Here is a 57,671-nt window from a genome sequence, read left to right as displayed (position 1 = left end):
ATTTGTGCCATTAGGGCGTTTTTAATCGCATCAACAAGTTGTTTCAATTGAACGATGCTCATGTCATATGGCGGCATGATGTAAACCAATCGTCCGAAGGGACGAATCCAAACCCCAGCTTCAACAAAGTGTTTTTGAATGGTTTCGACGATTACATTTTGGTGCGTTTCAACGACACCGATAGCGCCTAACCAACGTACATCTTTGACACAATCTAAATCATTGAGTTCAGGTAGCATGTCTGACAGATGCTTCTCGATCCCTAACACTTTATCCTGCCATGGCGTGTCGATTAGCAGTTGCAGGCTGGCGTTAGCAACTGCGCTGGCAAGTGGGTTGCCCATAAATGTTGGACCATGCATAAAACAGCCTGCTTCGCCGCTGCACACGGTATCGGCAACATGCTTAGTGGCAATGGTAGCCGCCATGGTCATGTAACCGCCGGTTAGTGCTTTTCCTAAACACATGATGTCAGGCGAAATACCAGCGTGCTCGCAGGCAAACAATTTTCCAGTGCGCCCAAACCCCGTCGCAATTTCATCACAGATCAACAAAACGCTATGTTCATCGCACAGTTCACGTACGCGTTTGAGGTAAATGGGGTGGTAAATTCGCATTCCGCCTGCGCCTTGCACGATAGGCTCTAAGATAACCGCGGCGATTTTGTCGAGATTGGTCTCCAGCTTGTGTTTGAAATCGCTGATGTCTGCTTCGTTCCACTCATCGTAAAATCCGCACTCAGGGGAGTCGGCGAAAATGTGCTCGGGAAGAAAGCCTTTATAGAGCTTATGCATGGAATTATCGGGGTCGGTCACCGACATGGCCGCAAAGCTGTCCCCGTGATATCCATGGCGCAAAGTAAGGAAGGTAGATTTTGGTTGGCCTTTAGCGTGCCAATATTGCAACGCCATCTTGAGTGCGACTTCTACCGAAATAGAGCCTGAATCACAAAGGAAGACTTTTTCAAGCGGTGCAGGGGTCATTGCCACCAACTTCTTGCACAAATTGATGGCGGGATCATGTGTGATCCCGCCAAACATCACGTGCGACATTTTGCCAAGCTGATCCGTCACCGCTTGATTGAGCGCTGGATGGTTGTAGCCGTGAATCGCTGCCCACCATGAAGACATGCCATCTAATAGAGCAGTACCGTCTTCCAAATATAAATGCATGCCCTCTGCACGAGATACGGGGTAACAGGTCAAGGGATTCAGGGTTGACGTGTACGGGTGCCAAATATGGTCACGGTCAAAAGCTATATCCATGTTTCAACGATATCCATCTGTATAAAAAACGCCCATATGTAAACCATGAGCTTCAACTACTGTTGACATTGTAAAGGTCGACTTTAGACTGAACAAGTTTTCGATTAATCATTTTGAGGTATTACAGGTGGAAGTACGCCATAACTGGACTGTCAAGGAAGTGCAGGCCCTTTTTGAAAAACCTTTTATGGATCTGATGTTTGAAGCACAGCAGGTTCATCGACAGTACCAAGCGGCAAACCATGTACAAGTGAGTACATTGCTCTCAATCAAAACGGGTGCGTGTCCAGAAGATTGTAAATATTGCCCGCAAAGTGCGCATTATCGTACGGACGTCGAAAAAGAACGCTTATTGGAAGTTGAACGTGTTCTTGAAGCCGCCGAGAAAGCGAAGCATTCAGGCGCAACACGTTTTTGCATGGGCGCGGCGTGGAAAAATCCTAAAGCGCGAGATATGCCTTACTTGAAAGAAATGATCCAAGGCGTGAAGGGCTTGGGACTTGAAACCTGTATGACGCTGGGCATGTTGACGCCAGATCAAGCGGGTGAGCTGGCGGGTGCTGGTTTGGATTATTACAACCACAACCTTGATACCTCTCCTGAGTATTACGGTAATGTCATTACGACTCGTACTTACCAAGATCGCTTAGATACACTTTCTCATGTGCGTGGCGCCGGTATGAAAGTCTGTTCTGGTGGCATCATTGGTTTAGGTGAAAATGCACGTGACCGTGCGGGGCTGCTGGTGGAGTTAGCCAACTTACCGCATCACCCAGAAAGTGTGCCGATTAACATGTTGGTTAAAGTGAAAGGCACGCCACTCGAAGAAGTTGAAGATGTGGATCCGTTCGATTTTGTCCGTATTATCGCAGTCGCTCGGATCATCATGCCGCAGTCGGCAGTTCGTCTCTCTGCGGGTCGTGAGAACATGAACGAGCAGATGCAAACGCTGTGCTTTATGGCAGGTGCAAATTCTATCTTTTATGGCTGCAAGTTGCTCACAACCCCAAATCCTGACGAAGATGCTGATATGCAGCTTTTCAAGAAGCTGGGTGTAAACCGAGAGCAAGCTGTTCAAAAACCCGATGAAATTCAAGAAGAAACCTTGTTGTCACAAGTGGCAGAGCGCGTTGCTTCGCGTCCGGGTAAGGACGATCTGTTCTACGAAGCTAACGTTTAAAGGCGCGTCTAAACCATGCCCGTAGAATCAGAACCTGAAAAAAGTCAGCGTCCATCTAGTCAGCTTCAACGTCGTATTGAGAAAAAACTCGATGCGCGTCGAGAGCAACATCTTTTACGAAAGGTGAGTGCTTTCCATCATCAAGGTGCAAAGCTCGTTGATGGCGATAACCTGTCGTATCTCAACTTTTCCGGCAACGACTATTTGGGGCTGGCGCAAGACCCTAGCGTAATTGCGGCGTGGCAAGAAGGGTTGACGAAATATGGCGCAGGAAGTACAGCTTCGCCTTTGGTGACGGGGTTTACCCATGCTCACCAAGACCTGGAACAAGCGCTTTGTGACTGGTTAGGATTTGATCAGGCAATTCTTTTCAACAGCGGTTTTTCAGCTAATCAAGCAGTGATTTTTTCGCTGCTTGAGAAAAGCGATGTATTGCTGCAAGACAAACTGAACCACGCATCCTTAATGGAGGCGGGTATGTTGTCAGAAGCTAAAATGCAGCGTTTTACCCACAACAGCATTGAAAAGCTGGATGCGTTATTGCGTTCGAATGCCAATGCACCAGCGCGTTTTGTGGTCACGGAAGGCGTATTCAGTATGGATGGCGATCTCTCGCCATTGGCTGACATCAAATTTCGTTGTGAAGCGCACGACGCATGGCTGATGGTTGACGATGCACATGGCATTGGTGTGCTGGGTGATGAAGGGCAGGGAAGCGCGCACATTGCTAATGTGAAGCCAGATATCCTGATTGTCACCTTTGGTAAAGCGTTTGGCATGATGGGGGCTGCGGTTATGTGTAGCGAGTCTGTGCATCAGTACCTTACGCAGTTTGCTCGTCACTATGTTTACTCCACAGCTATGCCGCCTGCACAGGCCTATGCCTTGTCTCACGCCCTTTCTATGGTGAAATCACAGTCATGGCGCAGGGAGAAGCTCGCGGTGTTGTCGGCGTGTTTTCATTCCGCGCTTTCTGATTGCTCTGAAGTTATCAATACCATCACACCGATTAAACCTGTCGTATTAGGTTCGGTTGAACGGATGCAAACCGTCGCGCAGAGTCTGAAACAAACCGGTTTTTTGACGGGAGCGATCCGTCCACCCACCGTGCCAGCCAATACTGCGCGTCTTCGCATTACGCTATCCGTTAACCAATCAGAAGCGCAGGTCAGCGATCTCGCCGCTTCACTCCGTCGTTGTATAGAGGAGGGCGCATGAGCCAAGCCGTATCGTTACATCTCGACGCCTCACTCGCTCTGTGCGAGGAAAAAAACGCCATAAAAGACGCATTCAGCCGCGCCGCTGCGACATACGACCAAAGTGCTGCGCTTCAGCGTCGTGTTGGTCATGAATTGATGTCACTGCTGCCGGATTGGCAAGAAAAAACCGTGCTCGATCTAGGCTGTGGGACCGGATATTTTAGTGAGCAAATCGCGAAGCACGGCGCGCAGGTTATCGCGCTGGATCTGTCCGAACAAATGCTAGAGCACGCGAGAGCACGTTGTGGAGACGCGTTGCAGTATGTGTCTGGAGATGCAGAGTCGCTGCCATTTGCCGATAACAGTGTTGATGTTGTATTTACATCCTTGGCGCTGCAATGGTGCAACGATCTGTCGGTGCCTTTGCAAGAAATGAAGCGAGTTGTGAGGCCTGGGGGGACGATTTTGTTCTCCACGTTACTCGATGGTTCGCTGTATGAATTAAAACAGGCATGGAGCCAAGTTGATTCACGTCAACACGTGAACACATTTCTGACGCTAAAGCAGGTAAACCTTGCGCTTGCGCAAGCTGGAAGTGCGAATCACCATTTAGAATGCCAGACGTTAATAGAAAGATACCCCTCAGCACTCGCACTGATGAAAGACCTAAAAGGTATTGGCGCGACACATCTATCTGAGGGAAGAGAAGCGGGACTCGTTGGCAAGCGAACATTTATTCAATTGGAAAACACCTATCGGGAATTTCAGTTAGAAGATGGTTTCGTCCCCGCAACATATCAAGTTTGCTTCGGAGCGATAAATAATGACTAAAAGCTATTTCGTGACAGGCACAGACACAGAAGTAGGCAAAACGGTAGCCTCGATGGCGATCATGCAAGCCGTGTCTAAAGCGGGTTACAGTGTCGTTGGCTATAAACCTGTTGCCGCAGGCAGCGAAGAGACAGAGCAAGATCCCAATGAATTCGGACGCTATACGTCTTCGTGAATGCTCGACTGTTGACGTTCGCTATCAAGATGTAAACCCATGTCTACTAGAAGCCGCGTGCTCTCCTCATATTGCCGCAGAGATTGAAAATAGCAGTGTTGATTTTGCGTTACTGAGTGACGGTTTAAGGAATATTCAAACCAAAGCAGATGTTACGTTAGTCGAAGGCGCGGGCGGTTGGCGCGTACCTGTAAGTTATGACAGCACATTGGCAGATTGGGTTGGAGAGGAAAAGCTCCCTGTTATCTTGGTCGTTGGAATTAAATTAGGGTGTTTAAATCACGCTTACTTAACCGCTGAAGCGATTCGTCGTGATGGGCTGGAAGTTGTGGGGTGGGTGGCTAACCGCATTAATCCTGGCACAGAGCATTACAGTGATATCGTCAAAACGCTAGAACATCACCTGAAAGTGCCAAAGCTGGGAGAGATCCCTTACATGCCATCCATCAAATCCAGAGATTTGAGCGGTTACATCGACATTGCACCCTTGGGGCTGTAAACGTCAAAATCGGCGAGTGCCAGAATAATGAAAAAAGCCAGCGTAATGCTGGCTTTTAATATTCGTTTTGCCACAAATGGCTAGCTTGCTACTGCAACAATAGCTTATTTGTTGTCTTCAAGCAGGCCCATCAGCGATTGCTGAACATCAGATACCTGTTTCAGTTTTTGGTTCTCGTCGTCAGCAAGCCCCAATTCTGTACACGCCTCATCAAAGCTCATGCCTAAGTGACAGCAAAGGATATCGATTGCAACACGATAATTTTCTTTGTCAGCCATGGTTTCCTCTCCTTAGAACCGCATTCCACTGTGGAGCACTTAAACGTGTTCAATAACACGCTCACCTTTTACGACACACTATTCCTGATACGACTTCTTTTCAACTCGACCAAAGTCTAATCTAGACAAATGAAGAAGCCGTTCAGCGTGCTGTTAAAAAGTAGCATCAATTATAGTGTTGCAATAATTTACGTTACAAATTGCTACATAGGGTTGTTTTTCCGCGGTTTGACCCTACTATCTCACCCATAGCGCTTCAATTTTTCGGAGACAAAACTAGTAATGAAACGCATAGCTTTATTTTTAATGACCAACCTAGCGGTGCTGTTTGTATTCAGCATCGTGTTAAACATCGTTTATGCCGTAACAGGCATGCAACCGGGCAGTTTGTCTGGCTTGCTGTTGATGGCCGCATTGTTCGGTTTTGGTGGGTCACTGGTGTCATTGTTGATGTCAAAATCAATGGCGCTGCGTTCGGTGGGTGGCGAAGTGATTGAACACCCACGCAATGAAACTGAACATTGGTTGATGAACACAGTGAGTCGTCAGGCTCAGCAAGTCGGTATCGGCATGCCAACCGTGGCTATTTACCACTCTGACGACATTAACGCATTTGCCACTGGCGCAAAACGTGATGCGTCATTGGTTGCGGTATCAAGTGGTCTGCTACAAAACATGACTCGTGACGAAGCCGAAGCCGTATTGGCTCATGAAATCAGTCATGTTGCCAATGGTGATATGATCACGATGACGCTGATGCAAGGTGTGGTTAACACCTTTGTTATCTTCATCTCTCGCCTAATTGCTGGTGCCATCAGTGGCATGAACAACAATAGCGAAGAAGGTGAAGGTGGTGGCAGCTTCATGGTGTATTTCATCGTGTCCTCTGTGCTTGAAATTGTATTTGGCATGTTGGCGAGCATCTTGACCATGTGGTTTAGCCGTCATCGCGAATTCAAAGCCGACGCCGGTTCTGCCAAATTGGTTGGCAAAGAGAAGATGATCGCGGCACTGGAAAGGCTAAAAGTGAGCCACGAAAGCCGCTTGGAAGGGTCAATGATGGCGTTTGGCATCAATGGTAAAAAATCGTTGAGCGAATTCTTCATGACTCACCCACCACTTGATAAGCGTATCGACGCGCTACGTCGTGGTGATCATTTGTAATCACCCTTGTCTTAACCTTGCTAAAACGCCTCCATTTATTGGAGGCGTTTTTGTTTTTAGTTCGGGATCGTGTTTCTTCAGCTAGTTTGATAGGACGTTGGGAAGAAAACATAGAGGAAGATATGAATCCGGTTGGATGGTTTGAAATTGCAGTGACAGATATGGAGCGAGCGATTGGCTTCTATGAGAAGACGTTGGGTATGACATTGAAGCGGCAGGAAGTCAGTGGTGTCCATATGGCGTGGTTTCCTGTTGAAGAAGGAGGCTACGGTGCGACAGGAACGCTTATAGCCTGTGAAGAAAATACGCCTGGAGCATCATCAACCATGATTTATTTCAGCGTCGAAAACATAGATGAAGTCTTGGCACGTGTATCCGACAGTGCCATTTTAATAGCAAAAACCCCAATTGGTGATTTTGGTGTCTATGCCCATATCGAAGATAGTGAAGGGAATAGGGTTGGCCTTCACAGTCATTAAAGGGCAGGTATGAATATTGATGAATATTATTGGCGGTTGTATTTGCAACCGCTTTCTTTTGTCGATCTCTGTTGCAAAGGTGTTTATTTTTTAAACAAGCTATAGGCAACACGCGATAGCATTATTAAATATCATTAAGAGCGTTTTATTTACCATATTGATTTCCGTGTATTGGCGAACACTTCCGAGACGTTGCATAGATGAAAACGTAAAACAGCCAGGGAAGGGGCATGTTTAAAGTAATTAGATTTCTGTTTATTGCTGCGATTCTAATAGCGCTGCTTGCCACTGCTATCGTTTATGGCGGTCTCGCATTGAGCCTGCCTGCGCTGTCAGGGGTCTCCACTGCCACAACAATATCCGACACGGCTTATCTGCAGCGTGATGAACTTGGTACAGCGATCATCATTGCCGATAATCGTACCGATGCTTCTTACGCATTAGGCTATGCGCACGGACAAGATCGTTTCTTTCAAATGGACTTACTGCGACGGAATGCTGCCGGGGAGTTATCTGAGCTATTTGGCGATGCGGCATTGTCTCTTGATGAAAGTACGCGATTTCACCAATTCAGAAAACGCAGTCGCGAGATAGTGGCTATGTTGCCTGCGGCGCAAAAGCAGCAGCTTAATGCCTATGCCGAAGGCGTGAATGATGCCCTTGCACAAGCAACTTTCCCATCGTTTGAGTATGTGGTGACGCAAGCGGAGCGAAAGCCTTGGCTTCCTGAGGACTCGTTACTTGCGATATTTAGTATGTATCTTGACCTGCAAGGCCGAAGCCTGAATAGAGACCTCACTATGGGTGCGCTCGAAGATAGCTTTGGTGAAGACATGGTTGGCTTTGTGACTCAGCCTAGCCAGTATCAAGCGGCACTGGATGGCAGCCGTTTTCCTCTCAAAAAAGTACGGATACCTTCCCTTTCTGCTGAAATTGTTACCGCAGCCATGTCGCGAGACATCGATGATTCAGCGGTTGTTGGCAGTAACAACTGGGCGGTAGGGGGCGCATTAACCCGTGATGGTCGCGCAATGCTATCGGATGATATGCATCTTGGTATTCAAGTTCCTATCATTTGGTATCGTGCTCAACTTAACTATAAAGAAGACGGTGATGACCGCCAGATCACGGGTGTCACCTTGCCGGGTGCGCCGGCGGTGGTGGTAGGCTCAAACGGCCATATTGCCTGGGGTTTTACGAATGGCTATATAGATACCGCGGATTGGTACAGGTTAGCTGACGATGACAAAACGGCCTTGGTGTCAGAAAGTATTCCCACGCAAAAAGGGGAGCATAAATACCTGCTCGAAATAAGCGAATTTGGGCCTGTGAAAATTGTTAATGGGGAAAAATTCGCACTCTCTTGGGTAGCACATCAAGACTATGCTGTGAATTTGAACCTATTGAATTTAGAAACTGCTCAAACAGTTGAATCTGCTTTTGAAGTTAGCAAGGAAACAGGCATTCCGGTTCAGAACATGGTTGTTGCCGACAAAGATGGCAACATCGGATGGCAAGCAACAGGCGCAATTCCTGACAGACGAAAACCCGCTCAAATACCTCTTCCTTCGACTCGATATGACAAAGCGTGGGGTCAACAAGCGCACGATGTGCCCTTTACCATCAACCCAAAACGTTCGATGGTATGGACAGGGAACAGTAGGGTCGTGAGCACCAAGCAAGATGCCCGTTTTGGTAATGGTGGCTATGCATTGGGCGCGAGAAGCGTACAAATAAAACAGCGATTGTTCGAAAAAGACGTATTTGATCCGGAGGACTTCTATCGAATCCAGCTAGACAATGAAGCCTTCTTCTTGGATCGATGGCACCGTGTATTGCTCACTAATTTACAGCGAGAACCAGAGCGCTTTAAAGACGATATTACCGCGTTGGAAAACTGGCAGCGCTGCGCATGTGCTGATTCTGTCGGTTATACGTTAGTGAGAAAGTACCGCGATACTTTAATGGATATCTTGTTCGCTCCAATAGAAACACAACTTGCCGAAGATGGACTCAGCGTGGGCTTGCTGGAAAGGCAATTAGAGCCAGCGCTATGGCAATTGGTCGATGAAAAACCAGCAAGTTGGTTACCCGCTGGACACGCAGATTGGAATCGTTTCCTCACTGCAGCGTATGTGACGATGCGTGATGATTTGATGGTAGATACAACAGGGCATGTTGATGGCTCACTGCAGGCTCTGCGCTGGGGGAGTATCAACACACTCAATGTTCAGCACCCGTTTAGTCGCCAAATTCCCATATTGAGCAAGCTGCTAGATATGCCTAAAGCTGAAGCGTTTGGCGATCGATATATGCCAGCAGTTCAAGGGAAGGCATCTGGTGCCTCACAGCGTTTAATTGTCCAACCCGGAGACGAGGTGAATGGTATTCTGACCCTACCTGGTGGGCAAAGTGGTCATCCGCTTTCTCCTTTTTACCGTTCAGGGTTCGATGCGTATATCGAGCAAGCCTCAACGCCATTGCTGCCTGCTCAGCCGCACTATCAAATCGTTTTCAGTCCCAGTTCGTAAGTTTTCACTTCCATAAGCCGTATATCCGATAGACCTCAAGACGAGAATTTGAAACAGTCGCTACATTTTTCTTTTAACGCTTCCCTGAAGATAAAAGTCCGTTAGCGCGTAAAATATTCTTCTTGAAGACTAAGTGTTTAATGGTTTTACAGTACTGGTGATTATTTATTGTCTATTTATTCATAAAGATACACGAAAATTTTACATATTTTGTCTTCTTTGTGGGGTGGAAATTATTTCGATCATAAGTTGCTGTAAACAATCAATAAACGCACTGATCCATTAGTAAGACTGTCATTATTCCTTAGAGTAATGACCAATAATTTAGTCATAACAGTATTTAAGAGTCTAAAGTATGAATATTCTTGTTTGCGATTCGGGTGATTCAAAAATGATACTTAGTAAAAATACTAAGCATCATGAATGCCCAACCAAATTTAGGGTATTTGATATGCAATTTGATTCTTTTCAGCATGCCTCACGTTGGCTGGACCTGGCGACATTTGGTCCGAAGCGCAGCGAAGCACATGCGATGATAGATAAGCGCGCTAAAGCATGGTTTGACGAACAAGTCAGCCTTCCTGTCACTTCCCATTTGTCACAATGTGAAAAACAGTTCAACGCACAAGGCTATGGAAAGATGCCATCGCGCTCTACCCGTATTCGCGCTTGGTTAGATATCGCGTTTTACGCCGATGATCAGCTAAGGCAGCGGGTTGCTTATGCCTTGACTCAAATCTTTGTCGCATCAGATCAAGATGCGACATTGATTAACCACACTCCCGCAGTCGCTAACTACAACGATTTACTTTGCGAGCATGCGTTTGGCAATTATCGCGATTTGCTCAAGGCTGTCTCTTTGTCTCCCGTTATGGGTCACTACCTAACCATGGTAGGCAACCAAATGGGCGATCCAGAAACAGGTCGTCGTCCTGATGAAAACTATGCCAGAGAAATCCTACAACTTTTCTCCGTAGGCCTTTATCAGCGCGCTTCCGATGGAAGCCTGATTTTGGATGCCAATGGTTCGCCAAAGCCTTGCTATCACGAAAAAGATATTCAAGAGTTAGCCCGTGTGTTCACAGGCTGGAGCCATACTGATTCGCATCTGATGACACCGATGGCAGCGAATGAAAGCGATCATGACCGTGGTGAAAAACACATTTTAGGTCATCACTTTGCCAAAAATGTTCCCGCTGATCAGGAAATGGATCAAGTGATGGAGCTGTTGCTTCACCACCCTTCGACCGCCCCAAATATCTGCAAAAATTTGATTCAAAAGCTGGTTAGCTCTAACCCATCATCAGATTATGTCCGTCGTGTTTCTGAGGTATTTGACGATAATGGCGAGGGTGAAACAGGCGATTTGAAAGCCGTCGTATGGGCAATTTTGACTGATGATGAGGTTTACACAGCACCGCCACAGTCAATGAGTAAGGTCAGAGAGCCTTGGCTGTCGCTGGTGTACGTTTATCGTGCACTGGATGTGCTACCTGGCGGCGGAAGTGCATTAGTAGAATCGGATCTGATTTATCTGAAAACCTGTAATCAGTATCCGCTAGGCTCGCCATCGGTATTTAATTTTTATTTACCGGACTATGCCCCTAAAGGTGTGGTAGCTGATAACAATTTGGTCGCGCCAGAGTTACAAATCGTTGATTGGTCACATGTTATCTACGTGCATAATTTCATTTATGGCATTTTAAGACTGAATCTTCAGGACATTAATAAGCCATTAAAAAAACAGCTTTATATTGATGTTGAAAGCTTGAAAGTACTTATTCAAAACAAAGACATTGAAGGGTTTACACAAGAGGTTTCAGAGCGGTTCTTCAATGGAAGCATGCCCGAACCACTTAAGCACGTGTTAAGAGAGCACTATAACGGGATCGATATTCATCCGGGCAAATGGGTGCAACGCCTGTTATTTATTGCTTTGGCTTCCCCGTATTTTCACGTTCAGGAGAATCGCGCATGAAATTAACACGACGCCACTTTATTCAATCAATCGGGGCAGTGAGCGCGACAGTATCTGCGCCCATGAGTTTTAGTGCTATTGCTGAAGACGCAGAAGATTATAAAGCGTTGGTATGTGTGTTTTTAAATGGGGGGAATGACTTTTTCCATCAGGTGCTTCCGATGGATAGTACTAACTACAACAAATACGCCTCATCTCGAAAGGGTATCGCAGTTTCTCGGCAAAGTTTGTTACCTATCAATATCCGAGATAAAAACGATGTCGAGTTTGGTCTACACAAATCTTTAAAGCCGCTGATGCCGATATTCCAAAAGGGAAAGGTGAGCCTGGCGATGAATGTAGGGCCATTGCTAGAGCCCACCCAAAAAGAAGACATTGTTAGCGGGAAAGCAGAATTGCCACCGTATTTGTTTGCGCACAATAAACAGCAAGAAGTGTGGCAGCACAGTTGGCAGGGTGATCGTTACAGTGGGCAAGGTTGGCTAGGAATGTCAATGGATGTCCTGATGCGAGATATGTCTGGTATTCCAAACAGCTTTTATACTGGGCCAAATACGCTGCTCGATAGCTTTCATTCTGACAAAATGTTTGTGAATAAAAATGGCTTTGAAGAGCTTCAAGCGTTGACCAGTGATGTTATCCGCACGAGTTATGAAACCATGGCAACTCAACACTATGATTCACCGTTAGTGGCTGGGTATGCAGATATGGTTAAACAGGCCGTTGACGCCCAGCAGCAAATGGAACCGATAATCGCGTCAATTCCGCAAGATAAACGCATTCCAGCGTCAAATCTGGGAAGCCAACTTCGCGCCATTAAACAGATGATCGATGCAGCGCAAATGCTGGGACATAACCGTCAGGTGTTTTACGTCTCTATTGGTGGATTCGATACCCATGATAATCAAGTACGTCGTCAAGACGAACTGATGAAGGAGTTTTCTGAGGCCATTGCAGGCTTCTATACGGCGCTAGATGCAGAAGGGCTGACCGACAACGTTATGACCTTCACAATGTCAGAGTTTGGCCGCAGCATGCACGACAATGCGCGTAAAGGTTCTGATCATGGGTGGGGTGGCGGTCAGTTTATCTTTGGCGGAAACACTGCAGGTAAGCAGTGTTTCGGTACATATCCTGACTTCACCCGAAACGGTCAAGACGACAATGGCGATGGACGACTTATTCCATCCATTAGCCATGAGCAATACGCCGCACATATGGTTAAGTGGCTGGGGCTAAATAACAGTGCACTGAACACTGTTTTCCCCACATTGACAAAGTTCGGCGGGCCAATGCGAGCTGACTCCGTGGCGTCGTAACGTCTATCGTAAACAAAAAGCCAGAGCCAAGTGCTCTGGCTTTTTTGTCGATGTATTTGTACTTATAGGGACATAAAGGGGGGTGAGATTGGACAAAACGCTCAGTAAAGCACTAAGTAAATACACGTTTATAGCGATAAGACTCGAATTGCCTTAGTATTTTCAGCTTATTCACAAAGCATTAGGGAAAATGAAATGAGCGAAAGCTGGGATGATATGGCTGAAGGATGGGATGACAACCAAGCGGTCATCGCCTATTCGGAAAATGCTGTCCGCTCATTAACTGACGTTGTGAAGATTAAAGGACTCACCATTCTGGATTTTGGTTGCGGGACGGGGTTATTGACCGAAAAATTATCTCCAGATGCAGCATTCATTACTGCTATAGATCCCGCTTCAAAGATGATCGGTGTATTAGATGCGAAAGCGCTACCAAACGTGAACACGGTGGCAGGTGTAGTTGATGAAGCGCTCGTTCGTGAGTGTCGACAGGCGGGTAAGCGTTTTGATTTGATCGTAGCGTCGTCGTCATTGGCCTTTGTGCCTGATTATCCCGAAACCATCGCGCTGCTGGCGATGCTGTTGGCAGACAAAGGTTTGTTGGTGCAATGGGATTGGGAAAAGAGTGAAAGTTCGGGCGCAGGCTTTATGCCTACTGAGATTGAAGAAGCCTACACTCATGCAGGTTTAAACCTTGTTTCTACTTCTCACCCATTCAGCATGGGCGACATGCGCGTATTGATGGCAGTGGGACAACGCATCGATTAAACGAAGAAACCGCCTCAAAGGCGGTTTCTGATTTGAATAGGCAAGGTTGCTAGACAACAATTACGCCGCTTGTGCGTTGTCCTCGAATGGCACACGGTTGCCATTCCAGCTTAATACCAGGCCAAGACCTACACTTGCAGCAGCACCCATCATTACGGCGGATACGGTAAGCAAACCGCTCACTGCCAACGCAGACACAATGCCACTTGCCACGAAGCAGATCATGGTTTGCAGGAAGTTCAACAAACCTGCTGCCGTTGCGCTGCAATGTTTGAACTCTTCTAGCGCTTTGTTCACCACGATAGGGTAGATAGCGCCGTTTGCCGCTGCCAAGAAGCAGAACGGGATCAGGACAGGCCAAATGTTAGTCACGTCTGTCTGCCAAGAAATCGCGAAGATAACGGCAACACTGGCGATAAATAGACCCACAAACCAAGGCAGAAGTACTGATCCGTCGAATTTATTCAGTAGCGCACGACAGCTGTAACCACCGACAATAAACGCGATAGTTTGTGGCACATAGCTCATGCCGATGTCAGCACCGCTGTAACCCATCTCAGTCATTACAAACGGAGAGCCTGTCAGCCATGCAAAGAATGCGGCTGAACAGCCTGCAAATACCAGCATGTTACCGATAAACTTGCGTGAGCTAATAATGTGTTTGTAATCGCTAACCAGCTTCGCAACAATTTTCTCATCGCTGTTGATCACGGGCGCACTTTCTTGTTGGCGTAGTGTAGCCATAACCAACAAAGCACCTAAGCCGACCAGAACAATAAAGATACTGCGCCAGCCGAACTGAGCTTCAAGGCCTGCACCTAGTAGAGGCGCAAGTGCCGGAGACAAAGCAACCAACGGCATGATGGTAGCAAATACACGTTGTGATGTTTTGCTATCGTAGCGGTCAATCACCACGGCTTGCCAAATCACAGACGCACTGCACGCCCCCAGAGCTTGCACAAAACGGGCAGCAAGGAAAACTTCAATGCTGTTAGCCATAAAGCAGGCAATGGTTGCCACACTAAACAGCGCCATACCGCCAACGAGCACTTTAATTCGACCAATACGGTCAGACATTGGGCCATAAACAATCTGTCCAAGCGCCATACCCAGTAGGAATACGGTCAGCGACAGGCCAATCATAGATTGTGATGTACCCATCTCAAGGCGGATGTTTTCAAAAGCGGGCAGGTACATGTCGGTCGCGAGGAAGCCGAGCATGCTCAGCGCTGCGAACCAAATCATAGTTGTCATTGGAACAGAATTTTTCATTTCACTTGTCCGTTCATTATTCTCGGATTTACTTGGTTGTGGAGTGTAGCGGTAGCGAAAAGCGCTGTGAAACGCTAAAATTTCGCCATTGCTTTCAAAATATTTGATGTGAAGCGTCGAGTGGCACATTTGATAATTAACAGTGGCGGGCTCAAAGGCAGAATTTATGTTTTCTTATCAAGATCTTCAGGTAGTGGACGCGGTTGCAAGGCGAGGGAGTTTCTCTGCGGCAGCTGAAGAAATGCACAAGGTGCCAAGCGCAGTGAGCTATACCATTCGACAAATGGAAGACAAACTTGCTGTGAATTTATTTGAGCGATTGCACCGTGCAGTGCGTTTAACGCCAGCAGGCGAGTTTTTCGTTGTTGAAGCGCGTGACTTGATGAAGCGTATGGACGAGATCCGAGATCAAACTCAACGTGTCGCTAATGGCTGGACGCGAAGCGTTTCCTTGGCGTTGGATAACGTGGTGCGTGAAGATCGCGTGGATTCATTGGTGCGTGATTTTTATGATGCGTTCCCTGACGTGGAATTGTTGCTTACCATGGAAGTGTTTAACGGCGTGTGGGATGCATTGGCCTACGACAGAGCAGATATCGCCATCGGCGCAACGGCTGCGGTGCCGGTTAGCGGAAACCTCAGTTATCGCGATATGGGGATCCTGACTTGGCGATTTGTGGTATCCAAAGACCACCCTTTAGCCAAAGAAAGCGAACCGTTACGAAATGAACAGCTTCTTGGCTATCCGGCCATTTGTCTTGAAGACACTTCTCGAATTTTACCCAAACGCGCCACTTGGCTGCTGGATAACCAACGTCGTTTAACCGTACCCAATTGGCATAGTGCGATTCAATGTTTCCGGTCAGGTTTAGGTATCGGCGCCATGCCGTCACATATGGCTGAGTTATATTTGAAAACAGGGGAGTTAGTTGAAAAAACACTGGTTGAGCCGCCAGCAAGAAGCCCGTGCTGCATTGCATGGAGAACAGATAAAGAAAACCCTGCTGTGAATTGGATCTTGGACTATTTGGGTGACGCTGAAAAAGCGCATAGAGAGTGGTTGGAGTGAGTTGGAATAACTTGAAATAGCGGCCAAGCATTAGTCTTCGAACTTTGTTGTACTTATAACGTAAATTAAGATTGCTCGTTAGTAGACTAATGCTTGGTGTCGCTTGCTTATTATCTAGCCATAGATAATCGAATTGACGTTGCTTTTGGTTGCTCGTTTTTCGCTTTTAACGTTGATATGGTTACATAATTGCTCGAGTAATAAGATGTTAATTCAACACATAAGCGAGCTCACTATATGTTTCTCGAAGCGCTGATACATCGTTTGCAATGTCTTCATTAGGGCGTCTTTCAAACAAGCAATCGGCAATCAGTTTAGCGACTGCTGGCATGTCATTGACGGTGAATCCAGCTCTCACGATTTCGGGAGTACCAAAACGCAGACCATTCATATCACCATCAACAGCGTCGATTGGAAGGCCAATGCCACAGGTTAGGATGTTTGCCTTTCTCAGTTTTTTCGCCATGGTTTGTCCGCCACCAAAGGGGGCTGAAATGATGGCAAACTGATGTGAAAGGGAAGGTGTCAGCCCATTTGGTGTGTCAACTTGAAACACAGGTAAACCTTCCGCTTGGCAGGCTTTTGCTAGTGCTTGGTTGGTGTCGATCATGGCTTCAGAATAAGTTTCGCCGTAGCTTTTCCAATCCAACAATGACACTGCCAGAGCCGCAGATTTCGCGGCATCAAAATTGGCCGTTAGCCCCGGAAACGCAATCGCATCAATTTTCTCCATCAGTTCTGTATCATTGGAAACGATTAAACCACCGGGTGGCCCACCAAGGCTTTTGTAGGTGCTCATTGTCATCACATGCGCGCCTTCATTGAGTGGATTAGGCCAGCTTTTTCCCGCAATGATCCCGCACTGGTGCGCTGCATCAAACAACACATAAGCGCCCACTTCATCCGCAATCGCACGAATTTCCGTGATGGGGTGTGGTAGCAAGTTTAAGCTTCCACCAATGGTGATGAGCTTGGGTTTAAGCACATGAGTTTGTTCTCGCAGCGCATCCAGATCTACCGTGTAATGCGAAGCATCTGCCGTCATTTCCACAATATTTAAGCCGTACAATCCCGCCGCTCCAGCATTGTGATGCGTAACATGGCCGCCAATTGATGCGGGTGGCACTAACACGGTATCGCCCGCTTTGCAGGTGGCCATAAAAGCGTATAAGTTCGACATTGCACCCGAAGCGACACGGATTTCAGCATATTTGGCGTCAAAAACGTCGCAGGCAAGCTGCGCGGCAATCAGCTCAATTTGCTCAATGGCTTCTAGCCCCATCTCGTACTTGTCACCGGGATAGCCAAGAGAAGGGCGAGAGCCAATGCCAGAGGCCAATAGCGCTTCCGCTTTCGGGTTCATAATATTGGTGGCAGGATTGAGGTTAATGCACTGTTTTTCATGAATGGTGCGGCTTTCTTCTACCAGTCCATAGATAGAAGAGACCAGCGACTGGGCGTTGTTGAGATCAAACCGGTGAAGTGATTGATCAGCAAATTGATTCAAGGTGTCGTTTACCCAAGGTTTTGCGTGAAATGGCATACTGCTGCTCCCCTGTCATGTTTTTTTGATACTTCTATCAAAACGCGACAGCAGAGTTATCTCAAATGGATTATTTTTTGTGTAAGGCAAAAATAAATTTGGGCATAAGTACAATGCGATCTCAACGTTATCCGCAATTACCGCCGCTTGATGCGCTCGTGGCGTTTGAATCTGCCGCCGAGCATGAAAGCTTTGCCAGAGCGGGTGAAGAGCTCTTTCTCACAGCGTCAGCCGTTGCGTATCAAGTCAAAAAATTGGAATGCACCATCGGAGTGCAACTCTTCGCGAGGCACGGAAAAGGTGTGACCTTGACCGCCAAAGGCCAAGAATTTTTACTTCTTGTTAAAACATCACTTTCGTCGTTAGAAAGCGATGTGGATTGGATTAAGCACGCTCGATTAGCCCCAGTAAAGTTGATCACGCAACATGCTATTGCACAGCTTTGGCTGCAAAAAAGGCTGGGTGTTTATCAGCATAATTTTCCAGATAACGAGCTCGAAATTACGGCTGTTTCTACGGTTTCGGGCAACCCCCAAGACACGGATATTGCCATTGGCTATTTTCAGCATGATCCAGGTAAAAACTGGCAATGCTTGTGGAAAGAGACGCTGATCCCTGTGGCATCAAAAGCCTATAAAGCGAAGACGCCAGTTCTTTATCAAGATATGAATTGGCATGATGATTGGCGATTCTGGCAAGACGAGAAAGTCATTGCCAAAGGGGGAGCGAAAATGCGCCGTTCAAGTCTGTATGGTTTGATCTTACAGTCGGTACTAGACGGACATGGCGCAATGGTTGGACGTGTTTCATTGATTAAAAAACAGCTGAATAATGGCGAGTTAAGACCTTGGCCAAGTGAGAATATTCAAGCCGTTGAGAGTGGCGGTTACTACCTCTATCAATCCCCTTCGTGTAAAGACCATGTGGTTGCGATGCATTTTTGCCATTGGTTGACAAAGTTGTGCTCCGAAGAAATGCGTTACCCACCAATATGTCTTATCGCCAAGAAACAGTAGACGGAACTCATCATGTCACGATCCAAAACGCGATGGTCACAGTAGTGATTGATGATGTGTTTAAATTTTCTTATTGAGCTTACGCTTTGGACAGGTACGCATGGCAAATTTAATAAGACGACGGGTATTGAAAGCATGGGTCGCCAGTGCTTTGTTGTCTTGCGTTCCGCTGAATTTAATGGCGCGAGAAAAACGAGCGGCAGGAGAAAAGCCTGAAATGAACATGGAACCACTGATCTCGGCACTGCAAGCCACGAACAAACCCGTCTGTATGAAAGCTGCCGATGCTCTTTCGACTCAGAATCAGGAAGGAACAAGCTATGACCTGCATCTGCGCAGCGCAGATCTGAACCTTGAAGATGTCACGGCGATCGTCAAAGCTATCCACGCCATTGACGAAAGCGGCAATGCCAAGCTTCGATCATTGAGCATGAGTTATAACGGTAACATTGGCGATGAAGGGATGACCATCCTAGCTAAGTACTTACCGCGCAGCGTACAAGAAATTGGTTTGGTGAGATGCAATATTGGAGACAAAGGCGCACAAGCGTTGATTTCATGGATGGCAGATGCCAACGCACTTGGCATGCTGTGTGTGGAAGAGAATGCGTTTTCTTCAGAGATGAAAACTCAGATAAAACAAGAAGGGAAAGGGCGTCGAATGATGCTTGTGGTTTAGAGCACGCCCATCGTTTTCCCTTTGAAATTGAAAAATCAGCCACTCACTCGCTAACGTGCGGTTACGAATAAATGGCCGATATTATTCAGTAGAGAAGCGTGTCTTTAATTAGTCGCAGTCAAACCTTTGTAAGCTGCCGGCACATTCAGGCTTGGGTGAACCCAGCCGTAAAGAGCGTAGCCGCTAAACTCAGGCATCTGAACTTTGGCAACGGTTTCTTCCAGTGTTAAACCTTCATCAATCGCTGCTTGAACCTGATCTTTAATGGTTTGAAGATAATCGACATGCCATTGAATATCGGCACGCTTCATTGGCGAACCATGACCCGGTACAACCGTTGCGTCTTCCTGCAGGAATGTCATGACTTTTTTCAGAGAATCTAGCGTTTCCAGCAAGTGACCATCAAGCAACCATGGTAGGGAAGGCTGCACGGTAATAATCGGGTTACCTGACCATAGCGTTTTTGATTGAGGTTCCCAAACAAACAGATCGCCGCCTGTTTGTGCAAAGCCGAAATCGATAATTTCGACTTTCTTACCGCCTAAATCGATCTCGATGTTGCCGCCATTACCCACAAGAATGTCAGCTTTGGTCGGAACCACTTCTTCAATGCCACGACCTTTGCCGAAGTTATGCATCATGAACTGAGTGTCGTGCTCAAAATGCGTTTGGATGTAATTCTGCGCAACTTCATGTTGAATGATGCGCGTCTCTTTCGGCAAATACATATTCCCGTACGAGTGGTCGCCATGGAAACTGGTATTCACCGCATAAATAATGGGCTTACCCGCTTCTTTCTTTACCATTCCCTGAACTTGTTTGTTCAAGCGCTCATTGAGCATGGTGTCGATAATCAGCACGCCTTTTTCACCCACGATAAACCCACCGCTGGTGGCAACAGGCAAACCTTGTACTTCGAGTTCTTTGGCGTCAGAAGGGTAATAAGCGTAAACGCCGTTATCCAGTTTCTCTGCGATAAGTTGGATTTTGTTTGCGTCCCAAACAGGTTCGTTTGCGGTGACGGCAAAGCTTGAGAGCGAGGTTGTCACGGCAATGGATACCGCAATCATTGTTTTTTTCATCATGTGATCCTATCTCGTTAACTGCTTCCTTGAAATTCACATTCAGTCTATGAATGCTAGGATAGACAATAAACTCTACTTTGAGTGAATTAGTGTTCTCTAATGGAGAACAATCAAAACAACGATTATTAAAACGGCGGGGCAGGATGGATAAGTTCACGAACATGGAAACTTTCGTGCGGGTCGTTGATGCTGGCAGCATCAGTGGCGCTGCTGAGCGTATGAATCTTGCAAAGTCTGCGGTCAGTCGTCGCCTAAAAGAGTTGGAAAATCATCTCAATGCGCAGCTTTTCCATCGCACCACGCGAAGCATGAGACCGACCGAAACAGGTTTAGCTTTTTATGAACATTGCCTGCGAATTCTTGAAGATATTCGCGAAGCGGAAGAAGCCACATCAGAAGCACATTGCGTGTTGAAAGGGCCATTGAAAGTCGCCATGCCATCCACCTTTGGAGTGTTGCACATGGGCGCGGCACATCAATGACTTTTTGAAACTACACCCGAGTGTTGAGTTTGAACTCGACTTCAATGACCGCCAAGTTTCCTTGATTGAAGACGGCTATGACCTTGCTATTCGCATTGCGGAGCTGCCAGATTCAACACTACTCGCACGACGCATCGCCAAAATCAAACATGTGCTGTGCGCCAGCCCAGACTATTTAAAGCAGCACGGCACACCGACGAACGTTTCAGATCTGTCCGATCACCACTGCCTAGTTTACAGCTTGAGTAAAGATGTCAGCCATTGGCATATTGAAATGCCAGAGGGAAAGTCGCAGAAAGTGAAGATCAATCCGGTATTGAAATCCAGTAGCGGCGAGTACTTAATAACGGCGGCAGAAAATGGGCTTGGCATTGCGCATCTGCCTACCTTTATTGCCCAAGAGAAAATCAACAATGGCTCGGTGGTCACAGTGTTGCCAGGTTGCGCGTTCAGAAATATCAACGCCTATGCGGTGTACCCACAGACTCGCCACTTATCGCGCCGTGTAAGAACGTTTATTGATTTTCTTGCTGAACGATTTGATGGTATTCCGTATTGGGATAAAGGCGAGTATTAGAATAGATTGGGAGGGAATTTTATCAATGAAGATTAGGCTCTTTACACTCATTTAACAGTGGGTTGAATATCATCTTCCCCTAAAATCTGACGACAATGCCTAATTGTTAAAATTCGAATTTCGTGGCTTAAGCTGTAAATGATACGGTAGTGCCCAAAAATGATTTCTCGGTAATTTGTATACGGGATTTCCGGAACGAAACGCCCCATTTCTGGCGTATTTCCCAGTAATTCTGTCTTGTTGAAAACGTCATTTACCCACTTTTCAGCCGCTGCTGGGTTATCCAGTGAAATGAACTCTGCGGCATCACCAAGTTTTTGGAGGGCTAATGGTGACCAAACGACGTTCATTTTTTGATACGTCCTAGCACTTGGGCTCGTGCATCCTCATTTGAAACGCCCAGACCTGAAGCAAGTTCAGCCTCTGCTGCGCGCATTTCTTCCAGTAACTCGATCTTCTCTTGCATCGCTTCATACTCCCCAACATCGAGAATAACCGCGACACCTTTACCTCGTTGAGTAATGACCAATGGACGGCGAGTCTCATTGATTTGTTTGATGTAAGAAGCAACACCAGCGCGAAACTCAGATAACGGCTGAATGTCCTTATCGAAATGAATACGACTCATACTGAACTCCAATTTGTACAAAACAACGTACAAACAATAGTTCAACTGACTGCAATGAACAAGGGGTGGATACTAAGTGATGACACTTTGTTTAAATAAATTTCTTCAAAACAAACAAAGTAACCCCCACTCTTACTGATAGAAGTTTGCCCCGCTTGGCTTTTGCTACCCCCACCTCAGACAAAGTTTGATCAATATCACTAACTGAGTAGGGGACAAATGCCGTAAAATGGCGGGCTATTTCTTAGCTTGAGCCGTTTCTATTCATGACTACAGTCACAACGCCTACCAACTTTGCAGAACTTGGCCTTATTTCACCTTTGTTAGCGCGACTAACGGAGCTGGAGTATCAGCAGCCGACGCCGATTCAAGCGCAAGCTATTCCAAGTGTGTTAGCGGGGCGTGACCTGATTGCAGGTGCGAATACCGGTTCGGGTAAAACCGCCACGTTTGCTTTGCCAATGTTACAGCAGCTTTTCGAACAACAAAGTGCTAGTCAGTCATCGAATAGCAAAGGAAACTTTGTGAGTGGGCTGATCTTGGTACCGACTCGCGAGCTGGCGAAGCAAGTTGCTGACAGCATCAAATCTTATGCAGTGCATTTTAATGGCGCGATTAAAACCGTGGCTGTTTTTGGTGGTGTGTCTGCGAATACCCAAATGCTCGCGTTGCGCGGTGGCACAGATATTTTGGTTGCGACGCCAGGTCGCCTGCTGGATTTGATTTCTAGCAATGCCATCAAGCTTGATAAGGTTCAAACCCTTGTGCTTGATGAAGCAGACCGCATGTTAAGCCTTGGCTTTACCGAGGAACTATCAGCATTGTTGGCGATGTTGCCGAAGAAAAAGCAGATCATGCTGTTTTCTGCGACGTTCCCAGAGCAAGTACAGACGTTAACGCAAGAGTTACTGAACGACCCTGTTGAAATTCAAGTGCAAAGTGCCGATACAAGTACCCTTGTTCAGCGCGCTTTCACCGTCAACAAAGGCGAAAAGACAGCAGTATTGGCGCATTTAATTCACGAGCATCAATGGCGACAAGCGCTGATTTTCGTCAATGCCAAGAAGGCTTGTGAACACTTGGCGGACAAACTTGCTAAGCGTGGTATTACCGCAGAAGTCTTCCATGGTGATAAAGGCCAAGGCGCACGTACTAACGTGCTTGAAGGGTTTAAATCTGGCGATATTGACGTGCTTATCGCGACGGATATTGCAGCTCGTGGCCTAGACATCGAAAAGCTGCCGGTTGTGATTAACTTTGATTTGCCACGAAGCCCATCAGATTACATGCACCGTATTGGTCGAAGTGGCCGTGCAGGAGAGGTGGGTCTGGCTCTATCGCTGATTGATCACGAAGATTATCATCACTTCAAAATCATCGAGAAGAAGAACAAAATTCGACTAGAACGTGAACAAGTTGAAGGTTTTGAAGTTGATGAGTCGCTGATTGAATCATTGGTAGAAGCAGAAAAACCGATGGCGAAACCAGAAGGCACAGGCAAGAAGAAGCGCAAGAATAAATCTTCTATTCCTGACGATGTTTGGTTGAGAAAATAGTCGAATAAAGCCAGGTAGCTACAAGTAGCGACCTGAGAAAAACAAAGCCATCCGAGCCACTCGGATGGCTTTTTTGTTTGGAGTGCTCTGCTTATTGATTTAGTCGGTTGTTGGCTCGAGGAAAGAAGGAATCGCCAGTATTTCATCGTTGATCCAGCGAAGAAGCATGTGTCCAAACTGCGTTGAGACATCCTCATCTGGGAAGTTTTCCATCAATTTCGCACCAATGTCATTTAACGTCTCACCAGCGCGCACATAACCAATGGCCTCAGACTCGATGGGTGAGAGGCTTCTAAAGTGCGGTGAATGGCCTTTTCGCCAAATCAAAACATCAACAGGCTGTTGCAACGGTTCAACCGTCGGCGGTGTCCCGTCTTGATCGATGGCATGCCAGATATCGAGTGTATTGAATTGGTGTGTAATGATGCTAAGTGTCGGCACAGCGTGCAGACTTCCCGTTACTGGATCGCCACTAGCAACTTGCTGCAAGTGTTCAAGTGTCATGACCGTGCTGTCTGCACCGTCAAAGGCTCTCCGCAATATCCAATCCAAGGTGGCCAGTTCAGCCACGTCCAAATCATCGGCGAGTTGCTCTGCTAAATATGGCGGAAACCCTTCGCCGTACAACCCAATGTTGTTGTAGACAGAGGTATGGCTTTGCACATAACTGGCAGCGAGTTGATTGAACCAATCATCACCCAGATAAGTGACGGTATGCCCGAATGTGTCTCTCAGTACGTCTATCAACCTTACTCGGTAGGCGTTGTGATAAATCGCCAAGCGATCTTTAGAGGGTAAACGCTGTGCCGCTTGGTTTACCCAACTTGCATCTGCGCAGTCATCATCCAATACGATGCGCTGAAAACTGTTTTGAATGGTTAACAGACTCATGCCACACCTTTTTCATTCAGTACGTTGTTAGCAATGGAACGGGCGGTATCTAACTCTTCAAGCAGCTCTGTCAGCGGCGGAATATTATCATCACGTTCGACCATGGTTGGCGTATCACCAAAGCGTTTTAGGGCTTGTTCGTAAAGTGTCCATACGCCATGACAAACAGGATGGTCGTGGGTATCAATCAAGTGATCGCCATTATCCAGATGACCCGCCAAATGGAACTGCTGAACACTGCCTACAGGAATACCATTAAGGAAATCGGTTGAAGAGAAGCCGTGATTGAACGCACTGACATAGATGTTATTAATGTCGAGTAACAGCTTGCAGCCGGTGGTTTGGCTTATCGCCGAAAGGAATTCCCATTCTGTCATTTCAGACGCGGTAAATTCGACGTAGCTGGACACATTTTCCAAAACGAGCGGGCGTTGTAAAACGTCCTGAGCTTGATGAATGTTACGAACGACGACATCTAATGCTTCTTGCGTGAAGGGCAGTGGCATCAAATCATGAAGCTTTCGACCATGAACGCCACTCCAACATAGGTGATCAGACACCCACATAGGTTCAATGCGTTGTTCAAGGGCTTTAAGTTTGTTGAGGTATTCTTTATCCAGACCATTCACTGAACCAATGGACATGGACACGCCGTGCATTACCATGGGGTAATTGGCACGAATGCGGTCGAGCATGGCCAACGGCTTACCGCCGTTGACCATGTAGTTGTCAGAAATGACTTCAAGCCAATCGACCGGTTGAGGTGCAGTCAGAAAATCGTTGTAATGCTGAGTGCGTAGTCCCAGACCGAAGCTTGATGTCATATTACTTCTCCAACCGATTACTTAATATCAGAGATTGTGCCACCAGCATCTAGGCATTCTTTTGCTTTCATGCCTTTGAAGCCGTGTCCGCCACACTGGTTTTGTCCCTTACACGCGTGCTCTGCCGTCTTACAATCAGAGTTACCTTTGCAAGAATGAATGCCATAGCAGTGAACTTTGTCGCCCGCGCCAATTGCAGCGCCCATGCTACCCACTGGTGCTTCCGCGGCAAATGCTGCGCTGGTGCTCATTGCTAGTGCCAAAGCTACAGAAGCAAATGTGGCGCTTTTTTCAATCTTATCCATGTATATTTCTCCAATATATTTGTATGAATCGGTAGGCAATAGTGTGTTTTAAAATGAATTAAATAGGAGTACTGCCACCTATGTTTTACCGTATGCTGAATCTCTATAAATAGAATGATTAAGGCTATTTCGAGTTCCTGAAAAAAGACCCATGGTGCTTGGTTTTTATTTCAATTAATTGAAGGTAAAATGGCATTTAATTCTCAATGTATTGTTTTAAAATAAGAATTTTATCGTATTAATTTCAAATATTGCATTCTCAATGATGCTTAATTAAATCAAGACCTTTGGGTTTTTAAAGTGAGAATAGAGTATTGAATACAAGGATAGGATACCAGGGCAAGATCGCGAACGTTTTTTGGCCATTAAATGATCGATTTGACGATCAGAACTGGTTGTGATCTTATACTCCCTTTTACGGGATAGCCTCATGCACGTTGATCACTTCAAAGACCATTTTCAAATAATTACCGACCAACGCCAAAGTGCCAAGGTCACCTATTGCCTCTTTGAAGTGCTGTTTGGCTCCCTGTGTGCGGTGATTGGCGGCGCTAAAGGTTGGTTTGATATTCGTGAATATATCCTCGGACACCATGACTGGTTTAAACGCAATAAACTTTTCGTGAATCGTGTCCCTGCGGATGACACGATTGCGCGTATCATATCAACGATCGAACCCGAACAATTTCATGAGTGCTTCGTCAGCCCCCGGTGTCAGGATAGTTGTCCAGATCTTAGAACGCCCAAAAATCCAGCAATGGAGGGCTAACGAAGGACACTATGCCGAGATATTCCGAAGAAAGAAAAGCTGCCATCTTGAAGAAGCTACTGCCACCGCATAACAAAACCATTCCAGAAGTTGCTGCGGAGGATCACATCAGCGAAGCAACGTTATACAATTGGCGTAATAAACTCCGCTCCGAAGGTAAACCTGTGCCAGGTAATCAAAAAAATTCTGAACATTGGTCAGCTGAAGCCAAGTTCGCCACCGTCATCGAAACCGCCAGTTTGTCAGAAACTGAGCTTAGCCAGTATTGTCGCCAGAAAGGTTTGTACCCTGAACAAGTTAAAGCGTGGAAACTCGCTTGTATCAGCGGTGCGGGTCAAGCAGAGCAATCTAAGAAAGCAGAGCAGACAGAGCGTAGAGCGGATAAACAGCGTATCCGAAAATTGGAAACAGAGCTGCATCGTAAAGACAAAGCCCTGGCAGAAACGGCGGCGCTATTGGTGCTGTCAAAAAAGCTCAAGGCGCCTTGTACGGGAGCGACAGCGAGGAGGACTGACTCCTCTCGATATGCGCGAGACATTGCTGGCGCTTTTTGATGAAGCGGTTGCTAATGGCGCGCCTCAGTACAAGGCTGCAGACCTCATGCAAGTTCCACAGCGAACGTTGCGCCGCTGGCGTACGTCACAGGGGCATGTGTTGCCCGATCTTCGTCCTCTGGCTATCAGACCAGAGCCGAAAAACAAGCTGTCAGAGCAAGAGCGCCAACATATTCTGAATGTCTGCAATGAGGCTGACTATGCCAATTTACCGCCCAGTCAAATCGTGCCGAAACTGGCCGATCAGGGAGAATATATGGCCAGTGAGTCAAGCATATATCGTGTGCTGAAAGCTAACGATCAACTGCACCATCGAGGACGGGCGAAACCGCCACAGCCTACGACGGAGCCCGCTTCTCATGTGGCGACAAAGCCCAATGAGATCTGGACTTGGGATATCAGTTATCTGCCCGCGAAGGTTCGTGGTCTGTACTGGTATCTTTATATGGTCATTGATATCTACAGTCGCAAAATTGTGGGTTGGGAAGTCCATGACTGCGAATGCGGGACCCTTGCTTCTCAGTTGATTGAGCGAGCCACCTTCAGTGAACGCTGCTTCGTGAAGCCTCATTATTTACATTCTGACAACGGGGCCCCCATGAGGTCACTCACCTTGCGTGCAAAGCTTGATGAAATGGGCATCCGAACATCCTTCAATCGTCCGGGCGTTAGTAATGACAATGCCTATTCAGAGTCATTGTTCCGTACAGCCAAGTACCGGCCTAACTATCCGGAGCATGGCTTCGAAACGCTGGCAGACGCACGTGAATGGATGCTGAATTTTGTAAACTGGTACAACAACGAGCATCACCACAGTGCGATTAAGTTCGTCACTCCAGCAGAAAGACACAGAAACTTAGATACGACAGTGCTGGCGAAGCGGCATGCCGTGTATCAGCAGGCGAAAGCCAAGCATCCTGAACGTTGGGCAAGGGAGACTCGCGACTGGTCACCCGTTGGTTCGGTAACACTCAACCCCAAAAGCACAGACAATAACGAACATGGCGGTCAAAAAAGAGCCGCTTAATTAGAAAATCTGGTCAACTACCTTGAAATCTACCGTCAGCTGGATGTCATCAATACATACGCTTACAGAAGGCCAAGTAGTTGCTATCGATGGTAAAACACTTCGAGGTTCATACAACCGTGAAGACAGAGCCAGTACCATTCATATGGTCAGTGCCTACGCATCATCGAATAAGCTAGTGCTGGGTCAGCTTAAAACCGAGCAGAAAAGCAATGAAATCACGGCGATCCCTGAGCTAATAAAGATGCTCGATATCAAGGGTGCGCTAGTAACCATTGATGCAATGGCCTGCCAAACTAAGATAGCCAAAGCCATTGTAGAACAAGGCGGAGATTACTTGCTTGCGGTTAAAAATAACCAAGGGAAACTGCGTCAAGCTATAGAAAAAGCTTTCAGCTCCGAGCGTGCAAGTGCAGCGGATAGCATCTCATTCGAAAAGGGTCATGGCCGTATCGAATCTCGCCAGTGCTATGTTTTTGACAGCAAGAAGCTTGAAGGTGATTTTTCACGATGGAAAGCATTAAAAAGCATCGTGATGGTTGAAAATATCCGTTTTATTAAAGAGAAAGGCATCGACTTAGAGTATCGTTATTACATCAGTTCTAAGACGCTTAGCACAGAGCAAGCTGCCATGGCTGTGAGAGAGCACTGGGGCATAGAATCGATGCATTGGGTGCTTGATGTCAGTATGAATGAAGATGCCTGCCAGATATACAAAGCCCACGGTGCAGAGAATTTATCTTGCTTGCGTCATATGAGCTTAAATATGCTTCGAACAGAGCAAACTAAGCTGAGTATTATTGGAAAACAAAAGCGCTGCATGATGAATACATCAATGCTAGAGGGTGTATTAAGGGCTGGCTTGAGCTCGTTGGCGAAAAACTAAACACTCGTGCGGTTGCCCTGGATAGGATACTTATTGAATATATTATAAATATCCTAACTGCCGATTGGCGTTATTTAGTGAAAGACGAATGCGTGAATGAATTTTCTTAGTGATAAGTGTGATATCAACAACTCATTGATTTACGCGCTATTTTTTGAAGCGCATTAAACGTTTCAAACCGTTGATAGTGAAGTGTTTGAATCGCGCCTTTTTGAGGGGTGAAGTGCGCGGTGAAGTGCGACATGTTTGCCATGGCAGCAGGTATATCTGCGTGAATGCCTGCGGCGACGCTGCCGAGAATGGCAGAACCGAGCAAAACAGGTTCTTCCGTCGCTGGCGCGGTCACTTCACGGCCTGTGGTATCGGCCAACAGTTGACGGACAAAATCGCTTCTTCCTGCTCCTCCGCTTATCACAATACGTTCAATCTTCGCACCTGCTTGATCTTGTGCTTCGATGATTTGGCGAAGCCCATAACCAATGCCACAAAGACCGGCAACGTAAAGTGCAATCAGGCTATTAACGCCATTTTCTAACCCTAAGCCAGAGATCACTGCGCGCGTGTGCGGGTCGGCATGGGGGGCGCGATTGCCGAGAAATTCAGGAACGACATGCAGCCCCTTTGCGAGTGCGGCTGAATTTGATTCACCACCTAATCGCTGCTCGGCTTGTTCAATGAGCCATTCGACAAGAGATAGCCCAGATTGCGCGGCGTGTATCTCTGCCGTGGTTCTGTAGGGGTGGAACGCCAACAATGCCTCTATGGCGGCGCCTGCGGCAGATTGACCGCCCTCGTTGAGCCAAAGCTGAGGTACCATGGCGGAATAGTAGGGACCCAAACGCCCGGAACAAATACAGGTTGTTGTGTCGAGGTCATGGTGCAAGATGATGTGCCAAACACATAAGCGAGGTTTGTGGTCGCGCCGCCGCCATTTTCAACGCCAATTGAGCCGATACCGCCTGCATGAGCGTCGATCAAACCCGCGGCGACGGGCGTTCCTTCACACAACCCAAGCGCTTGAGCCGCTTCTTTGCTGAGTCCGTTTCCTAAAGGCGTTCCTGCTGACACCACCTGAGTGCCAATACGTGTAAACCCTTCATCAGATAAGGCACTAAGCCCGATGGCGTCGAAATAGCTTTTGTCCCATGAATCCTCATGAGCCATGTAAGTCCATTTGCAGGTTAAAGTGCAGACGGAGCGTGCCAAATCGCCCGTTGCACGCCACGTTAAGAAATCGGTTAAATCCATAAATTGCCATGCTTTTTCAAACACGTCAGGGCGATGTTCTTTCAGCCAAAGCAGCTTAGGGGTTTCCATTTCCGGTGAAATTCGACCGCCGACATAATCAAGCACGCGATGACCAATGCCATTGATGCGATCTGCTTGTTCCAGGGCGCGGTGATCCATCCACACCATGATATTGCGTTCAGGCAGGGAAGGGTCGCCAACAGGCAAAGGTTCACCGTCTTTGCCGAGCACCACTAACGAACACGTCGCGTCAAAGCCAATGCCGACAAGGTGTTCAGCAGCAATGCCCGAGGTGGATATTGCGCCGCGCACGGCGGTGACAACGGCTTGCCAAATGTCGTTGCTGGATTGCTCGACGATGTTGCCTTCATCTTTGAAAATCTGAATATCGCACTTATCTGTGCCGATCAAGTCGCCATCGGTAGAAAAAATGCCGGCCCGCGCGCTGCCTGTGCCCACATCAATACCTAAAACGTATTGTGGGGTATGAATGGATTCGGTCATGGTATTAGCCTCCGCTCGCGCTACAAATCAACGCTGTTAGGCAAGATGACCATGTCTCGAACCACCACGCCGGGTGGTCGCGTCAACATGAATAAAACCGCCTCAGCGACTTCTCGTGGTTGCATGAGTGAGCCGTTGGCTAAGGCTTCTTCCATCTTCTCTTTTGGCCAATCATCCAGTAATGCGGTGACCACTGGCCCCGGAAGCACGGCGCCTATGCGAATGCCGTGTTCAGACACCTGACGGCGCGTGGAATGCACGAACGCCTGAACCGCAAATTTCGAGGCGGTATAAATCGGTTCCCACACAACAGGTACAACGCCAGCCACAGAACTGGTGAAAAGTATGTCTCCAGATTTACGCGCAATCATCGCAGGCAAAACAGCACGAACGCTGCGAAATGCTGCATTGATATTGAGGTTAAGCACGCGATCCCATTCATCTGGGTCGCCTTCGGCAGCAGCACCGCCGACATAAGCGCCGGCGTTAGCATGGAAAATATCGAGATCGCCAACCAATGCGTGAATGCTATCGCCCAGTGCAGAGACTTGGGCGTTATCAAATAAATCCACCACAAGCGGTATTGCGTTCTCGCCCAACTCTTCACAAAGGGCGTTGAGCCTGTCTTCTGCGCGATCAATCAGAACAACGCGCGCGCCTTGCTCAATTAAAATGGTTGCACAAGCCAGACCAATCCCGGAGGCTGCGCCTGTAATAGCAGCGGTTTTGTTGACTAAAAGATTATTCATTTTCAATCCTTTTCTGACTCTGTTTCGGCGTTTAAGCGCGACCGTGGCTTGCACGGGATTTACGGGCGAGTGAGTCGACGATAACGGCAATGGCGAGTACCGCACCTGTGATCATGTAACGTAGGGATGAACTCAGATTGAGCAGGGTTAACCCGTTTGAAATCGCCATGATGACAAGCACGCCCAGCAAGGCTGACCATGCAGAACCACGACCACCAAACAACGATGTACCGCCGATGACCGCCGCCGCAATGGCATTAAGGTTGACATCGCCAGTGCCGGCTTGTTGGCTGGCAGATGCCAAGCGAGAAGCCGCGAACACGCCACCCAGTGCCGCAAAGGTTGAGCAGACGATGAACGCCGACATGCGAATTTGTTGCACCTTGATGCCTGAGCGCCTTGCCGCTTCTGCGTTTCCGCCCACTGCAAACATAGAGCGTCCCCACTTGGTGCGTGTGAGCGCGTAATCGAGGATCACCACAAACAACACGAACACACCAAACATCCATGGCACGCCTCGGCCAAGTTCGAGGTAAAACACGGCAAAGACCAAGCATACCGTCAGCACTGCCGCTTTGAGCAGCGGAACACTCATACCCGCCGATGACAGATTGGCGGCGACGCGGCTTTTGTTGTTGCGCAGCGCGCTAACAATGATCACCACCCCCGGTGTTAATGCGACCAAATAGGAAAACCAACCCGGCATGATCATGATTTGACCAAAACGCACCAATGGCGAGGTAAAGGGCAAGTTGATCGAGCCTGTTGGCCCAAGAATATAAAGCTGGAAACCGAGCAGCGCGAGCAGGCCTGACAAAGTGGCAACAAAGCTCGGCATATCGAAACGATTTCGCAGAAAACTATAGATTGCGCCAACGGCTGCGCCCGTTAACAGCGAGGCGAAGATGGCAATCGGCAACGTAAAACCCGCGTTTACCCAAAGTACGCCAATGAGCGCGGAGGATAATCCGCTCATCGAACCAATCGAGAGGTCGATTTCGCCCAGCAACAGCACGCAGACAACACCCAACGAAATCAATCCCACTGCGGCGGCATCAAACAGCAAGTTGACCAAGTTGTTCGGGGCAATAAAGACCGGATTCAGCGTGGTGAACACAGCCGAAATCAACACAAGGCCGATAACAACAGGCAGCATGCCTAAGTCACCAGAGCGTACACGATCGATGAACCCGCGAAACGCACCCGCGATGCCACTGTCATAGCGGACACGAGAATCTGCACGGTCAAACTTGGGTAGCGGTGCATTGGACTGTTCATTGTTACTCATGAGATGTCCTCCCCAGCAGCGGCTATTTTGGCCTCACGACGGGAGACAGAGTTTTCACTTGCCCCTGTGATTGCCGCCACAAGTTCTTGATGAGATGTTTCTGCGGTGAAAACGCCATTGTTCTGACCAAGCCTTAACACGACGATGCGATCGGCGACGGCGCGAACATCATCCATGTTATGGGAAATCAAGATAACGCCGTGTCCACGCTCGCGAACACGTTCTATCAAGTTCAGTACTTCTGCCGTCTGTGCAACGCCCAATGCGGCGGTAGGTTCATCCAGCATGATGATTTGAGGGTCTAGCAACAATGAACGGGCAATGGCGACGGTTTGTCGTTGGCCGCCAGACAACGAGGCGACAGGTTCGCGAACAGATGGAATACGTGCCGCTAACTCTTGCAACAGCGTCCACGCACGCACTTCCATTTGCACTTCGTCCATGCACCACGGAGACACTTCGTGTCCGAGGAAAAGGTTGGAAACCACATCGAGATTTTCACACAGCGCCAAGTCCTGAAAAACCGTGGCAATGCCAAGCTCCAAGGCTTCACCAGGGGTGTCTAATGACACTTCTTTACCCAGATATTTGATGGTGCCTGAAGTGGGCTGGTGCACGCCCGCCAAGACTTTCACCAGGGTAGATTTGCCGGCGCCATTATCGCCAACCAAGGCGACGACTTCGCCAGCATGGACATCAAGGTCGATGTTTTCCAGCGCAGTAACCGCACCAAATTGCTTGCATACGCCACTAAGGTTAAGGATTAACTCTCCGCGACTCGCGATTGAATGTGACTGCTCCATGCTCTTCTCCACCTAAGTAATGAGAGCGCGCCGCCAACGTTCTGGCGGCGGCATGTGTGATGATGAAAACGATGGTGTGATAAACGCTAAGGCGTGATGCCAAGCTTCGCGCATGCGGCTGCATACTCTGCTGTGCAGACGGCACTTGGCGATTGAATGCCCGCGTCAAAGATCTCTTGTTTGATGTTCGCTTGTGTCACAACAGCAGGGACAAACAATTGAGATGGTGTGTTGTAAAGCGACATTTCAGCCTTTGGCGCGTCGCCATTCAACAAGGTAACGGCGACTTCAGCAGCAGCGGCGGCAACAATTTCAGAGGGTTTTGAAATGGTGTTGTATTGGTCGCCCGCGATAATCAATTGCAGTGCTGCGATGGTGGCATCGTTACCCGTTACAGGAGGAAGGGGGTTCACACCTGCGGCTTTCAGTGCGGCAATCGCGCCACCACCTGTGCCGTCGTTAGCCGCGACAATACCCGTGATTTTGTCACCAAATCGCGTGATTTGACCCGCAGTCCATTCTTGCGCTTTTGGTGGTGCCCAATCTGGCGTATCAAATTCTGACAGGGTAACGTATGGCGATGCGTCTAGCGCACGGTCGATGCCATCACGGATTAAACCCGCAGCAGCATCAGTTGGTGAACCGTTGATTTGTAAAACACCAGCACCTTCAGGAACGCCGGATTGCTTAAGTTGCTCGACCAAAGATTGTGCAATAGCATAACCGATGCCTTCGTTGTCAAATGACACGTAGAAATCAGCCGGGTAATCGGGGATAGGGCGGTCGTATGCGATAACTTTGACACCCTGAGATTTGGCGATTTGCACCAACGCCGCAGCGGCAGAAGAATCGACAGGATCGAGCACGATCACTTCAGCACCTTGCGCAATCACTGAGTTGAACTGTTGTTGTTGCAGCGCCACATCGGCGTTGCCGTTTTGATAAATGAGTTTGCAGTCGGGACAAAGTGCGTTCATCGCAGTTTTAAAGCCCGGCCAATCGTGTTCTTCATACCGGGTGGATGCTTGGTCTGGCATTAGGAAAGCCACAGTTTGAGCGATGGCAGCAGAAGCAAACAGGGTTGCTGCGACACTAGAAAGTGCGGCTATCTTAGTTAACTTGGTCATTTTATCCTCCGTAATGCTGAGTATGCGCAGGAGCTTTTTGAGGATGATTGCACAAACAATCACCGACTACTCTGAACTTCCTATTCGATTAATTAGCCCAGCGATTCCTTAACTAAGCGATCAACTAAACGAGAAAGAAGATGTTTTCGAAGTACAAAACCTTCTGCACTGTCGATATTGAACGGCCTCTCAACGGACATTGATAAGCTGCTCAATCGATTGTGCATCTTTGCACCATCGTTTAAACTGCGTCAACATCTTGTTAACAATTCAGTGTGAAATTTAACCATCATGGTTTGTTTTTCTCAGAGTTGAGCCGTTTTCTCACCTTACTGTGGCGAATAAGAACAGAATGAAAAAAGAGACGAAACGAACAACCATCTATGATTTAGCGACCCGCATAGGCGCTTCACCAAGTTCGGTAAGCTCAGTGTTGAACGGGACATGGAAGAAGAGACGGATCAGTGCAAAGCTCGCCGAACGTGTGTTGCAGTTAGCAAAAGAAGAAGGCTATGCGGTGAACGCCCAAGCCAGCTTGCTGCGGCGTGAGCGATCAAACATTGTGGGTATGATTGTTCCGAAATACGACAATCGCTATTTCGGAGACATTGCCGAAAAATTTGAATCCATGGCGCGTTTGCGTGGGCTTATTCCTGTTGTTACCTGTACCCAACGAAGCCCTGATCTAGAGTTTGATGCTGCGCGCGAACTGGTTTCCTATCAAGCTGAATGCCTGATTTCAACGGGCGCGACTGACCCAGACCGTATCTCCGATTTTTGCCATGCGGCAGGCGTTCAATCCATCAATATGGATTTGCCCGGTAGCAAAACAGCGTCCGTGATTTCAGATAACTATGCGGGGGCGTTTGAGCTGACGCAGTTGATTTTGGATCGCTGTGAGCGAGAACTTGGTTGGGTTGGCCCACTGCGTTTTGTTGGTGGGCGACTTACCGATCACAACACGGCAGCGCGTCTTCAAGGTTTTCTCGCCGCGCAGCGCGAACGCGGTATTGCTGTGCCAGACGACTACGTGATGGCAGAGGGCTATTCCGCCAAGAAAGCAGAACAGCTGTTGGCAAACTTTCAACCCACAGGCGCGACGGGCTTGTTCGTCAATTCAACCATTTCGCTCGAAGGTGTGGTCAGTTGGCAAAGTGGCTTGCCGGACGGAGGCGCAATGATTCGCTACGGCTGTTTTGATTGGGACCCGTTCGGTTCATTTCTTCCTGGCAACGTAGGCATGGTAGAACAAGATGTCGAAACCATGCTCGCCAATGTGTTTGACCTGGTAGGTAAAACAGAATCAACGACAGAGCTGATTAAAGTGCCTTGTAAGCTGAGGGTGTTTGGTACGTGAAACCATGCAAAGTCCTTTAGTCACTATCTTGTTTGACACTCACATATTCAACGGTGATATCTCAGTAAATAAACTGATTGAGGTCGGTTGCAATGGCTTTTGACCAAAGGGCTCTTAAATACTGTTCTGGGCTGTCTTTATACAATTTCCAGTTGTGATAAGAAAAATCGATTGCAACCCGCTCAGCCTCATCTTCCGGATCAGAAAATATGACCTTCATGTATTCAATCTGTTCGTTTGGGCTGTCGGCGATGGCGATGGAATATACCGCGGTTACAGATGTTAATAAAACACTCTTGGCATAATCAAAGCGGTCAATTTCAGCATACTGTTCATCAGATAACTCAGGATTGTTGGCATCGTCGTAGGTTTCATAAGGCCGATGATGCTCGTCCCATGGGTAATCTTTATTTTCTGTTAAATGTAACATTGCAAGTTCTGCTATGCGTAATTGCTTGTTAAGTTCTGAAAAATATTGAGCTGAATCAGTGGTCTGAGGCGTAGGTTCAGCACATAAAAATAATGGAAAGAAGAGTATTAAAAGGTATTTTTTCACGTCTGATGTCCTTATCTAGTCGCACTTATATATTTGCCTACCAAAAAATGGCCGTCAAACAAAGTGGTCATATAAGCACCGACTCAGAGAATGTTCAATAGCCATGGTTGGGACTAGCCATGGTTAGGACAGCCCTCCTGGAGTGATCTACGTTAATGGCGGTTTAGTGCATTTTTTATCGTGATCTTCATAAGAACCGATCAGTTTCCATGACGCAGGTTCTCTGTCGAAAGTGAGAGGTTGATATTTTCCGTTAACGGCTCTGGCTCGAATCGTATCAAGCCTGCAATCACGATCAGAGAACACGCCACAAGCTCAAAGTAGCTAATAGATTGACCAAGAAGCATCACACTGAAAAGTAATGCAAACACGATTTCAAATGTGCTAATCATTGTTGCTTTCTCTCCTCCGATAAGAAGGCTTCCTCTGACAAAAAGGTATTGAGGAATGGCGGCAGAAAACACGCCTAATCCTAGAATAAGCCAGCTTTGTTCCGCGTTTACTGGCAGAACGATCGTCGGTTGTATCATCCCTACCAGCGGCACAATCACAATCATATGCCCAGCCATCGCAGCACTCATTCGTTCACCCACCTTTAGTGGACGCACTGGACGAGAGAAATAGTTAATCACCAAGGCATAAGACGCGGGCGCGACAAAGCAAAGTAAGACCTGCCCCACAGAGGCATTCGATGCTCCAAAAGAATCCTGCATCAATGACACCGCGAGACCAATGATCCCCGCTGCAATCATGCGATTTCGGGTAATGGCTTGGCCGAAACATAGCCAGCCGAGCAACATCGCGAATAAGGGGTAAGTGTAGTAAATCATAATGACAGAGGTGGGAGATACCCAATGCAAGCTTTCAAGAAACGCCAGCATTCCTACTCCCGAACATGCCCCCACCGCCATACTTCTTAGATATTCGGAGCGATTGTGTTTCATCGCCCCTAAATAGGGCAAAACGAATAACATGGGAACACCAAACCGAAACAGTGCAACCACTTCAGATGAAAATCCTTGTTGAAACAATAACTGGGACAGCAACGGATTTAATCCAAACCCGATTGCCGCGCCAATCATCATCATTGTTCCCATGTCATCATTCCCATCATTCCCATCATTCCCATCATTCCCTTAGCGGTGAACGTTTATTCACCAAGACTCAATGGATCATAGCGACACTTCCGTCATATAATTAATGAAAGTCACGCGTTATACATGAAGAACTCTCATCTATGCGATTGGACATTAAGCACTGGAAGCTATTGGAAGCCGTCGGGAAACATGGAAACTTAGGGCGCGCAGCAGAGGTCATTGGCGTTACGCAGTCTGCCCTAAGTCACCGTCTTGCTGAGGCAGAGCGACGTTTAGGTAATCCCATCTTTGAACGAGATGGACGCAGATTACGACCCACACCAGCAGGGCATGCATTAATACAAGCAGCGCAAGTGCTGCTACCTGAATTGGCGCGTGCGGAAAAAGATTTTGAGCTGACAGCGCAAAACGCCAATCACCTCGTGAAAATAGGTATTGCGGCATACAGCGCTTACCATTGGGTTCCCGGTTTTCTAGCGTCTCTCCCCGTGAAACGCGAGAAGCTACAAGTCGACTTTGTTGCAGCAGCAACACGCGAAGCAGAAAACACATTGCTCACTGGCGCAACCGATTTGCTGATCTCCCCAGTGAATATCGACAACTCGGCGTTTTCATCCGTCCCATTGATTCAAGATGAACTCGTCCTCGTTACCCATCCTCAACATCCTTTCGCTGACAAGCCTTGGGTGATAGCACAAGACCTGTCAGACGTGGATTACCTCACCTACAGCCTTGATGCGTTGCCGGGGTTTGAGTACGAACGGTTTATCAAACCGTCCGGTATTCGCTTACGTCATATTCAGTCTGTCGAAATGACGGATGCCATTGTCGAAATGATCGCGGTTGACCTTGGGGTCAGCATTCTTTCCAAATGGGCCATTACTCGATCTTTGAAGCAGGAACTGGTTGTTGCGGTGCCGTTAATGGAAAACGGGTTGCCGTTAACTTGGCATGTCTTAACCCGAAAATCAGACGCCAAGCACCCAGCCGTGCAATTAACGCTGAATGCGCTGTGTGAATGGTTTACTGCGAATTAGTTGCCTAGCTAGCTTGGGTTCATTTCTTGCGTGCAATATCGGTTTGGTGAGCAAAATATGAAACCATGATCACCAATGCGTTAGGTTAGGGGAAGGGCCAATCGTGGTCTTTGGTCATCACAGATTATAAAGGCACGCTTCCATTAAGAATTTGGCTTCTTATGCTTGCGAGAGCGTCTAGCACACCCGCTCGTCCGCCATGAGAGGCTTGGATGAGTTGCTCATTGAGCCATCGAACATATCGTCTTGTGTGGATCGTAGAGTGGATTTGGCCTGTGCTCACGTTGGGAACGCCATACTCTGATGCTAGCCATACGCCGTTTCTTTCTGAGTTAATGCCGATATTGAACCGTTCAAGAATCTCTCTTGCTGGTCCTGCTTCTCGCATGCCTTTGGGGATCATGTGATGCGCGTGATGACCGGGCGGCCTTGTCGCCACTGCTCGTTCTAGATTCGCCGCAAGCACGTCGGCATCAGAAAGAGATCGGGTTCTAGGGCGTGTGGTTGTGCCTGTTGCTCGCGTGCCTTCAGGGGCAACATCTGGTCGGCGATGAGTCGATTGCGCATCGGCAAATTCTTCCAAAATCTCAAGACGCCTCGCTTCATCAGGGGTTAAATTTTGGGGAGCGTCGTGTTCAGGGCTACGTCTCGTGCGAGTAGACCCTGAGCCAGAAGATCCGGATGACGTTCTTGCTTCTTCTGCCACTTCTCGCACTGCACCATTGCCGCTGCCAAGTTGTGCAGAATGGGCCGTCATCTGCATGCCTTGTTGAGCAAATGGCCCTAGTCGACCAAGATCTAATGCCATGCCACCACCGCCACTCATCGCTGCAGCCCCTCGGCCTGACGCAACCACCGCTTCAGCGGGAATAGGTGCTAGCACTCTCGTTGCGCGAGCGAGGGCAGTGGTCGTTCCCGAGCCCATTGTCGCTAAAAAGATCTCAGCTTCGCCAAATAGCCGCCCAATGTAGCGTGCTTGCTCTTCTGGTGACGCGGACATAAAGGTGTTCAGAATTTGGCGTCTATTTCGCCAGAAGGTAGAAATGGTTTGGGGTAGCTCCCCAATACTGCGAATAAAGCCGACGGGGTCTCTTACCATATCGATAAATGATGTTGCCATGGCGACGCCGGCTTGTCCCATGCCATGAAAATACGCGAAAATTTGGTCTCTAATCTGGCCTTCGGACAAATCCGTCCAAAAGCTTTGTCCGAATGTGAGTTCCTCCGGAGGCTCAAAATCTCGATAACTGCGGCTGTGAGTGCGAAGTAGTTGACGAAAGCGACGCCATCTCGGTCCTTCGAGCTCACGAGAAACAGCGGTAACACCACTGCGGAATTTGTATCCACCAAATGCGCCCGCATAGTAATGGCGATTATCTAAAGCGCGTAAGAACAACTCAAAGCGATATTGTGACGAGGTGTAGCGTTCAATAATCACGAGAATTTGCGCCTCTTCTCCGTCGCTAACGTGTGTTTCTTGAACCAAATTCATGATGCGTTGAATATCACGACGCATCGTATCTGGATCTGGTGTTTCCAAGCGTCGTCTTCGTGCTCGACGTTCTGCGGGTGTCGGTTCAGGCTCAGGTTCTGACGTTGTCATTCTTGCCAGCGCTTGTGATGCCATGTCGAGGTTTTCTTGCAATGCTTGGCGATCAATCGATCCCTCTGGAAAGTTTTCGATATAAACGAGCATGGCTTCAAGCAACCTTTCGACGGTATCCACATCCAGACCTTCAAAATCTGCCATCAAAAGTTGCTGCGTTAAGGACTTGTCGAAAATGTCTGCACGAATGGTCGATGGCGCGCCTGCTTGCCATTGGAGAACATGAGCCAGTTCATGCGCGAGCGTCATGTTGGGTTGAGTTTCTACTTTTGAACTCAACCAAACATGATCTTCAATGGCAAAGGCTTTTGCGCCTAGCGCGCGCGTCGCCAAATCAGCGGTACTGTTTTGATGAATTCTCACTTTGCTCAAATCCCGTCCCATACGAGATTCAAAGAAACCCCTTGTCGTGTTGGGTATGGCAACGCCTCCTGATGTGAACGACGACAGATGACCGTTTTGCCGAGACGGATCGGGCGCTTCATCGCGGGGCATGCTGAATGACGGTGACATGCGCATCGTGTTCTCGGCAATGTGGTCAGCCTCTTTTTCATAGTCTGATGTCGATTGACGACCGCTGAACATGTTTGATGTTTCGGGAGTGGAAGGGGAGACCGAAGGCATCGCCCTGTGTTGGGTGATTGGCCGCTGCGTCGTTTTGATAGCGCGAGAATGTATAGATTGAGAAGAAACAGCGCGCGAAGACTGAGGGAGCATTAGGCTCCTTTGTGGCGATCCATGATCGCTGTGCGATTCTGATTGTGTTTTTTGAGCAAAAATTGGCACCCAAATCGCCTATAAAGGAAATGGCTATTTAAGGATATGCCATGCACTAAAATGGTATGTCTTTAATGTGGGCTTTTGTGGTGTTGTGACTGGGCGTTGCATCGATACAGATATGAGAGGTGCGGCCTTTATCATTGCGTTTGATGATGGTTTACGGTTGAGTGCTACGAAAAAAATATCGACCAATCGTTAATGCCGGATGTTTAGGCGACGTCTTTGAGCCAGAAAATGCATAATGATGATGGTCATAATATCTTGATTTTATTTGGGTTTGCATCTCGGTTTTTGCTAGCCACTTAAAGCCTCGTAACGGTTAACAATGTACAGACCTAACGCATTTTCTTGAACTTCTAACAGCATCAAGTCGCCTTGATAATGTGCTGTCCAAATTCGTTTTGGTACCACCATTCTGAGAGTGCCAAACGATTCATGTTCCAAGTATAAAACGTGCGTTTGTCCTCTGCTGAATACGCTCGTACGCTTTTCTACTATGGGTACAATAATTTCAAATGGTTCACTTGTTGGTGTGTAGAGAGAAAGCGATCCTATGAAAAGAAGGAATAGGCATGCGTAAAAATGCGGTTTTTGTCTTCTAAAAAAGTGCCTGTCATCATCAGATTTGGTGTAAAACTTGAGTGGGTCTTTTCGCTGATACAAACAAAAGCCAACGAAAAGCCCTGTACCAAATGTCGCCAATACAACCTCAAACCCATGAAACAGCCTGTTGTCTACAGTTAAGCCTATCCATACAGTAAGGACATACAGCGTTATAAATAAAAGTAATTTTAGATTATCAGACTGAATAGCCACTGACTTGATAGACACACTTGAGTAGATGAGGATTAACGATTGACTGAGATGAGAAGCATATGACCACCGCGTCCTTTGCCATGCAACCTATCTAAGCTAAAACAGCTACGACATGATCGCTTTACTTCTAAAAAGCGTTTTTTTGCACGAAAGGCAAATATGCTTGTAACGAGGGTCTTCATGTACCGTTAACGGCTGAAAAATAACTTTATCAGAACTACAGCTGTAACATTTGGCATTTTCTGGGTCATCCGCTTTGCACTCCGGATGTTTTGATAAGTACTCTGAAAGTGTTGGCAGTTTTTGCCAATCTTCATCTTGCGGCTTAGAGTAAAGTACAAAGTAATAGAAGGCAGCTGCGCCAACTAAAGCAAGTATCGAAACACCAACATCCATTTTCTCTCCAAAATATCCAAAAACATAAGTGTCTATTTTTTAACACCTCTAAGCTTGGGGTTCTCTTTCGTGAATGTGGAAATGCGACGTAATGTAACTTTTCTGCTTAGGCTCGAAGCCCACTTGCAAAATGAATGTGAGGCTAGAGTAAGCGTTCAGAGGAGATGTGATTTTTTAGCGCCAACGCACTTTGTGGAAAAAGTAGTGACTATCCTCTCGCTATATCAATCCATGCGCTTTGAGAACGACAATACCCACTGTACATGTGACAGCAGAAAGCACCGTGGTAAATGCAATCATGTTAGCGGCCAGTACGGCATTTCCACCCATTGAGCGCACCATGACATAGCTGGCTGCCGCGACGGGAGAGGCATTCATGAAGAATAAAATGCCCAACTCTATCCCCCTGAAGCCAACCAAATAGGCCCCCAAAGTGATGAGGATCGGCGCAACAATGAGTTTGTAGCTACTTGCAAACCACGAAGGTCCTTTCTCTTTTTTCATCAAGCTAAAATTAAGCGATGCCCCCGTACACAATAGCGCCAAAGGAAGCGTCATTTTCGCCAAGTAGTTTCCTGCATCAACCACCACGTCGGGTACGGGTATGGAAAGCATGTAAAATGTCATGCCAGAAAGAATCGAGATGATAAGCGGGTTTTTGGTCAGGGTGCGAAACATCAATTTCGCGGTTTGTGCCCCAGATGCTGCCCCTTTGGGTGAAAGGCAGATAACCGCTTGCACGTTATAGATAAATGTCGTCACCGCCACATACAAGGCTGCCAATGCGACGCCTTGCGAACCATACGCGTTCGCTACAAAAGCGATGCCGATGATACCGGTGTTGGCACGGTAACTACCTTGAATAATTACGCCTTGGTGGGGGGAGTCTTTAAAGACCAATTTGACCGAGAGATAGGCAAAGATAAAAAACAGGATGCTGGCGATAATGCCGTAATTTACAAACCCACTTGCGGCAGAGAAATCGTGCTCAGAGACGACAATACTTAAAAACAGCATGGTCGGAAGGGTCACTTGAAAAACGAGCTTTGAACCGACTTCGATGAAGTTGTCGTTGATAAGGCCGATGCGTTTAAACACCACCCCGAGTATCAGCATTAAGCAGATAGGGCCGGTGATAGATACCGAGAATTGCAATTGGTGTAGAGCGTCTCCCATGAGCGCATCCATAACGAAAGAAAAGGAAACCTTCTGTCATCATACAATGAAATCACACATTATTGGGAAGCAGTTCAACCTCCCTTAAGCAGGGAGGTTGAATTGATAAGCTAATGTGCAGCGTCAGCAGTCAACATGGCCGGAGGGCTTCGTTAAGTCGCCGAGTGAATTAAAGACCCGCTTTACACAAAGACAAAGTCATCCGCAGTGATATCAGACACATTGGTGTTTTTAAACAAGACATGCACGTAGTCATCAACGTATTCTCTTTCGTCAATCGAGTACGGACGGATCAGTTCTACTAGGGTGTCGCTGCCTTGCTGTGTGATGATGAAATCATCAAAATCAATTTTATCGGCATTGTAATGAGAGAAAAGTACCTTATCGATGCCAACTTCGAAATCGGAAATCGTATCCGTTTCTACGATGCTGAAATCAACCTGATCATCATCAACAACAAAGGTGTCCGCGCCTTGACCGCCTGTCAGCGTGTCGAAGCCAACGCCACCTTCAAGCCAGTCGTTTCCAGCTCCACCTTCTAGTGTGTCATTGCCTTTTCGGCCAATAAGGGTGTCATTGCCATCGCCCCCCACAATGTGGTCGGCGCTGTTGCGACCAATCAACGTGAAGTGAAATTGGCCACCATTGAGGTCGGCGAGATTGATGTTTTCTAGCGTGACTGACGCTTGGCGAGAACCTTCTATCAGCACGTCACTGCCGACTTGTGAAAAGAAGTCGCTCACGCTGTAGATCCCATCATCATCGAGGTGATGAAGACTCAAACTATCTAGCGCATGAGTGATTTCCACACTGTCTTTATCTATTTCAAAGTCAGTCACTGTATTGTGATATTGGCTATTTTGACTGCCATTTTTTTCATAGTCTCCGGCTTTAAACGTATCTTCACCTGAACCACCCGTGAGTATATTGTTGCCAATGTCTGCAACGAGCAGATCATCACCCGCGCCGCCGTCTAGTTGGTCGTTGCCGCCCTCGGCATAGAGTTTATCGTTACCCTCGTTACCGAATAGCGTGTCACTACCTCCTCCTCCCCAGAGTTGATCGTTACCGTTGCCACCAGAAACTGCGTCGTTGCCTGCGCCGCCATCGAGTGTGTCGTCACCGCCGTTACCTTCGATGATGTCGTTGCCTATTTCTCCTGAAATTGTGTTATTTGCATCATCGCCAAGTAACGTTTCGTTGCCATTGTTGCCACGAATGACATAGGAAACTTGCTCGCTTTCAAACGAGGTAGCGTCGAAATTTTTCAGGACAACCTGGAAATATTCATTAAGTTCTAATACAGCTGCGGAGCCTACTTGCTTCGCGGTAATCATCGATAAATCAAAGCCGCTTAGATTGTAAGAGTTAAAGGAGATGGTCAATGTGTCTGTGCCAACGGTGAAATCTTCAATCTGCACAGTTTGAATATCAGTAGAGGTATCGGTGCTAGAAAAACGGATTTCTTGTCGTAGTTCGAAAGTGTCATTACCATCTCCACCCGCCAATATATCGTTACCGCCCCTGGACGTTAGGGTGTCATCACCCGCACCGCCATCGAAGTATTCAGCGTTATTCGTATTGTTACCGATTTTCTTTATGTTGATGGTGTCGTTGTTCGAAGCAGTAGAAAAGCGCCAGTAGCTATCGGCATAACTCTGCCAATCACCCAGTCTGTCTGAGTAGGTGTTTGCGCTCGTAAAAGCAAAATCTGAAGTACTGAGATCGGTCGCTTGGACCTTGTTTAGAATAATGGTCGAGCCATCTGACAGGGTTATGCGCGTTGTGATGCCATGCTGCTCGATGATCAGATCGTCAATGCTGTTGGCGAGGCTTGTGTCGATGCTGATGGTATCGACACCTATTTCAAAATCAACAATGCGGTCATGACCAATGGAAGGGGTCTCATTAGGGATGACATCTTCGCTGCGTAAAATCGAATGCCCAAAATGAAATATATCTGCGCCGCTTCCGCCAATCAGAAGCTGGTCTTTGCCATTTCCTGACAAGTAATCGTCACCCGCGCCGCCGAAAAGACGTGTGCTGTCTGCAGTCGAGCCTTCGATAAGTAAAACGTCATCGCCTGTGCCACCTTGCAACGTGTCGTTTTTACCAAAGCTCACCAGCACATCATTACCGCTTCCGCCACTAACTAGGTCACCGCCAAAGCCTTCAACCCAATCATTGCCTGCGCCGCCAATGGCAACATCGGCAGTGTGTGCATTGGCGAAAATAATATCCTTGCCACCGGCACCGATGGCCAGTTCGCTGTCAATGATCGTATCGTCACCGGAAGCGCCATAAGCGCGATCATAGCCAGAGCCACCATCTAGCGAATTATTGCCATTCCCACCGAAGAGTGTGTCATCGCCTTGGTCGCCGAAGAGCGTGTCATTACCGTTTTGACCATTGAGCGTGTCGTCGCCTTCGTTACCATAAAGCGTATCGTTACCTTCGCCACCATATAGGGTGTCATTTCCTACATTGGCAAGGAGGGTATCATCGCCATCACCGCCATTCAGTATGTCATTGCCAGCGCCGCCAGTGAGCTCGTCATCACCTGAATCCCCCTCAAGCTGGTCGTCTCCAGCATCGCCAGAGATCTCATCGTTGCCTTCACCGCCGGAAAGAAAATCGTCGCCAGCGCCACCATAAAGCTTGTCAATGCCATCTTCACCATGGAGCGTGTCATTGCCTCCGTCGCCATATAAGCGATCTGCACCGTCTCCGCCATGCAAGGTATCGTGGCCTTGTTCACCATATAAACTGTCATTGCCTTGGTCGCCGTAAAGCACATCGTTGTGCAGGCCACCGTAGAGATGATCAATTCCTAAACTGCCATAGAGCTCATCGTTTCCGCTCTCGCCATAGAGACGATTAAATCCATAGTAAGGGCCAGTAGGGGCGGTATCGGTCATGCCGTAGAGTTTGTCGTTACCATCACCACCGTACAGCGTATCAGAGCGCGAACCACCATAAAGCTCGTCATCGCCACCATGGCCATAGAGTGTGTCGTTGTAATCCAGCCCATAGATACGGTTATCGTTGTCGTCTCCGTGCAGGGTGTCGTTTTGGTCAGTGCCGATAATGTCTGAAGCAGCACGGGTTGTTGAGGCCGCGTTAATGACGTCGTTCTGCTGCTCATCGAACGTCAGTGAGAGTGAATTTGGCTCAGATAGATCTTGATCGTTGATGTTCATACCTTTCTCCAAGTAATGTTTTCCGCGTGGTTTTGAATGCGTTTTTTGCAACCGACGCGGACGTTGGTCCTGAAAAAGTGGCTGATAATTGTTGTTTGCCACTGCATCAATTAGAAGCAAGGAGGGGGATGAAATCTGTACTAACTATTAGACAAGCGTGGATTAGCAGCGCTTAGGTTCACAAAATAAAATAAAAATGAGGCACATGGTGAGTAGGATGCGTCAGCGACATTGAGTGAGAGAGGAGCGAGCTTTGTATTTTAGTTTGATGATGGTTAATGGTTAATGGTTAATGGTTGAGTGAGACGAGAGGCATATCGACCAATCGTTAATGCTGGGTGTTTACACGACGTCTTTGAGCTAGATAATACGAAGTGGTGATGGTGTAAGGTATTGATTTTTGGGTGTATGTCCCGACTTTAACTGTGTGATCAGCCGTTCTCAATCCACCCTCTGCGGTGTTCATAGGATTGCTGGGCTTGTTCATCATATCCACACAGAAATGAACGGCGAACGCAACGTGAAACGCAGTGATAGTATGGGGTTGCGTCGATACTGATGAGAGATGAACGGGGTTTAGTCATTAGTAATCAAAATGGTGGCAATCAAACAATATGAAAAGGATATCGTTCAAAAGGCAACCATTCATCTTTACTAAGCGTCTTTGAACTTGAGGGCACTGAATGTATGAAACTGATAATATTGTGCTTTTCTTAGGGTGCCTGTCCCCGCTATTCGCCGCTATTCGTTAGTTTCATTTCTTTCAGCTAACTCCAGAAGTGTATTGATAACAGTCATTAGGTTGGCAACTATTCCCCAATGATAATCATTCGGCTCGTACACCGTGAGTTCTTTCATCGACTTACTTGTGCGCTTCAATTGCATAATTGCCACTCCTAGTTGAGCAGCAATTCCACCACTTTCATTGTCACTTGGCAAAAAATGGATGCTATTTAAGCGCAATTCAATGCTAGCTATAGCACTATCCAGTGCATCAGAAATATGGCTTATGTCACCACCTCTAAAGATATCAGCATCATGTTCTGTACCTCTAGCACCAGTTTCATTACCAATGATTCGCGCAAAGGCATATTCAATATCAACTGCATCAGTCTTGATATATGCCCGACTATTAGCCAACTCTAATTCTACTTTTGCCACTTTCGCCGATAGTTCAGCTTTCTCTGACTGAACTTTCTGAAGTTGTTCAACCAACAACCCCATCTCTTCGTCCTGCTCACTAGATTCTAACTGCGATTTTAATGACGAAATAGTTTCTTTAAGTGAGTTGATTTCCTGATCTTGAAACGATGTCATCTCACGGCTAGAAGTTTGAATGTTAAAAATGCGCTGCCTTAACTCATTGCTTTGTTCAACCGTCAGTCGCGTTTTTTCTTCAAATTTGTCTCGTCTGACTTTACCCTGAGTCTTCATATATTCAGAGTAAATATTGTAGTGGTTTAATGATCCCGGACACCATTTAAGGTGGTAAAGTCACCACTAAAGAAAGAGGTGTTCCATGACAAGACAACGTCGTTCATTCTCCGCTGAATTTAAACTAGAAGCAGCCTGTTTGGTACTTGACCAAGGGTATTCAATTGCTGAGGCTAGCCGCTCATTAAACGTCGGTGAAACGGGACTCAGACGCTGGGTCACACAACTTGAACAAGAGCGCGGCGGTAGTACGCCAGTTTCCAAAGCCTTAACGCCAGAGCAGCAGAAAATCCAAGAGTTAGAGGCAAGGATCCATCGACTTGAACGAGAAAAATCTATTCTAAAAAAGGCTACTGCTCTCTTGATGTCGGACGAACTCGAACGTACGCGCTGATAGACCAATTGAGAGAGCAAGAACCGGTAGAATTGGTCTGTACTGTGTTCGATATCGCCACGTCGACTTACTATGAGCACTGCCAACGACGCCATGATATTGATGCTGAACGTTTGCATCTTCGTAGCGAGATCAACCGACTGTTTACGCTGAGCAGAAGCTCTGCGGGTAGTCGCACTCTGGTCGGCATGATGTGTGAAATCGGACATAAGATTGGACGATTCAAGGTTCGCCGATTGATGAAAGAGGCACAACTCATCAGCAAGCAACCCGGTTCACATAACTATAAGCAAGCTACGGTTGAACGGCCTGATATTCCCAATCAGCTTGATCGTCAGTTCACTGTCGACGCCCCAAATCAAGTATGGTGCGGCGATATTACCTATATATGGGCGGGTCATCGTTGGTGCTATCTTGCCGTTGTCATTGATCTGTATCGCAGACGGGTTGTCGGTTGGGCCATGTCTGACAGTCCTGATGCGGCATTGGTGACAAAAGCGTTGTCGATGGCGTATGAGCAACGAGGAAAACCAAGTGGCGTGATGTTCCATTCGGATCAAGGCTCCCAATACAGCAGTCGCCAGTTTCGACAACACCTGTGGCGGTATCGGATGACACAAAGCATGAGTCGCCGTGGCAACTGCTGGGACAACGCTCCAATGGAAAGGCTATTTAGAAGTCTAAAATCTGAATGGATACCAGCAACAGGCTATGCATCTTTTGCTGAGGCATCCAAAGATATCAGCCATTACCTGATGAGCTATTACAACTGGAAGAGACCGCATAGTTATAACGGTGGTCTTCCACCTGCGAAAGCTGAAAATCAGCCTAATTTACTGTCCGGAATGAGTTGACCACTACATACTGGCTAAAATTAGGATTGCGCTCCAATTGTATACAACAAAAGAGATAAAGTACGTCCCCCATAAAGGGCTGCTAATACGTTCATATAAAACTCCTTTCAAGGAGTTAATTGTTTCTTTTACCATTGTTTCGTACTACTCCGATGAAACTAACAACCTATTAGCGGGCAACTTGCCTTTTTTAGCCCAAAAACGGGACGCCCGACGAGCACTCGTACAGTTGTTCAGATTCAAAATCGACTGGCTAAAAATCAACTAGATGGCTGCATGCCCTACACTCAAAATTTTAAAAATCAGGCGTCCCGACCTAAAAATGTGCTTTTTCACTATACCCATAGCGCTGTTCATTTAAACAGAATTGCATACTGTGCATTGACACTGTTGATAGTACAGTAATTTAAGCAACTTGATGCTTAAAAAAATTAGCTCCCCAACACACTTTTGAGCCAAGCGACTGTTCTTTAAGCACCTACAAAAACGCCACGTATTCACGTGGCGTTTTGCTCTCTACTTTGCAGTTCTTATCCTTAAATCGCTTCCACCTTCACCCTAAAGAAAATCGCATAGAACAGCGGGATCACCACCAAGGTTAGGATGGTGGCAAACAGCAGACCAAACATGATGGTGACAGCCATACTCTTGAAGAACGGGTCTACCAAGAGAGGGGCGACACCCAAAATGGTGGTCAATGCGCCCAGTAATACTGGCCTTGCGCGGCTGAGTGCGGCATCGATAATCGCGTGGTAAGCAGTTTTACCGTCACTTATTTCCACGTCGGCTTGGTCGACTAGCACAATGGCGTTTTTCACCATCATCCCGATCAGGCTCAAGAAGCCGAGTATCGCCATAAACTCAAACGGCGTTTGGAAGATGATCAAACCGACCGTCACACCAATGATGGCGAGTGGGGCGGTTAACCAAATCACCAACGGCTGACGAATCGCGTTGAACATAAAGATGACCGCCAAAATCATCGCTGCAAAGCCGTATGGTGCTGAGATTGCCAAACCTTCGTTAGCATCTTTTGAAGCCTTGTATTCGCCATACCATTTCAGGGAGTAACCCGGTGGCAATTCGAGGGCTTCAATTTCCGTGCGAACCTTGTTGAACGCATCCGCCGTTAACACACCTGGGGCAGGGTCCGCTTGCACCAGAATGGTTGGGGTGCGGTCAATACGGCGAAGCATGTCATCTTGATACACCACATTGACCGACTCGACCACTTGGCTAACAGGAATGAACGCGCCGACGGTCTGGCTAAACACTTCGGTGTTTTCAATCGCGCGCTGGTGGTTGCGTTCGCTTTCTGGTGCGCGGACGACCATTGGAATCAAATCGTTCCCTTCACGGTAAACACCCACATTGCGGCCTGATAACGTCTGGGCAATCGCTTGGTTGATGTCTTGCGTCGTCAAGCCATAGCGTTGAGCGTCTTCTGCGGAATAAACAGGGCGAAGCACGGGCACTTGCTGACGCCAATCGTCTTGCACCGCAATCAAGTTCGGATCGTTCAGCATGATAGCTTTGGCTTTTTCCGCCAGCTCACGCAAAACAGCGCTGTCTGGACTTTAAAGCCCGCTTCAATTTTCTTGCCGCCCCCGCGACCTAGCATGAACTTCCATACCTTGATTGATGCGTCTGGGTATTTCACGGAAAGCGCGTGTTGCAGTTCACCCAACAATGGCGCGATTTTCTTGTAATCGTCGATGTCGATCAGCAACTGGCCGTAACTTGGGTTACGCGCTTCGGGAGCGTAGGTCAGCATGAAGCGCAAACCACCGCCGCCAATGAAGCTAGAAATATTGGTGATGCCTTCTTTGGCTTGCACGTCTTTTTCAATGTTCGCGACCAATGCTTCGGTGTGTTTGATGTCAGAGCCTTGCGGCAAGTAAACATCGACAACAAACTGCGCACGTTGCGATTCAGGCATGAAGCCCGGAGGCACGAACTGCACGCTCCACATCGCGGTGGCGAGTGTGCCAAGTAACATCAACGAACTTGCTGCGCGGTGCGCCAATACCCATTGCAACAAGCCTTTATAGGCGGTGACGACGCGGCTTGGTTTTTGGTCGGCTTTTACCGCTTTGACTTTGAGGAAGTCCAAACAAAGCATCGGCGTGATGGTGACGGCAAACACCCAGCTCAAGAACATGGAATACAAGATCACCCAGAACAGGGAACCTGCGTATTCGCCCATGTCGGAAGGGGACAAACCAATTGCGCTGAACGCACAGATACCGACGACCGTACCGCCAAGCAGTGGCCATTTGGTGGCATTCACGACTTCTGACACGATGGTTTCACGGTCTTCATCAGGGTTTTGCTGGAAGCGCACGAGAACACCGTCGGTCACCACGATGGCGTTATCCACCAACATGCCCAGCGCGATGATCAATGCACCCAGCGATATACGCTGCATGGCGATGTCTTCTATTAACATCACGCACAGTGTGCCAGCCACGGTCAGTAGCAAGACGAAGCCGATGATCACGCCAGAACGCACGCCCATGAACAGCAGTAATACCACAAATACAATGGCGACAGCGGCAATCAAGTTATCAATAAAGTTGGTGACAGAATCACGCACCGAGTCGGATTGCATCGAAATAACATGCAGCTCCATGCCCAGCGGGCGTTGATCATCCAACTCTGCAATGCGTGCTTTAACGGCATCGCCCATGTCGACAACGTTACCGCCAGTGACATTGGAGATACCAAAGCCAATCGCACGTTCGCCGTTGTAGCGCATCAACATAGATGCCGGTTCTTTGTAGCCGCGCGTGACGTCGGCAATGTCGCCCAAACGCAGCACGGTATTGTTGTTGCCGACGGCGATTTGCAGGTTTTTCAAGTCAGCGAACGAATCAATGCTTGAGCTTGGGATCACGGGAATACGCATGGCGTCGGTTTCGATGCTGCCAGCCACAGTCACCATGTTCTGCTTTTGCAGCACTTGGTAGACTTTCTCCGCAGATACGCCGAATTTCGCTAAACGTTCGCTGGAGATTTCAACAAAGATGGTTTCTTGTTGTTCGGCTAACGTGGCGGTTTTGGCAACGCCCGGTACCAGCACTAAGTCACGACGTAACGTATCAACGTAATCTTGCAATTGCTTGTCGGTAAACCCTTCGCCGGTGACGGCAAAGAAGAGGGCATACACATCGGCAAAGTCATCGTTGACGATGGAAGGGCCGGCACCAGGAGGGAGCTGTCGCTGCACATCGGAAATCTTACGGCGAAGCTTGTCCCACACTTGCTGTAAATCCGCCGCGCTTTTGGCGAATTCCAGTTTGATTTCGACCGTGACTTCGGACATACCTTGTTTCGACACGGATTTCACTTCTTTGAGTTCTTGAAGTGATTGCACAGCGCCTTCAATCACGTCTGTGACTTCGTCAGAGACTTCTTGCGCCGTAGCGCCAGAGTATGCCGTGTTGATGACCGCCTGACGGATAACAAATTCGGGATCTTCAAAGCGACCAAGGTTTAAATAGCTGATGTAGCCGCCGATCAGCGTAAGGGCTATCAATACCCAAACGCTGGTACGTTTGGCGATGGTGATACGCGCTAAGTCCATCGATTACGCTCCGTTATTATTTTTGGTAGACGTGTTGTCGGTATAAGGACGCACTTCTAACCCTTCGCGAATGCTGGACACACCCGCGATCACCACACGCTCTCCTTGCGCGAGGTGACTTTTCACCACAATGCGGTTTTTGCTCAATGCACCCACTTCGATAAAGCGTTTTTCGGCTTTGTTGTCGGCATTGATCACCCACACAAACTGTTTGCCTTGGTTGTCAGGAACGACCGCAGTCAATGGCACGGTCAAAATTTGCGCTTGCTCTTGCGCATCGGTTGCGTCAGCAGGGACGACTTTCACCGCCATGCCCGGCAAGGCGCGGAAGCCTTTCATATCATCAAAGCCCAAAACAACAGGGTAGGTTTGGGAAACAGGATCGGCTTCGGTGGCATAAGTACGAAGAACCAGCGGGAACTGTTGGCCCGGAATTGCAGACAGTTCTGCCAACGCTTTGGTTTGATTTAGGCCAGACAACATCACCTTGTGAGGAATGTTGATCACCACTTCCAAATCATTCAAATCTTGCAAAACCACAATGGTTTCATTGGCTTGAATTTGAATGTGATTATCCACGAACTTGCGACCAATAATGCCGTCAAACGGGGCTTTAAACTCGGTATATTCAAGCTGACGCGTGGCATCTTCCACACGGTTTTTCGCTAAGTCGTAACGCGTCGTAATGGCGTCCAAATCGCTTTTTGAAATGGCTTGGCTTTTGTCGAAAATCGCTTTTGCACGACGATATTCGACTTCGGTGTTTTTCAGTTCCAACTTGGCGGATGCCAATGCCGTTTTCGCATCACGCGCATCGAGCATAGCCAGCACTTGGCCTTCTTTTACTTGGTCGCCTTCTTTCACGAACACGTCTGTGAGACGGCCTCCAACGCGAAACGCCAAATCGGCACGTTCCGCTGCGCGAATAACGCCATTGAAACTCAGTTCATCACTGGCGCGTGCGGATACCAATTCGGTAAGGGCTGGTTTAATAACAGGTGCAGCAACTTGCTGAACCTCTTTCTCGCCACATCCACTCAATAGAAGGACAGACACCGCGATGCTCACAGCGAGGGTATTGGCTTTGAATGTTGCCAATGCAGACTTTTTAGAAACCATGTTCACCTTTTTCTCCTTAGAAAGAAGGGTCAGCCGCGACCACTGTTTGAAGGTTTTTGTGTTTGTTGGTTATTTCCGACGCAATAGATGGGACGGAAGTAAACTCTAGAGTTTATTTCATGCATGTCTTGCCAAAAGGTAAACTCAAAAGTGTTTTTTTAATAACTGCCTTGCTAAAGTTGATGCATCGGTAAACGGAGAAATGTAATGACACGCTCGGAACAAAAACGTCTGGCCATCATCAACGCGGCGAAGGAAGAATTCATTCGATACGGTTTTATCGCAGCAAACATGGACAGGGTCTGCACCTCGGCAGAAGTGTCTAAGCGCACGCTATATCGCCATTTTGAAAGTAAAGAGGTGTTGTTTGAATCCGTACTGACCATCATTCAAGAGTCTGTACAGGAAACAGCTAGCTATCCGTTTGACCCTGAAATCAGCGCGTATGAGCAGCTAAAAATTATTAGCCGAAAGGAAGTCGATATTCTCTACCACTCTTACGGCATTCCGCTGACACGCGTCATCTTGATCGAGTTTCTTCGCCAGCCTGACATGGCCCAAGCCATTATCACCAAGCTCTATAACGCCAAAGCACTAGCCGGGTGGTTTGCCGGTGGCATAGAAGCAGGCAAACTCAGCAACATGACACCCGAGCTTTTCACGAACACCTACTCGAGCCTGTTCAACGGCATGTTCTTGTGGCCACAAGTCTTCGACATGCGTGCCATCCCAGAAGGGAAGGACATCGACGACAACATTGAGCATGTTGTAAATGTGGTGTTGGGGGCGTGTGGGGTGGAGTAGAGGCAGAACTCTTTGAAAAGTAAGTCAGGCCAACCAAGTGTTTACACTCGAGTGATTTAGCGGGCTAAACAAAAACTCGTTAGTTTAAATAGACAGTGATGAAAATCTGATGGCTTTCGGCCTTCAGGTTTTTTTTGTTTTCTAGATAAAGATAGTTGTTCGTAAAGTGTGTTAATTATATTTCCACCTTCTTTTTCATCGCTGTTCTAATGGTATTTCACCATGTTTTATTTCATTTTGACATGTTATGTAACACTTTAAAGTTGGCCAGTTGTATTTATCGTGAATGTTAAATATTTTCGCTAAAAATGTGTGTTTTTTGGCCGATTTCATTTAGGTGCAGTGCAATCTTTGAAGTCAGCGCAGAAATCTAGAAGCGAGTTTTAAATCAATATGTTGTGGTGTAAATATAGCGCGCGTTGAGGAACGTCTGTTAGCGCGGGGCTATATCTTACACGAGCTAAAGCTGGGTAGCTTACAGAATCAGGATAGAAAGCAGATACAGTTTGCTCTTCGCCAGTGTTAGCGTCACTAAATAACGTTTTCACGCATTCTAAAATGCTTGGCCAGCAATTTAACTTACCTTTTATTTCGCTGGTTCGAGTTGATCATTTACTTCGTTATGGAATATATGGATGTATCCACATAATTATTTAAAGACTCTTTTATTACCGATTATTTTCACTCTGACAGCATGTGGTGAATCTGTCACTTTTTCCCCAGAAATAGGTGATGAAAAACGCTACTGGGCATATGCACATACCACCCGCGATGTGGCGACTAACCCTGAAACAGTGATGCTCAGTGAGAGTTTACTTCACTATAAAGTGGAACAAACGGGAGATGCTCTGAGCTTGCATGTTACTCCTGAGCACTTGCAATTTTCGACAGGGCATTCGGGTTTTTCAAGTGTCGATTCGTCCAAACGTAACCCGCAGATACAGAAAATATTTAGCGCTGGGTTTGATGTTTCGCTGAATTCGGAAAGCGGAGAACTGACCGATTTTACAGCAAGAAATAAAGACCAGTGGGAGTCGTTTGTTAAGCGGGGTGGTCAGATCTTGATGAACAGCTTGCAATCAACCATTAACGCGCCGGGGTTCATCCAATCCATTCCGGTGAAGGTTGGCAGCGAAGTGCAATTGACGAACGTTAAAGGCGTTCCTGTCACATTGACGGTTCAGAGTGTTTCTGAAAAAACGGTGTTTGCGACAATGTCTTCTAAAGGCACAGAGGCTTCTTCGGTAGAACAAAACGTTTTAGGAAAACAGCTGTTTGGTCAAATCGAAATCAATCGATCTACCGGTTGGTTAGAAAAGATGCTTCTTGTGATGAATATTCCCGTAGAGGTTTATGGCAAAACCAAAATGACGCAATTCGCTTTTGCCATGCACTCTGAAGATGAATCGGTAGGGACTTTCGCTGAGATTTTTTACAACACCTATTACGATGAAGAGCAGCATTGGTTTGATATTGTTCCGTTATCTAAGGGGCAGCCAACAAACGAGATGCTGACTGCGGAGGACGTTCTACCTTATCCTCGCGGTATGTTGCTTGAAGAAGAGGCGGGTTTTCGCCTTGCGTACCCGACGGACATCGCTAAGCAGCAACAGATCGGGCGAATCGCATTTCGCGATGTTAGAGGTTATATCGACGGTCAACCTACCAAGGTGAAATTTTCTGCACCGCTAGATCAACAATTCATTGATGAAGGGATGAATGTCTCAGCGCATATTCAGCCCTTGGGGTGGCAGATCGAGCGAGAGCTAAATGATCTGGAAACCGTTGCTGCTTACGTTGATTACTACAACGTTTCGGAGACACGTTACAACGTACCGTGGACTGGTGGGAAAACACAAACGTTCCAGTTGGGAGAGATAACGCTTACTGCCACCTTGGTTACAGGTACACATAATGAGTACCGACTTGAATATAAGAATACTGTTAATAGCCGATTAGCGTTAACTGTCGGCGGACTTCAAGGTCAAATCAGCTTTCCATCAGATCCTAACCTCCCGTCGTGGTTGGCCCCGAGTTCAAAACAAATGCTCAGCTTCTTAGGAAATTCAGTTCTCCAACAGAATGCTATTGCAGTGAAGCTCATTTCAGCACCCACTGAAGTGACCTTCATTGTGCATAGTCAAAGCGAAGTACCGAGTTTTACACGTGAAGTAGTTTTTTGGGATCAAGCGTGGTTCTTGTCCAGTGCTGAAATGCCGCCTATGGGTCTAGTGCCTTCAGAGAGTTATTTGTTTGACGCGGAAGACCTTGCAACGTCAAGCGAGTCAGAATCAACGTTTGATTTTAACCATGACCTGCACATCGATACCGAATCTCCTCACAACGCGGTCGTTGCACTGCCTTATGTATGGGAGAACGTGTGCCAATTTAGTATTGATAATACGCCGCACGTTAGCGGCCATCCTTTGGTATGGAAACCGCAACCGAAAACAAGCAATGACGTAGCGGGTGGGCCGACAAAGATTGAAGACAACACGACGGCGTATCAATTTACGACGCCAGATGGCATACGACGCTATTTCTATGACATGAAAGTTACAACGCGTTTATCGTGTGAAGGAACGCCGTCATGGGAAGAGATGGCGCTTGCCCCGAGTCCATTTCCTTGGCTGATTGATGTGAGTAAGGTAGTCGATTTTGACCCTCAGCAATCAGTGAAACAGTTCATCAGCGGATACCGAATCTACAATAAACATGGTGAACCTTTGTCACCCATCGATCGATATGGCAAAGCGCTGACTGCAGGCGATAGCCCGCTTTCAGAGGCTCTTTTTGATGGAACCTACATCAAAATGTCAGGCAAGATCTCTCGCATTGAGCACTTCAGTGTGGAGGGTGAGCCGTTAGAGAGAGTCTTCGTGACAATGTTCCCACCGCTGGCGAAAGGATA

General features: G+C 47.6%; 47 protein-coding genes and 5 pseudogenes (2 of these 52 cut by a window edge). 24 read left to right on the top strand and 28 right to left on the bottom strand.

The window, feature by feature from the left end:
* Window positions 1-1,265, bottom strand: partial view of an adenosylmethionine--8-amino-7-oxononanoate transaminase gene (gene bioA / locus AC3CIC_RS09345; RefSeq protein ID WP_488514426.1) — the 5' portion only. It extends 4 nt beyond the left edge of the window; 1,265 of the gene's 1,269 nt are visible here — the first part of the coding sequence; it begins with the start codon at window positions 1,263-1,265; the stop codon falls past the left edge of the window.
* A gap of 127 nt (window positions 1,266-1,392) precedes the next feature.
* Here bioA and bioB point away from each other — a divergent pair, with 127 nt between their 5' ends.
* The 4 genes and pseudogenes from bioB to bioD all read left to right on the top strand — a co-directional run bounded on the left by bioB (window position 1,393) and on the right by bioD (window position 5,149).
* Window positions 1,393-2,445, top strand: a complete 1,053-nt coding sequence (bioB, locus tag AC3CIC_RS09340; protein ID WP_488514425.1) for a biotin synthase BioB — start codon at window positions 1,393-1,395, stop codon at window positions 2,443-2,445.
* 15 nt (window positions 2,446-2,460) lie between these two features.
* Entirely contained in the window at window positions 2,461-3,663 is a 1,203-nt protein-coding gene (gene bioF, locus AC3CIC_RS09335; protein WP_488514424.1) for an 8-amino-7-oxononanoate synthase, read from the top strand.
* Entirely contained in the window at window positions 3,660-4,475 is an 816-nt protein-coding gene (bioC, locus tag AC3CIC_RS09330) for a malonyl-ACP O-methyltransferase BioC (protein WP_488514423.1), read from the top strand. The genes bioF and bioC overlap by 4 nt, the downstream gene beginning before the upstream one ends.
* A pseudogene (bioD, locus tag AC3CIC_RS09325) lies at window positions 4,468-5,149 on the top strand (dethiobiotin synthase). The gene bioC and the pseudogene bioD overlap by 8 nt, the downstream one beginning before the upstream one ends.
* 104 nt (window positions 5,150-5,253) lie before the next feature.
* Here the strand turns inward: bioD and AC3CIC_RS09320 are convergent.
* Complete coding sequence (locus AC3CIC_RS09320; RefSeq protein WP_016959598.1) at window positions 5,254-5,427, bottom strand: hypothetical protein; 174 nt, start codon at window positions 5,425-5,427, stop codon at window positions 5,254-5,256.
* A gap of 282 nt (window positions 5,428-5,709) precedes the next feature.
* On the opposite strand from AC3CIC_RS09320, the gene htpX reads away from it, so the two are divergent.
* From htpX to AC3CIC_RS09290, 6 genes are all read left to right on the top strand, one after another.
* A complete protein-coding gene (htpX, locus tag AC3CIC_RS09315; RefSeq protein ID WP_488514422.1) occupies window positions 5,710-6,591 on the top strand; it encodes a protease HtpX in 882 nt (293 codons plus the stop codon).
* A 50-nt stretch (window positions 6,592-6,641) separates the two neighbouring features.
* On the top strand, window positions 6,642-7,070 hold the full coding sequence (locus AC3CIC_RS09310; RefSeq protein ID WP_488514421.1) for a VOC family protein: 429 nt from the start codon (window positions 6,642-6,644) through the stop codon (window positions 7,068-7,070).
* A gap of 230 nt (window positions 7,071-7,300) precedes the next feature.
* Window positions 7,301-9,601: a penicillin acylase family protein gene (locus AC3CIC_RS09305; RefSeq protein WP_488514420.1), complete on the top strand. Its 2,301-nt coding sequence runs from the start codon at window positions 7,301-7,303 to the stop codon at window positions 9,599-9,601.
* Between the two features lie 451 nt (window positions 9,602-10,052).
* Window positions 10,053-11,579: a DUF1800 domain-containing protein gene (locus AC3CIC_RS09300; protein ID WP_488514419.1), complete on the top strand. Its 1,527-nt coding sequence runs from the start codon at window positions 10,053-10,055 to the stop codon at window positions 11,577-11,579.
* The gene (locus AC3CIC_RS09295) at window positions 11,576-12,898 is read left to right on the top strand and encodes a DUF1501 domain-containing protein (RefSeq protein WP_488514418.1); all 1,323 of its coding nucleotides are present in this window, start codon (window positions 11,576-11,578) and stop codon (window positions 12,896-12,898) included. The genes AC3CIC_RS09300 and AC3CIC_RS09295 overlap by 4 nt, the downstream gene beginning before the upstream one ends.
* 195 nt (window positions 12,899-13,093) lie before the next feature.
* The gene (locus AC3CIC_RS09290) at window positions 13,094-13,666 is read left to right on the top strand and encodes a class I SAM-dependent DNA methyltransferase (RefSeq protein WP_488514417.1); all 573 of its coding nucleotides are present in this window, start codon (window positions 13,094-13,096) and stop codon (window positions 13,664-13,666) included.
* Window positions 13,667-13,726: 60 nt separating this feature from the next.
* On the opposite strand, the gene punC is transcribed toward AC3CIC_RS09290, so the two are convergent.
* Window positions 13,727-15,067 carry a purine nucleoside transporter PunC gene (gene punC, locus AC3CIC_RS09285; RefSeq protein ID WP_488514416.1) on the bottom strand — a complete coding sequence of 447 codons (1,341 nt, stop codon included), beginning with the start codon at window positions 15,065-15,067 and terminating at the stop codon, window positions 13,727-13,729.
* A 37-nt stretch (window positions 15,068-15,104) separates the two neighbouring features.
* On the opposite strand from punC, the gene punR reads away from it, so the two are divergent.
* Window positions 15,105-16,007 carry a DNA-binding transcriptional activator PunR gene (gene punR / locus AC3CIC_RS09280; protein ID WP_017004048.1) on the top strand — a complete coding sequence of 301 codons (903 nt, stop codon included), beginning with the start codon at window positions 15,105-15,107 and terminating at the stop codon, window positions 16,005-16,007.
* A gap of 208 nt (window positions 16,008-16,215) precedes the next feature.
* Here punR and AC3CIC_RS09275 read toward each other — a convergent pair whose 3' ends face one another.
* Complete coding sequence (locus AC3CIC_RS09275; RefSeq protein ID WP_488514415.1) at window positions 16,216-17,550, bottom strand: aminotransferase class I/II-fold pyridoxal phosphate-dependent enzyme; 1,335 nt, start codon at window positions 17,548-17,550, stop codon at window positions 16,216-16,218.
* A 113-nt stretch (window positions 17,551-17,663) separates the two neighbouring features.
* On the opposite strand from AC3CIC_RS09275, the gene AC3CIC_RS09270 reads away from it, so the two are divergent.
* Complete coding sequence (locus AC3CIC_RS09270; RefSeq protein ID WP_488514414.1) at window positions 17,664-18,566, top strand: LysR family transcriptional regulator; 903 nt, start codon at window positions 17,664-17,666, stop codon at window positions 18,564-18,566.
* A 100-nt stretch (window positions 18,567-18,666) separates the two neighbouring features.
* Entirely contained in the window at window positions 18,667-19,245 is a 579-nt protein-coding gene (locus AC3CIC_RS09265) for a hypothetical protein (RefSeq protein ID WP_488514413.1), read from the top strand.
* 104 nt (window positions 19,246-19,349) lie between these two features.
* Here the strand turns inward: AC3CIC_RS09265 and AC3CIC_RS09260 are convergent, their stop codons facing one another.
* A complete protein-coding gene (locus tag AC3CIC_RS09260) occupies window positions 19,350-20,327 on the bottom strand; it encodes an MBL fold metallo-hydrolase (RefSeq protein WP_488515896.1) in 978 nt (325 codons plus the stop codon).
* 146 nt (window positions 20,328-20,473) lie between these two features.
* On the opposite strand from AC3CIC_RS09260, the gene AC3CIC_RS09255 reads away from it, so the two are divergent.
* On the top strand, window positions 20,474-20,812 hold the full coding sequence (locus AC3CIC_RS09255) for a LysR family transcriptional regulator (protein ID WP_488514412.1): 339 nt from the start codon (window positions 20,474-20,476) through the stop codon (window positions 20,810-20,812).
* A gap of 4 nt (window positions 20,813-20,816) precedes the next feature.
* Window positions 20,817-21,389 carry a substrate binding domain-containing protein gene (locus tag AC3CIC_RS09250; protein ID WP_488514411.1) on the top strand — a complete coding sequence of 191 codons (573 nt, stop codon included), beginning with the start codon at window positions 20,817-20,819 and terminating at the stop codon, window positions 21,387-21,389.
* A gap of 47 nt (window positions 21,390-21,436) precedes the next feature.
* Here AC3CIC_RS09250 and AC3CIC_RS09245 read toward each other — a convergent pair whose 3' ends face one another.
* Window positions 21,437-21,739: a type II toxin-antitoxin system RelE/ParE family toxin gene (locus AC3CIC_RS09245; protein ID WP_488514410.1), complete on the bottom strand. Its 303-nt coding sequence runs from the start codon at window positions 21,737-21,739 to the stop codon at window positions 21,437-21,439.
* A complete protein-coding gene (locus AC3CIC_RS09240) occupies window positions 21,736-22,017 on the bottom strand; it encodes a type II toxin-antitoxin system Phd/YefM family antitoxin (protein ID WP_488514409.1) in 282 nt (93 codons plus the stop codon). Before AC3CIC_RS09240 ends, AC3CIC_RS09245 begins: the two co-directional genes overlap by 4 nt.
* A 266-nt stretch (window positions 22,018-22,283) precedes the next feature.
* On the opposite strand from AC3CIC_RS09240, the gene AC3CIC_RS09235 reads away from it, so the two are divergent.
* Window positions 22,284-23,573 (top strand): DEAD/DEAH box helicase, encoded by a 1,290-nt coding sequence (locus tag AC3CIC_RS09235; RefSeq protein ID WP_488514408.1) that lies wholly within the window; start codon window positions 22,284-22,286, stop codon window positions 23,571-23,573.
* A gap of 99 nt (window positions 23,574-23,672) precedes the next feature.
* On the opposite strand, the gene AC3CIC_RS09230 is transcribed toward AC3CIC_RS09235, so the two are convergent.
* From AC3CIC_RS09230 to bufA2, 3 genes are read right to left on the bottom strand one after another with little or no spacing between them, the layout of a single operon-like run.
* Window positions 23,673-24,464 (bottom strand): HvfC/BufC family peptide modification chaperone, encoded by a 792-nt coding sequence (locus tag AC3CIC_RS09230; RefSeq protein WP_488514407.1) that lies wholly within the window; start codon window positions 24,462-24,464, stop codon window positions 23,673-23,675.
* Window positions 24,461-25,288: an MNIO family bufferin maturase gene (gene bufB, locus AC3CIC_RS09225; protein ID WP_488514406.1), complete on the bottom strand. Its 828-nt coding sequence runs from the start codon at window positions 25,286-25,288 to the stop codon at window positions 24,461-24,463. The genes AC3CIC_RS09230 and bufB overlap by 4 nt, the downstream gene beginning before the upstream one ends.
* A 17-nt stretch (window positions 25,289-25,305) precedes the next feature.
* Window positions 25,306-25,593: a BufA2 family periplasmic bufferin-type metallophore gene (bufA2, locus tag AC3CIC_RS09220; protein WP_016959580.1), complete on the bottom strand. Its 288-nt coding sequence runs from the start codon at window positions 25,591-25,593 to the stop codon at window positions 25,306-25,308.
* Between the two features lie 430 nt (window positions 25,594-26,023).
* On the opposite strand from bufA2, the pseudogene AC3CIC_RS09215 reads away from it, so the two are divergent.
* The 3 genes and pseudogenes from AC3CIC_RS09215 to AC3CIC_RS09205 all read left to right on the top strand — a co-directional run.
* Window positions 26,024-26,299, top strand: a pseudogene (locus tag AC3CIC_RS09215) (transposase family protein); the annotation flags it as partial.
* A gap of 74 nt (window positions 26,300-26,373) precedes the next feature.
* A protein-coding gene (locus tag AC3CIC_RS09210) for an IS3 family transposase (RefSeq protein WP_488514405.1) occupies window positions 26,374-27,943 on the top strand; the annotation gives its coding sequence in 2 pieces (ribosomal slippage) (window positions 26,374-26,835 and window positions 26,837-27,943; 1,569 coding nt in all).
* Between the two features lie 34 nt (window positions 27,944-27,977).
* Window positions 27,978-28,829 (top strand): annotated as a pseudogene (locus tag AC3CIC_RS09205) (ISAs1 family transposase); the annotation flags it as partial.
* A 124-nt stretch (window positions 28,830-28,953) separates the two neighbouring features.
* Here AC3CIC_RS09205 and AC3CIC_RS09200 read toward each other — a convergent pair.
* The 7 genes from AC3CIC_RS09200 to AC3CIC_RS09170 all read right to left on the bottom strand — a co-directional run bounded on the left by AC3CIC_RS09200 (window position 28,954) and on the right by AC3CIC_RS09170 (window position 34,775).
* Complete coding sequence (locus AC3CIC_RS09200) at window positions 28,954-29,646, bottom strand: FGGY-family carbohydrate kinase (RefSeq protein WP_488514404.1); 693 nt, start codon at window positions 29,644-29,646, stop codon at window positions 28,954-28,956.
* The gene (locus AC3CIC_RS09195; protein WP_488514403.1) at window positions 29,589-30,581 is read right to left on the bottom strand and encodes an FGGY family pentulose kinase; all 993 of its coding nucleotides are present in this window, start codon (window positions 30,579-30,581) and stop codon (window positions 29,589-29,591) included. Before AC3CIC_RS09195 ends, AC3CIC_RS09200 begins: the two co-directional genes overlap by 58 nt.
* Before the next feature lie 20 nt (window positions 30,582-30,601).
* A complete protein-coding gene (locus AC3CIC_RS09190; RefSeq protein ID WP_488514402.1) occupies window positions 30,602-31,330 on the bottom strand; it encodes an SDR family oxidoreductase in 729 nt (242 codons plus the stop codon).
* 31 nt (window positions 31,331-31,361) lie between these two features.
* Window positions 31,362-32,618: a sugar ABC transporter permease gene (locus AC3CIC_RS09185; protein WP_488514401.1), complete on the bottom strand. Its 1,257-nt coding sequence runs from the start codon at window positions 32,616-32,618 to the stop codon at window positions 31,362-31,364.
* The gene (locus tag AC3CIC_RS09180) at window positions 32,615-33,421 is read right to left on the bottom strand and encodes an ATP-binding cassette domain-containing protein (RefSeq protein ID WP_016959576.1); all 807 of its coding nucleotides are present in this window, start codon (window positions 33,419-33,421) and stop codon (window positions 32,615-32,617) included. The genes AC3CIC_RS09185 and AC3CIC_RS09180 overlap by 4 nt, the downstream gene beginning before the upstream one ends.
* An 86-nt stretch (window positions 33,422-33,507) precedes the next feature.
* Entirely contained in the window at window positions 33,508-34,548 is a 1,041-nt protein-coding gene (locus AC3CIC_RS09175; RefSeq protein ID WP_488514400.1) for an ABC transporter substrate-binding protein, read from the bottom strand.
* Between the two features lie 92 nt (window positions 34,549-34,640).
* Window positions 34,641-34,775 (bottom strand): hypothetical protein, encoded by a 135-nt coding sequence (locus AC3CIC_RS09170; RefSeq protein WP_277814681.1) that lies wholly within the window; start codon window positions 34,773-34,775, stop codon window positions 34,641-34,643.
* Between the two features lie 125 nt (window positions 34,776-34,900).
* On the opposite strand from AC3CIC_RS09170, the gene AC3CIC_RS09165 reads away from it, so the two are divergent.
* Window positions 34,901-35,905, top strand: a complete 1,005-nt coding sequence (locus AC3CIC_RS09165; protein WP_488514399.1) for a helix-turn-helix transcriptional regulator — start codon at window positions 34,901-34,903, stop codon at window positions 35,903-35,905.
* 61 nt (window positions 35,906-35,966) lie between these two features.
* Here the strand turns inward: AC3CIC_RS09165 and AC3CIC_RS09160 are convergent, their stop codons facing one another.
* Window positions 35,967-36,461: a hypothetical protein gene (locus tag AC3CIC_RS09160; RefSeq protein ID WP_488514398.1), complete on the bottom strand. Its 495-nt coding sequence runs from the start codon at window positions 36,459-36,461 to the stop codon at window positions 35,967-35,969.
* 200 nt (window positions 36,462-36,661) lie between these two features.
* Window positions 36,662-37,558 carry a DMT family transporter gene (locus tag AC3CIC_RS09155; protein ID WP_488514397.1) on the bottom strand — a complete coding sequence of 299 codons (897 nt, stop codon included), beginning with the start codon at window positions 37,556-37,558 and terminating at the stop codon, window positions 36,662-36,664.
* A gap of 140 nt (window positions 37,559-37,698) precedes the next feature.
* Between AC3CIC_RS09155 and AC3CIC_RS09150 the strand changes: the two genes are divergently transcribed.
* Window positions 37,699-38,595, top strand: a complete 897-nt coding sequence (locus AC3CIC_RS09150; RefSeq protein ID WP_488514396.1) for a LysR family transcriptional regulator — start codon at window positions 37,699-37,701, stop codon at window positions 38,593-38,595.
* 124 nt (window positions 38,596-38,719) lie between these two features.
* Here AC3CIC_RS09150 and AC3CIC_RS09145 read toward each other — a convergent pair whose 3' ends face one another.
* From AC3CIC_RS09145 to AC3CIC_RS09115, 7 genes and pseudogenes are all read right to left on the bottom strand, one after another.
* Window positions 38,720-40,918 (bottom strand): eCIS core domain-containing protein, encoded by a 2,199-nt coding sequence (locus tag AC3CIC_RS09145; RefSeq protein ID WP_488514395.1) that lies wholly within the window; start codon window positions 40,916-40,918, stop codon window positions 38,720-38,722.
* 357 nt (window positions 40,919-41,275) lie between these two features.
* Complete coding sequence (locus tag AC3CIC_RS09140) at window positions 41,276-41,797, bottom strand: hypothetical protein (RefSeq protein WP_488514394.1); 522 nt, start codon at window positions 41,795-41,797, stop codon at window positions 41,276-41,278.
* A 105-nt stretch (window positions 41,798-41,902) separates the two neighbouring features.
* Window positions 41,903-42,193 (bottom strand): hypothetical protein, encoded by a 291-nt coding sequence (locus AC3CIC_RS09135; RefSeq protein ID WP_016959568.1) that lies wholly within the window; start codon window positions 42,191-42,193, stop codon window positions 41,903-41,905.
* A 219-nt stretch (window positions 42,194-42,412) separates the two neighbouring features.
* Window positions 42,413-43,369 (bottom strand): AEC family transporter, encoded by a 957-nt coding sequence (locus tag AC3CIC_RS09130; RefSeq protein ID WP_488514393.1) that lies wholly within the window; start codon window positions 43,367-43,369, stop codon window positions 42,413-42,415.
* 182 nt (window positions 43,370-43,551) lie between these two features.
* The gene (locus AC3CIC_RS09125) at window positions 43,552-46,569 is read right to left on the bottom strand and encodes a calcium-binding protein (protein ID WP_488514392.1); all 3,018 of its coding nucleotides are present in this window, start codon (window positions 46,567-46,569) and stop codon (window positions 43,552-43,554) included.
* A gap of 440 nt (window positions 46,570-47,009) precedes the next feature.
* A pseudogene (locus AC3CIC_RS09120) lies at window positions 47,010-47,153 on the bottom strand (alpha-amylase family glycosyl hydrolase); the annotation flags it as partial.
* Between the two features lie 157 nt (window positions 47,154-47,310).
* Window positions 47,311-48,003 (bottom strand): hypothetical protein, encoded by a 693-nt coding sequence (locus AC3CIC_RS09115; protein WP_488514391.1) that lies wholly within the window; start codon window positions 48,001-48,003, stop codon window positions 47,311-47,313.
* 85 nt (window positions 48,004-48,088) lie between these two features.
* Here AC3CIC_RS09115 and AC3CIC_RS09110 point away from each other — a divergent pair.
* Window positions 48,089-49,251 (top strand): IS3 family transposase gene (locus AC3CIC_RS09110; protein WP_488514316.1). Its coding sequence is split into 2 segments (ribosomal slippage): window positions 48,089-48,344 and window positions 48,344-49,251, totalling 1,164 coding nucleotides; the frame shifts between segments, so codons are not numbered across the junction.
* Between the two features lie 536 nt (window positions 49,252-49,787).
* Here AC3CIC_RS09110 and AC3CIC_RS09105 read toward each other — a convergent pair.
* Window positions 49,788-52,837 (bottom strand): annotated as a pseudogene (locus AC3CIC_RS09105) (efflux RND transporter permease subunit).
* 3 nt (window positions 52,838-52,840) lie between these two features.
* Entirely contained in the window at window positions 52,841-53,956 is a 1,116-nt protein-coding gene (locus AC3CIC_RS09100) for an efflux RND transporter periplasmic adaptor subunit (RefSeq protein ID WP_488515895.1), read from the bottom strand.
* A 207-nt stretch (window positions 53,957-54,163) separates the two neighbouring features.
* Between AC3CIC_RS09100 and AC3CIC_RS09095 the strand changes: the two genes are divergently transcribed.
* Window positions 54,164-54,760 (top strand): TetR/AcrR family transcriptional regulator, encoded by a 597-nt coding sequence (locus AC3CIC_RS09095; RefSeq protein ID WP_488514390.1) that lies wholly within the window; start codon window positions 54,164-54,166, stop codon window positions 54,758-54,760.
* 635 nt (window positions 54,761-55,395) lie between these two features.
* Window positions 55,396-57,671: the 5' portion of a hypothetical protein gene (locus AC3CIC_RS09090; protein ID WP_488514389.1), read on the top strand. 1 nt of this gene lie beyond the right edge of the window; the window shows 2,276 of its 2,277 coding nt (coding positions 1-2,276); its start codon is at window positions 55,396-55,398; only part of the stop codon is in view: it crosses the right edge, with 2 bases visible at window positions 57,670-57,671.

The organism is Enterovibrio sp. QJM3NY_24 (genome assembly GCF_057786035.1).
Note: the sequence above shows the minus strand (reverse complement) of the source record. Positions and strands in the feature narration are given on the sequence as shown.

Bases quoted from the DNA above. Each gene is read 5' to 3' on its own strand.
- AC3CIC_RS09230 (WP_488514407.1), bottom strand. From the start codon at position 24,464: ATGAGTCTGTTAACCATTCAAAACAGTTTTCAGCGCATCGTATTGGAT.
- AC3CIC_RS09175 (WP_488514400.1), bottom strand. From the start codon at position 34,548: ATGACCAAGTTAACTAAGATAGCCGCACTTTCTAGTGTCGCAGCAACC.
- AC3CIC_RS09290 (WP_488514417.1), top strand. From the start codon at position 13,094: ATGAGCGAAAGCTGGGATGATATGGCTGAAGGATGGGATGACAACCAA.
- AC3CIC_RS09295 (WP_488514418.1), top strand. From the start codon at position 11,576: ATGAAATTAACACGACGCCACTTTATTCAATCAATCGGGGCAGTGAGC.
- htpX (WP_488514422.1), top strand. From the start codon at position 5,710: ATGAAACGCATAGCTTTATTTTTAATGACCAACCTAGCGGTGCTGTTT.
- AC3CIC_RS09300 (WP_488514419.1), top strand. From the start codon at position 10,053: ATGCAATTTGATTCTTTTCAGCATGCCTCACGTTGGCTGGACCTGGCG.
- AC3CIC_RS09240 (WP_488514409.1), bottom strand. From the start codon at position 22,017: ATGAGTCGTATTCATTTCGATAAGGACATTCAGCCGTTATCTGAGTTT.
- bioC (WP_488514423.1), top strand. From the start codon at position 3,660: ATGAGCCAAGCCGTATCGTTACATCTCGACGCCTCACTCGCTCTGTGC.
- punC (WP_488514416.1), bottom strand. From the start codon at position 15,067: ATGTGCCACTCGACGCTTCACATCAAATATTTTGAAAGCAATGGCGAA.
- AC3CIC_RS09235 (WP_488514408.1), top strand. From the start codon at position 22,284: ATGACTACAGTCACAACGCCTACCAACTTTGCAGAACTTGGCCTTATT.
- AC3CIC_RS09100 (WP_488515895.1), bottom strand. From the start codon at position 53,956: ATGGTTTCTAAAAAGTCTGCATTGGCAACATTCAAAGCCAATACCCTC.
- bufB (WP_488514406.1), bottom strand. From the start codon at position 25,288: ATGACATCAAGCTTCGGTCTGGGACTACGCACTCAGCATTACAACGAT.
- AC3CIC_RS09265 (WP_488514413.1), top strand. From the start codon at position 18,667: ATGGCAAATTTAATAAGACGACGGGTATTGAAAGCATGGGTCGCCAGT.
- AC3CIC_RS09130 (WP_488514393.1), bottom strand. From the start codon at position 43,369: ATGGGAGACGCTCTACACCAATTGCAATTCTCGGTATCTATCACCGGC.
- bufA2 (WP_016959580.1), bottom strand. From the start codon at position 25,593: ATGGATAAGATTGAAAAAAGCGCCACATTTGCTTCTGTAGCTTTGGCA.
- AC3CIC_RS09200 (WP_488514404.1), bottom strand. From the start codon at position 29,646: ATGGTACCTCAGCTTTGGCTCAACGAGGGCGGTCAATCTGCCGCAGGC.
- AC3CIC_RS09095 (WP_488514390.1), top strand. From the start codon at position 54,164: ATGACACGCTCGGAACAAAAACGTCTGGCCATCATCAACGCGGCGAAG.
- AC3CIC_RS09155 (WP_488514397.1), bottom strand. From the start codon at position 37,558: ATGGGAACAATGATGATGATTGGCGCGGCAATCGGGTTTGGATTAAAT.
- AC3CIC_RS09255 (WP_488514412.1), top strand. From the start codon at position 20,474: ATGGATAAGTTCACGAACATGGAAACTTTCGTGCGGGTCGTTGATGCT.
- AC3CIC_RS09190 (WP_488514402.1), bottom strand. From the start codon at position 31,330: ATGAATAATCTTTTAGTCAACAAAACCGCTGCTATTACAGGCGCAGCC.
- AC3CIC_RS09170 (WP_277814681.1), bottom strand. From the start codon at position 34,775: ATGCACAATCGATTGAGCAGCTTATCAATGTCCGTTGAGAGGCCGTTC.
- AC3CIC_RS09245 (WP_488514410.1), bottom strand. From the start codon at position 21,739: ATGAACGTCGTTTGGTCACCATTAGCCCTCCAAAAACTTGGTGATGCC.
- AC3CIC_RS09275 (WP_488514415.1), bottom strand. From the start codon at position 17,550: ATGCCATTTCACGCAAAACCTTGGGTAAACGACACCTTGAATCAATTT.
- AC3CIC_RS09150 (WP_488514396.1), top strand. From the start codon at position 37,699: ATGCGATTGGACATTAAGCACTGGAAGCTATTGGAAGCCGTCGGGAAA.
- AC3CIC_RS09180 (WP_016959576.1), bottom strand. From the start codon at position 33,421: ATGGAGCAGTCACATTCAATCGCGAGTCGCGGAGAGTTAATCCTTAAC.
- AC3CIC_RS09165 (WP_488514399.1), top strand. From the start codon at position 34,901: ATGAAAAAAGAGACGAAACGAACAACCATCTATGATTTAGCGACCCGC.
- AC3CIC_RS09320 (WP_016959598.1), bottom strand. From the start codon at position 5,427: ATGGCTGACAAAGAAAATTATCGTGTTGCAATCGATATCCTTTGCTGT.
- AC3CIC_RS09185 (WP_488514401.1), bottom strand. From the start codon at position 32,618: ATGAGTAACAATGAACAGTCCAATGCACCGCTACCCAAGTTTGACCGT.
- AC3CIC_RS09115 (WP_488514391.1), bottom strand. From the start codon at position 48,003: ATGAAGACTCAGGGTAAAGTCAGACGAGACAAATTTGAAGAAAAAACG.
- AC3CIC_RS09305 (WP_488514420.1), top strand. From the start codon at position 7,301: ATGTTTAAAGTAATTAGATTTCTGTTTATTGCTGCGATTCTAATAGCG.
- AC3CIC_RS09135 (WP_016959568.1), bottom strand. From the start codon at position 42,193: ATGGATGTTGGTGTTTCGATACTTGCTTTAGTTGGCGCAGCTGCCTTC.
- AC3CIC_RS09145 (WP_488514395.1), bottom strand. From the start codon at position 40,918: ATGCTCCCTCAGTCTTCGCGCGCTGTTTCTTCTCAATCTATACATTCT.
- bioF (WP_488514424.1), top strand. From the start codon at position 2,461: ATGCCCGTAGAATCAGAACCTGAAAAAAGTCAGCGTCCATCTAGTCAG.
- AC3CIC_RS09125 (WP_488514392.1), bottom strand. From the start codon at position 46,569: ATGAACATCAACGATCAAGATCTATCTGAGCCAAATTCACTCTCACTG.
- AC3CIC_RS09270 (WP_488514414.1), top strand. From the start codon at position 17,664: ATGCGATCTCAACGTTATCCGCAATTACCGCCGCTTGATGCGCTCGTG.
- AC3CIC_RS09195 (WP_488514403.1), bottom strand. From the start codon at position 30,581: ATGACCGAATCCATTCATACCCCACAATACGTTTTAGGTATTGATGTG.
- punR (WP_017004048.1), top strand. From the start codon at position 15,105: ATGTTTTCTTATCAAGATCTTCAGGTAGTGGACGCGGTTGCAAGGCGA.
- AC3CIC_RS09260 (WP_488515896.1), bottom strand. From the start codon at position 20,327: ATGAAAAAAACAATGATTGCGGTATCCATTGCCGTGACAACCTCGCTC.